The 57,671-nt window shown below is 50.6% G+C and carries 35 protein-coding genes and 2 pseudogenes (1 of these 37 cut by a window edge); 25 read left to right on the forward strand and 12 right to left on the reverse strand.

Annotated features, from left to right (window positions below):
- The 9 genes from CEK71_RS17690 to CEK71_RS17735 all read left to right on the forward strand — a co-directional run.
- Positions 1 to 3,192 carry the 3' portion of a tetratricopeptide repeat protein gene (locus tag CEK71_RS17690; RefSeq protein WP_088620620.1) on the forward strand. The gene continues 207 nt to the left of window position 1, outside the view, so 3,192 of the gene's 3,399 nt are visible here — the last part of the coding sequence; its start codon lies off the left edge, out of view; the stop codon is at positions 3,190 to 3,192.
- Between the two features lie 427 nt (positions 3,193 to 3,619).
- Positions 3,620 to 4,000 (forward strand): hypothetical protein, encoded by a 381-nt coding sequence (locus CEK71_RS17695; RefSeq protein ID WP_088620621.1) that lies wholly within the window; start codon positions 3,620 to 3,622, stop codon positions 3,998 to 4,000.
- Between the two features lie 331 nt (positions 4,001 to 4,331).
- Positions 4,332 to 5,105, forward strand: coding sequence for a hypothetical protein (locus CEK71_RS17700; RefSeq protein ID WP_088620622.1), 774 nt, complete (start codon positions 4,332 to 4,334; stop codon positions 5,103 to 5,105).
- A gap of 420 nt (positions 5,106 to 5,525) precedes the next feature.
- Entirely contained in the window at positions 5,526 to 6,278 is a 753-nt protein-coding gene (locus CEK71_RS17710) for a hypothetical protein (RefSeq protein ID WP_198328300.1), read from the forward strand.
- Positions 6,279 to 6,560: 282 nt separating this feature from the next.
- On the forward strand, positions 6,561 to 7,127 hold the full coding sequence (locus CEK71_RS17715) for a hypothetical protein (RefSeq protein WP_088620625.1): 567 nt from the start codon (positions 6,561 to 6,563) through the stop codon (positions 7,125 to 7,127).
- 22 nt (positions 7,128 to 7,149) lie between these two features.
- Positions 7,150 to 7,503 (forward strand): hypothetical protein, encoded by a 354-nt coding sequence (locus CEK71_RS17720; protein WP_088620626.1) that lies wholly within the window; start codon positions 7,150 to 7,152, stop codon positions 7,501 to 7,503.
- Entirely contained in the window at positions 7,493 to 7,924 is a 432-nt protein-coding gene (locus CEK71_RS17725) for a hypothetical protein (protein ID WP_157679380.1), read from the forward strand. Before CEK71_RS17720 ends, CEK71_RS17725 begins: the two co-directional genes overlap by 11 nt.
- Before the next feature lie 251 nt (positions 7,925 to 8,175).
- Positions 8,176 to 8,598, forward strand: a complete 423-nt coding sequence (locus CEK71_RS17730; protein ID WP_088620628.1) for an MAPEG family protein — start codon at positions 8,176 to 8,178, stop codon at positions 8,596 to 8,598.
- A 153-nt stretch (positions 8,599 to 8,751) separates the two neighbouring features.
- Positions 8,752 to 11,430: a beta strand repeat-containing protein gene (locus tag CEK71_RS17735; RefSeq protein ID WP_088620629.1), complete on the forward strand. Its 2,679-nt coding sequence runs from the start codon at positions 8,752 to 8,754 to the stop codon at positions 11,428 to 11,430.
- A gap of 138 nt (positions 11,431 to 11,568) precedes the next feature.
- Here the strand turns inward: CEK71_RS17735 and CEK71_RS17740 are convergent, their stop codons facing one another.
- Positions 11,569 to 12,192 carry a PH domain-containing protein gene (locus tag CEK71_RS17740; RefSeq protein WP_088620630.1) on the reverse strand — a complete coding sequence of 208 codons (624 nt, stop codon included), beginning with the start codon at positions 12,190 to 12,192 and terminating at the stop codon, positions 11,569 to 11,571.
- A gap of 311 nt (positions 12,193 to 12,503) precedes the next feature.
- Between CEK71_RS17740 and CEK71_RS17745 the strand changes: the two genes are divergently transcribed.
- Positions 12,504 to 13,199, forward strand: a complete 696-nt coding sequence (locus tag CEK71_RS17745; RefSeq protein WP_088620631.1) for a penicillin-insensitive murein endopeptidase — start codon at positions 12,504 to 12,506, stop codon at positions 13,197 to 13,199.
- Positions 13,200 to 13,598: 399 nt separating this feature from the next.
- Here the strand turns inward: CEK71_RS17745 and CEK71_RS17750 are convergent, their stop codons facing one another.
- The 6 genes from CEK71_RS17750 to CEK71_RS17775 all read right to left on the reverse strand — a co-directional run bounded on the left by CEK71_RS17750 (position 13,599) and on the right by CEK71_RS17775 (position 22,910).
- Positions 13,599 to 13,832, reverse strand: a complete 234-nt coding sequence (locus tag CEK71_RS17750) for a recombinase family protein (RefSeq protein ID WP_157679382.1) — start codon at positions 13,830 to 13,832, stop codon at positions 13,599 to 13,601.
- A gap of 523 nt (positions 13,833 to 14,355) precedes the next feature.
- On the reverse strand, positions 14,356 to 15,786 hold the full coding sequence (locus CEK71_RS17755; RefSeq protein ID WP_232463682.1) for an ATP-binding protein: 1,431 nt from the start codon (positions 15,784 to 15,786) through the stop codon (positions 14,356 to 14,358).
- Between the two features lie 35 nt (positions 15,787 to 15,821).
- Positions 15,822 to 16,994: a restriction endonuclease subunit S gene (locus tag CEK71_RS17760; RefSeq protein ID WP_157679384.1), complete on the reverse strand. Its 1,173-nt coding sequence runs from the start codon at positions 16,992 to 16,994 to the stop codon at positions 15,822 to 15,824.
- Complete coding sequence (locus CEK71_RS17765; protein ID WP_088620634.1) at positions 16,991 to 18,565, reverse strand: type I restriction-modification system subunit M; 1,575 nt, start codon at positions 18,563 to 18,565, stop codon at positions 16,991 to 16,993. The genes CEK71_RS17760 and CEK71_RS17765 overlap by 4 nt, the downstream gene beginning before the upstream one ends.
- 11 nt (positions 18,566 to 18,576) lie before the next feature.
- Entirely contained in the window at positions 18,577 to 21,948 is a 3,372-nt protein-coding gene (locus tag CEK71_RS17770; protein ID WP_088620635.1) for a DEAD/DEAH box helicase family protein, read from the reverse strand.
- A gap of 68 nt (positions 21,949 to 22,016) precedes the next feature.
- Positions 22,017 to 22,910: a hypothetical protein gene (locus tag CEK71_RS17775; RefSeq protein WP_088620636.1), complete on the reverse strand. Its 894-nt coding sequence runs from the start codon at positions 22,908 to 22,910 to the stop codon at positions 22,017 to 22,019.
- Between the two features lie 747 nt (positions 22,911 to 23,657).
- On the opposite strand from CEK71_RS17775, the gene CEK71_RS23270 reads away from it, so the two are divergent.
- From CEK71_RS23270 to CEK71_RS17830, 12 genes and pseudogenes are all read left to right on the forward strand, one after another.
- Entirely contained in the window at positions 23,658 to 24,053 is a 396-nt protein-coding gene (locus CEK71_RS23270) for a DUF1016 N-terminal domain-containing protein (RefSeq protein ID WP_198328301.1), read from the forward strand.
- A 199-nt stretch (positions 24,054 to 24,252) separates the two neighbouring features.
- Positions 24,253 to 24,584 (forward strand): annotated as a pseudogene (locus CEK71_RS23280) (PDDEXK nuclease domain-containing protein).
- Positions 24,585 to 24,775: 191 nt separating this feature from the next.
- Positions 24,776 to 27,406, forward strand: coding sequence for an AAA family ATPase (locus CEK71_RS17785; RefSeq protein WP_088620637.1), 2,631 nt, complete (start codon positions 24,776 to 24,778; stop codon positions 27,404 to 27,406).
- A gap of 107 nt (positions 27,407 to 27,513) precedes the next feature.
- Positions 27,514 to 27,847: pseudogene (locus tag CEK71_RS24335) on the forward strand (recombinase family protein); the annotation flags it as partial.
- The gene (locus CEK71_RS24340; RefSeq protein ID WP_332455543.1) at positions 27,821 to 28,054 is read left to right on the forward strand and encodes a recombinase family protein; all 234 of its coding nucleotides are present in this window, start codon (positions 27,821 to 27,823) and stop codon (positions 28,052 to 28,054) included. The pseudogene CEK71_RS24335 and the gene CEK71_RS24340, both read left to right, overlap by 27 nt.
- 221 nt (positions 28,055 to 28,275) lie before the next feature.
- On the forward strand, positions 28,276 to 29,157 hold the full coding sequence (locus CEK71_RS17795) for a hypothetical protein (protein WP_157679386.1): 882 nt from the start codon (positions 28,276 to 28,278) through the stop codon (positions 29,155 to 29,157).
- Positions 29,158 to 31,417: 2,260 nt separating this feature from the next.
- A complete protein-coding gene (locus CEK71_RS24185) occupies positions 31,418 to 31,504 on the forward strand; it encodes an antA/AntB antirepressor family protein (protein ID WP_408630496.1) in 87 nt (28 codons plus the stop codon).
- Positions 31,505 to 31,543: 39 nt separating this feature from the next.
- Positions 31,544 to 31,786, forward strand: a complete 243-nt coding sequence (locus CEK71_RS17810) for a hypothetical protein (protein ID WP_088620641.1) — start codon at positions 31,544 to 31,546, stop codon at positions 31,784 to 31,786.
- Between the two features lie 838 nt (positions 31,787 to 32,624).
- A complete protein-coding gene (locus CEK71_RS17815; RefSeq protein WP_198328303.1) occupies positions 32,625 to 32,858 on the forward strand; it encodes a hypothetical protein in 234 nt (77 codons plus the stop codon).
- A 430-nt stretch (positions 32,859 to 33,288) separates the two neighbouring features.
- Positions 33,289 to 34,395: a replication initiation protein gene (locus CEK71_RS17820; protein WP_088620643.1), complete on the forward strand. Its 1,107-nt coding sequence runs from the start codon at positions 33,289 to 33,291 to the stop codon at positions 34,393 to 34,395.
- A 501-nt stretch (positions 34,396 to 34,896) separates the two neighbouring features.
- Positions 34,897 to 35,562 (forward strand): AAA family ATPase, encoded by a 666-nt coding sequence (locus CEK71_RS17825; RefSeq protein ID WP_088621681.1) that lies wholly within the window; start codon positions 34,897 to 34,899, stop codon positions 35,560 to 35,562.
- A complete protein-coding gene (locus tag CEK71_RS17830; RefSeq protein ID WP_088620644.1) occupies positions 35,549 to 36,397 on the forward strand; it encodes a hypothetical protein in 849 nt (282 codons plus the stop codon). The genes CEK71_RS17825 and CEK71_RS17830 overlap by 14 nt, the downstream gene beginning before the upstream one ends.
- A gap of 104 nt (positions 36,398 to 36,501) precedes the next feature.
- Here CEK71_RS17830 and CEK71_RS17835 read toward each other — a convergent pair whose 3' ends face one another.
- From CEK71_RS17835 to CEK71_RS17855, 5 genes are all read right to left on the reverse strand, one after another.
- A complete protein-coding gene (locus CEK71_RS17835; protein WP_088620645.1) occupies positions 36,502 to 36,858 on the reverse strand; it encodes a recombinase family protein in 357 nt (118 codons plus the stop codon).
- A gap of 124 nt (positions 36,859 to 36,982) precedes the next feature.
- Positions 36,983 to 44,938, reverse strand: coding sequence for a non-ribosomal peptide synthetase (locus CEK71_RS17840; protein WP_088620646.1), 7,956 nt, complete (start codon positions 44,936 to 44,938; stop codon positions 36,983 to 36,985).
- A gap of 178 nt (positions 44,939 to 45,116) precedes the next feature.
- Positions 45,117 to 46,721, reverse strand: coding sequence for an MBL fold metallo-hydrolase (locus CEK71_RS17845; RefSeq protein ID WP_088620647.1), 1,605 nt, complete (start codon positions 46,719 to 46,721; stop codon positions 45,117 to 45,119).
- A 357-nt stretch (positions 46,722 to 47,078) separates the two neighbouring features.
- Positions 47,079 to 52,337, reverse strand: a complete 5,259-nt coding sequence (locus CEK71_RS17850; protein ID WP_088620648.1) for a non-ribosomal peptide synthetase — start codon at positions 52,335 to 52,337, stop codon at positions 47,079 to 47,081.
- Entirely contained in the window at positions 52,334 to 52,912 is a 579-nt protein-coding gene (locus tag CEK71_RS17855; protein ID WP_088620649.1) for an ankyrin repeat domain-containing protein, read from the reverse strand. Before CEK71_RS17855 ends, CEK71_RS17850 begins: the two co-directional genes overlap by 4 nt.
- Before the next feature lie 275 nt (positions 52,913 to 53,187).
- Between CEK71_RS17855 and CEK71_RS17860 the strand changes: the two genes are divergently transcribed.
- The 3 genes from CEK71_RS17860 (at position 53,188) to CEK71_RS17870 (ending at position 57,405) form a co-directional block, all read left to right on the forward strand.
- Entirely contained in the window at positions 53,188 to 55,605 is a 2,418-nt protein-coding gene (locus tag CEK71_RS17860) for a TonB-dependent siderophore receptor (RefSeq protein WP_088620650.1), read from the forward strand.
- Positions 55,606 to 55,695: 90 nt separating this feature from the next.
- Complete coding sequence (locus CEK71_RS17865; RefSeq protein ID WP_088620651.1) at positions 55,696 to 56,829, forward strand: Lcl C-terminal domain-containing protein; 1,134 nt, start codon at positions 55,696 to 55,698, stop codon at positions 56,827 to 56,829.
- 63 nt (positions 56,830 to 56,892) lie between these two features.
- On the forward strand, positions 56,893 to 57,405 hold the full coding sequence (locus CEK71_RS17870) for an Lcl C-terminal domain-containing protein (protein ID WP_088620652.1): 513 nt from the start codon (positions 56,893 to 56,895) through the stop codon (positions 57,403 to 57,405).
- Positions 57,406 to 57,671 lie beyond the last annotated feature (266 nt).

Genomic DNA, 57,671 nt, shown 5'->3' on the forward strand with positions numbered 1-57,671 from the left:
GAAGGCTATTTGGACGATTATAGCCAAGATACATTGCTGTACATCCCTAGCAGTCCCCTAGGTGAGGTTGCGTGGGAGTTGCTGCACAATGGCGGGTATTTATGCGCCAACCCGCACCACCCGTTTACCCCCTTGCGCCGGGTTGCGGCCAGCCAACGCCCCGCCCAGCCGAAAAACCGCCCTTTGCGCTTGTTGTTTATGGCGAGTTCGCCGAAAGATGTCCGGCCCTTGCTCCAGTTTGAACAGGAAGAGGCGTTAATCTTAACCGCCACCCGCGCCAGTAATTTGGAATTAGTGGTGGAAGAAAGCGGCTCTTTGGAGGGCTTAAGCGAGCGCATCAGTGATGGCGATGCTACTGATAGCTTTGATGTCGTCCATATCACCGGCCATGCCGATATTGTCAATGATAAGCCGATATTCTGGTTGGAAGACGGGTTCGGCCAAGCCCAACTTGCCGATGCCGATGCGATTGCCGGGGTTTTTAGCCGCTATGAGCGGTTTCCGCGTTTGCTGTTCCTGTCCGGTTGCAAAACCGCGCAAGCCAGCTCTAAGGCCTTGCCCAGCTTATGCGAAGCCTTGGTGTCGGCGGGTGTGCCAGCGGTGTTGGGTTGGGCTAAGCCTGTGGGTGATTTAATCGCCAGTTTTACCGCCCAAGAGCTGTATCAACGCTTGGCGGAGGGCGTGGAGTTGGGGCGGGCGGTCAGTTTGACCCGCCAAGCGCTGTACCGCGAAGAACAACGCCTCCTACAAACTGACCCCACTTATAAGCCGCAATGGCATTTATTGCGCTTTTATAGCGACGACACGCCGTTGACCGCCTTGGCCATTAAGGGTAAGCGGCGGGCGGTGCGGGAGATCCGCCAAGAATTTTTGGACAATAACGTTAAGGTCGAAGTCTGCCCGCGCGAGGCGTTTGTCGGTCGGCGGCGGCTGTTGCAACAGGCGTTGCGGGTTTTGCGTCGCCAGCAAGGTGATAAGGATTACGCCGAGGGTGTGGTTTTGACGGGTATGGGCGGTTTGGGTAAAAGTAGCTTGGCGGTGCGTATTTGCCAACGCTTGGAGCATTACCTGCCGCTGCGCTGTATTGCCCACGGCAAAATAGATGAAATTGTGTTGCGTAATTTGCTGGGCCATAACCTGCCCGAACACGCCGCCGCCATTAACGACATCCTTAACCAGCCGCAAGCGTTGGCGCTACGGTTGCGGCAGATTTTTCAGCAATTTCCTAAATTCGATGAAGCCCTGTTTGTGTTTGATGATTTTGAGCAGAATTTTCGCGCTGATGATTACCAGAACGTAGAGCCTATCGCTTACGGAATTATCACCGCCTTGCTGACCGCTATCCGGCAAACGGGTTCGCCCAGCCGTGTCCTTATCACCAGCCGCTATGCGGTGGCAGTAACCGCCCCGTTACGGCTGGCCGACATCGCCTTAAGCTCTTTCCAAGGCGCGGACTTGGACAAAAAAACCGCTGCCTTACGCTTAAGTTATTTACCGCCTAAGCCGGACACCACGACGCTGGCACAAGAGCAACAGGCGATCCAACTGGCCGCTGGCAACCCGCGCTTATTGGAACGCCTCTATCAAGTGGTGGCTTCTGACTTGGATACGGATGCGCTGTTTACGCAATTGGCGGAAAAACAAGCCGAGTTTCGGGAAGAGCTGTTGCTGGCAACTTTGCTGGGCTACCAAAACACCGCTACCCGCCGACTGATTGCTGGCTTGGCGTTGTTTGAGGTGTTTATTCCTGAAACCGTCTTGGCGGCGGTGTTGGATTTGCCGGATTTTGTGGCCTGTCTGCACGCGGCATTGGCGGTGGGCTTGGTGGAAACATCGGCGGCGGGGTATTTTGTTTCGCGTTTGTTGCTGCCGTTGTTGGTGGGGGAGTTGGATGCAGGGGAGCAGCGGGGGATTTATAGCCTGGCGGCTGAGGGTTTGTATGGGCTGTGGTGGGAGGGTGATTCTGCCATTAGTTTGGAAGAACATGCGGAACTGAGCCGGGTCGCCAAGCGGGGTGGGCAACAGCGTTTGTATTCTAAAGTCACTGGGCCTCTGGCTCAACGGTTACAGGATCTTTGCCGTTATGATGAAGCCAAGGGCTTGTATGAAGGGCTGTTGCCGATATGCCAAGCGTTAGGTGACAGAAAAGGCGAAAGCTTTGTTTATAATCAACTGGCACTGATTCAGGATTTGCGCGGTGATTATGCAACGGCGTTAGCTTATTACCAACAAGCATTGCCTATCCAGCAAGACATTGGCGACAAACAAGGCGAAGGTGCGACCCTCAACAACATTTCCCAAATCCACCATGCCCAAGGCGACTACGGCACCGCCTTGCGCTACTTGGAACTGTCCCTGCCAATTTGCCAAGCCATTGGCGACAAACAAGGCGAAGGCGTGGCCCTCAACAACATTTCCTCAATCTACCAGGCTCAAGGCGACTACGGCATCGCCTTGCGCTACTTGGAACAGTCGCAGCAAATCTGCCAAGCCATCGGCGACAAACGCCAAGAAGGCACGACCCTCAACAACATTTCCCAAATCTACAAGGCCCAAGGCGACTACGGCACCTCCTTGCGCTACTTGGAACAAGCGCGGCAAATCTGGCAAGCTATCGGCGACAAACAAGGCGAAGGCACGACCCTCAACAACCTTGCCACAACCGCACACGCCCAAGGCGACTACGGCACCGCCTTGCGCTACTTGGAACAAGTGCTGCAAATTTGCCAAGCCATCGGCGACAAAAGCCAAGAAGGCGTGAGCCTCAACAACATTTCCCAGATCTACGCTGCCCAAGGCGACTACGGCACCGCCTTGCGCTACTTGGAGCTGTCGCTGCACATCTGCCAAGCCATCGGCGACAAAAGCCAAGAAGGCGTGACCCTCAATAATCTTGCCACAACCGCATACGCCCAAGGCGACTACGGCAGCACCTTGCGCTACTTGGAACAGTCGTTGCAAATCCGCCAAGCCATCGGCGATACAGCGGGTGAATGTGCGACTTTGTTTAATATCGGGCATAGCCATTGGCAAAATGATGAGCAGGAACAAGCTTTGTCCACTTGGCTACAGGCTTACCGTATCGCCAAACGCATCGGCTTGGCGGAAAGGTTGCAAAATTTAGACCGATTAGCCAAAGACTTGGGCGGTGAGGGTTTGGCTTTTTGGGAACGCTTAAGCTTGGCGGATTAGGTTTGTGCTGTTCCGTTCCTTTCCCTTCGGCTTCGCTCAGGGTGTGGGGCGTTGGCTGAGCGGAGCCGAAGCCCGTTTTCTGAATGTAGGCTTTACGTTGTAAAAAAATCGGCCTTAACCGCGCTGCCGGGAAAACTTTTTCCGCCTGCTTTTGTGTTACATATCAAAACCCTATTCACTTGCTTATTGCTTTTGTGAAGGATTCACGTTTTAAGTGGTAATTGTTCATTTTATTGTTGGTTTTGTTGTTGTATAGTCGGTCGGGGCGGTTTTGGCGGCGTGGGGATGCTTGGCTTAGGCTGTCGGTCGAGGGGCTATGCCGGGTTTTGGGCTGTTTGCAAGCCCATTTTTAAACAACGGTTTTGGGTTTCGTCTTAAGCCTTCGGGCGGTGTAAGCTTTTGCCACAACATAAGGTAGGCTAAATTTATGGCGGTTTCGTTAGAGAAAAAACTCGAAGAGGCGACGGTAGCTAAGAAACGTTACCGTTCGCTGTTTGTGCTGGCTTCGGTGGCGTTGGTGCTTGTGTTGGGCATTGTCTATAACAATGTGGTTTTAGATTATGCGGTGCTGGATAACGTCACCATCACCCGGCAGGCCGGGACGAATAGTGTGAAGTTCCAATTTGATGTCATTAAGCCGGGGCGGATTGATTTTAATTATGGTCAGGCGGTGTTAACGGACAGGAAGCAGGTTCGGGAGGGGGATGGGTTTAATTGGAGTTGGACGGCTACGGGCGACACCGAGGTGTCGGTGAGGAGTCGCCAGTTTATTTTCCCGCATTGGGATAGTGAGACATTTAATTTTTAAGTGATGTTTGGGGGCGCGGGCATGAAATAAAATCTGTCGAACAGGCGAAAGTACGGCAACCCCCTCCCAGCCTCCCCCTTGGCAGGGGGAGGAGCGTTTTTCCCCCTGATTTTCGCCTGTACGACGGGAAAGTCATTTGCTCCCTCCCCTGCCAAGGGCGACTGCATGGATGCAGGAGGTAGAGCAACGCAAGGAGCGGTTGCCGAGAGGGCTGGGGTGGGGTTTAATACGCAGAGATGCAATGGAACGCCTACTTAATTTTATGCACGCTCCCAGATTGCTACTACCGAAGCACTGTAACCATAAGCCGATAAAGAAGAGGAGTCCGTGTATGCAAGGCCGTAAAGTGTTTGCCGTTTGTGCTGTTGGGTTGGCTTTGGCTGTGCCGTTGGTGGCGCAGGCGGAGTTGTCGGCGGAGGCGGTGTTGGATAAGGTGTATGGTCAGCGTAGCGCCAAGGGCTGTTGGCCGACAACGGATGACGGGCAGAGCTATTGTATGAAGGTGGATCATGCCGATCAGCGCGACACCGCCACGGGCAACAGGCTGTATTTGTTGGTCACGGGTGAGGCGGTGGATGCGCAGGGCGAAGCGATTAGCGCCCATGCTTTGTCGGGCTTGGTCGGGGCGTTTGTGGTGGAGGAGCATAACGGTAAGGCGGAGCTTATCGCCAGCGACCCGAAAATCCCGATGGGCGAATTTGGTTCGCCGCCTACGGACTGGAAGCTCAGCTTGTTGGGGCCGTCGGATTATTGGGGTTGGCAGAATACTACGGGCGGCGGTAATCAAGGGGTCTTTTACAGTTGGTATGTGCTGCTTGCGCCGTACGGCAACAAAATCAGCAATCTCGCAGATTTTAATGCCAGTTATGATAATACGGGCAGTTGCGGGGATAAGGCCTGCGAACGGCATACCGGGTCTGTCGATTCAACGTTGGTGATAGATAGCAGCAAGAACACGGAAAAAGTCTATCCGGTGCAGGTTACGGTAACGGGAACGGTGAAAGGCAAAAAGCTTAAGCCGAAGACGTGGACGCTGCCTTTTGACTATAAGAAGTGGATGTATAGTAAGCCGAAAGACTGGCCGTTGGGGCAGGTGGATTTTTGAGGTATTATCGGCCCCGCTCAGGGAGGCTCTTCGTCTCTACAACAGGTACACGTTCCTTAGGGGCTATTAATGGCTTATATAGGCATTGCCATGCTGTTGCTGGGGGTGTTTTTTGACATGATGTCTTTCTGTTATGGCATCGGCTCTTTGATCGGCAAGCGGTATAGGTCGGGGTTTTTATGGGTCGCTTTATTTTACTATGCCGTGGGGGTCACGGTTCTTCCAAAGGTGCCGGCGGTTTTTTCGTTTCCGTCACTTCCCTTTTCCGACAAAATGGTGTTTTTTTTGCTGTTGTGCGGGGTGCATTGGCTTTGCCAACTCCCTGGTAGATGGGCTGTGCTTAAATATCCACGCCCTAAGGCGGTTCTGTAAAAGGCTGGCTTTAGGGGTAAACGTTTCCATTTTTAGAAGGTATAGGTAATGGCGGTGAGGAAGGTATGGGCAATGGTGGGGCTGGCGTTTACGTTGGTGGTGTCGGGTTGTGCGACTTATCAAACGCCGGGTGCGGGTATCAATATAGGCAATTTATCGAAAGCGGATGCGGATATTGCGGAATTGATGAAGCGGGAACCGGCGGCATCCTTTCCGGCGCGGCTGGCGGTGGCGCGGATTCAGGCGAGTGGCTATGATTCGGGGCATCTTTCATGCTATGGCAATGGGCGGTATTGTGTGTTGACGGCCCGTGATATTGAGGCGGAGCAGGAGGTTAGCCGCTTGTCTCGGTTGCCGATGATTGCGGGCATTGCGGCGATGAGCCGGATGTTGCTGCCTGAAACGCCGGATTCCATGAAGGATTTGCGTTTGGCGGCGGCGAGTTTGAAGACGGACATGCTGTTGGTGTATTCGGTGGACACCCATTTTACGGTCGAGAGCACCGATATTGGGCCGTTGGCGTTGATTTCGCTGGGCTTCTTGCCTAATAAAGAGGCGCATGTCACGGCTACGGCGGCGTGTGTGTTGGTTGATGTCCGTACCGGTTTTGTTTATGGCACGGCGGAATCGACGGCCACTGAACAGCAACGGGCTTCTATGTGGTCTAGTGAGGCGGCGATAGACAGTTCGCGCCTGAAAGCGGAGGAGCAGGCGTTCCGGCAGATGATCGGCGATTTCGATAAGCTGTGGAAGGGGGTTGCGGAAACGTATGCGGGCAAGGCGGCTAATCCGGTGCGGTAGGGTTGTGGGTTTGGGGGGGGCAATAAGCGGGTGCGCATATATCTTTTAACACTTAACATTGGTATCTCTGAACCCCCTCCCAACCTCCCCCTTGCCAGGGGGAGGGGCATTTTTCCTTAACTGTCGTCTGTACGATGTGGAAGACGCTCCCTCCCCTGCGAAGGGGGGCTCTTCGGCTTCGCTCAGGAGGGGTGGGGTTGAATTCACGAATGTTAAAAAATATATGCACATCTACTTATCGGTTAACGGGTTTACTTAAATTAAAAAGCAAATGGGGATGGCATGAAGAGGCTAGTGGCGGGTTTGTTGGTTGTGGCGGGTGGGTTTGGCGTAATGGCCGCTGAGGCGGGTGGGGCCAGTATCGGTAAGGCTAAGCCGTGCCACCGGACGGAGGCTTATATTCCGGCAGGTTGGTGCCAGCCGACCAAGGCGGACATGACCGAGGATTGGCTGGCGTTTAAGGCCGATTATCCTATCCCTTACCATACCAGCGGGCATTTTAATGGCGACGCGGTCAAGGATGAGGCGTGGATTTTGTATGATGAGGCGCGTAAGGACTGGGGGGTGTTTGTGTTCCTTAGCCAAAAAGGTGGCGGGTTTGCCCAGTATGAGGTGTTCAAAGACCAGTTTGGCAAAATCAATCCGCAGTTTATCAGTATTCGGGCGGCGGAGAAGGGCGAGTATGAGACGGCTTGCGGGAAGGGCTATTGGGAATGCGCCAAAGGCGAGCCTAAAAAGATGACGGTTAAGGCAGGCGGGGCGTTGATTATGGGGCCTTATGAGTCGGGCGGCACGGAGTTGGTGTATTGGCATAAGACCGCATTTAAAAAAGTGTCTTTGGATGATTAGGCTTTGAGCTTGGGATTGTAAGATGGACACGCTGTTCGGGGTGGCGTTACTGCTGGCTTTGTTTGCTGTGCTGGTGGGGTTCGCCCTGTTTCCGCTGGGTGTGGCGGTGGCCATTGTGCTGATGCGGCGGCGGGCGGCTTTGCGTGAGCGGTTGCTGTGGGGCGGTGGCGCGGTGCTGGCACCGTTTGCGCTGGGGGCGTTGGCGGCGGCCTTAAGCGCTTTGGCGGCTGTGCCGCCCAGTACGGTAATGGCTATGGCGATTTTGGCTGTGTGTGCCTGCGCGTTGTTTTCGCCGTTTTTGGTGTTGGAGTTGTTTGTGCGCCGTTTTCCGGGACATCCTCTACACCCTGTTAAGGCGGCGGGTCTTGAGCGTTAACCTGGAAAACTATAGGCGGTTTATGCAAAAGCGCGGCGGTTGGCGGGTGTTTTGGTGGGGGCTGGGATGGGTGATGGTGGTTTGTGCGGGTTTGGTGGTGGGGGTTTTCTTCTACCATGAGGATCATCGGGCAGAAATTGCCAAGGCCCTTTTGTTTGGGGGCGGTAATGGCTCTAATCTTCCTGTTGTTAATGCGGCTTTAGCGGCGCGTTTTCCGGTGGGGTCGCAACTGGCGGATGTGGTGGCGTTTGCCGAAGGGCTAGGTGGCCACTGTGAGGCGGGGAATGAGGGTGAGCGGAATTGTTTCGTAGGCTTATCAAGTAGTTTCTGTGTTGCGTCAAATCTGGTTATTACTGTGGCGTTGGCGGCGGATAGGTCTGTTAGCTCGGTGAAGGCCTACTATTCCTCTTTTGGTTGTTGATAGCCGCGTTCTGACCCGTTGGATGACGATTGATATACTGTGAACGGCCAAGTTTTCGGCTTTTATAATTCACCGTAGGGTACAGCGTACCCTACCAAAAAACCGAAAACTTGACCGTTTGAAGTATAGGTGGAAACCCCAATCGGTAAGGTTCAGGCTGGATTTTCCGGCATCAGGAAGATGGCGGATGTGGGCGGTTAATCGCCTAGGGTTAGGCGTGTCAGTGTATAAATAACGTGTCGGGAGGTTAAATGCAACAAGCTTTGATGGTTTATCCGATGGTGGCGATGGTGTTGCTGACGTTTGTCATTGGAATTTGGATGCTGAGGCTACGGATTAAGGCGGTTAAGGAGGGTGTGCTGAATCCGGGGTATTTTCTGCTGAACCGGGGGGCTAAGCTACCGGACGGTTTGGCGAAGGTGACCCAGCATTACGCGAATTTGTTTGAAATGCCGGTGCTGTTTTATGTGGCTTGTTTGGCGGTTATTGTCACCCGGAACACGGATTGGCTATCGCTGGGGTTGGCTTGGCTGTTTGTGGCGGCACGGGTGGCCCATGCTTATATCCATACTGGCCATAACGGCCTAAAGCATCGGCGGCTGGCGTTTTTGGCGGGTACGGTGGTGCTGGCGTTGTTGTGGTTGAGGTTGTTGGGGCAATTGTTGGTGGCGTAGGTTGGCTTTGGTTAACGTACTTAAGGTGGGCAACTAAATTAACGATTACCCAAAATGTGGGTGTTTTTTCACAGTATTGGCTAGACATTGTTTTGGTGTCGGGTTAGAGTCTATAGTCTGGGTATTTTTTTGTAACTTTTAAGGTGATAGATAATGGCGACTTATAATGGCGATACATCTCAGGCCAGCACTGCGGGTAGTACATTGAACGGCACGGCTGGCAATGACAATCTCTATGGTACATCTGGTAATGACATCTTTAATGGCGGTACGGGTAATGACCTGTTGGTTGGCGGCTTAGGCGACGACACTTATCTGATCGCCAAAAACGCTGGCGTGGACACGATTTATGATACAGGCGGTACTGATGTGGTCAAGTTCACCAATATGCTGGCCAGTGACATCAGCCAAGTCAGCAGCGCCAATTACGGTAGCGATTTGTTGCTGAGCTACGGCAGCAGCCAATTGACTATCCAACATTATTTTGATTCTGCAAACAACCGCATCGAGCAATTCCAGTTTAGCGACGGCACGGTGTGGGGTTGGGCGGACATTGAAGCGCACCTCAAGCTAACCGGCACCAGCGGTGACGACACCCTGTACGGCACTAACGACGGCAATGACAGCCTCAACGGCTTGGCGGGTAATGACACCCTATTGGGCTATAAAGGCAATGACACCCTGAATGGTGGCACGGGCAATGACCAGTTGATTGGCGGCTTGGGCGACGATACTTATCTGATCGCCAAAAACGATGGGGTGGATGAGATTAATGATGACGGCGGCACCGATGTGGTCAAGTTTACCGACCTGCTCGCCACCGACATCAGCCAAGTCAGCCATACCGGTTTCTATGGCACAGATTTGTTGTTGGGCTATGGCAGCAGCCAACTGACTGTCCTCGGCTACTTTATATCAACAGACTACCGCGAGCAGTTCCAGTTTAGCGATGGCACGGTGTGGGGCTGGGCGGACATCAAAGCCAAAATCATCCAGACCCCCACCAACGGTGACGACAGCCTGTACGGCTATGATGACAGCAACGACACCCTCAATGGCCTGGCGGGCAATGACACCCTCTATGGCTTTGGTGGTAATGACATCCTGAATGGCGGCACGGGTAATGACCAGTTGATTGGCGGCTTGGGTAACGACACTTACCTGATCGCCAAAAACGATGGGCTGGACACTATTAGGGATGACGGCGGCACCGATGTGGTCAAGTTCACCAATATGCTGGTCAGTGACATCAGCCAAGTCAGTAGCGACGGTATTACTTTATCGCTGAGCTATGGCAGCAGCCAACTGACTGTCCAAGGCTACTTTAATTTAACAGACTACCGCATCGAGCAGTTCCAGTTCAGCGACGGCACGGTGTGGGACTGGGCGGACATCAGCCTAAAAGTGTCGCAAGGGACTGGCGGCGATGACATCTTATACGGCTATGACAACAGCAACGACACGCTCAATGGTTTTGCCGGCAATGACACCCTTTATGGCAATGGTGGCCCTGACAGCTCTGTTCTCAATAAAGGCAACGACATCCTCAATGGCGGCACCGGTAATGACGAGTTATTTGGCGGCGATGGTAATGACACCTACCTGATTGCCAAAAACGATGGGATGGATATTATTGGTGATATGGGCGGCACCGATGTGGTCAAGTTTACCGACATGCTCGCCACCGACATCAGCCAAGTCAGCCGGGGCTACGACCATGACTTGGTGCTGACCTATGGCAGCAGCCAGCTGACTATCGGCGGTTACTTTTATTCAAGGGCCAGCATCGAGCAGTTCCAGTTCAGCGATGGTACTGTGTGGGGTTTGGCGGACATCAAGGCGCACATCAGCCTAACTGGCACCAGCGGCAATGACAGCCTGTCCGGTTATGATGACAGCAATGATACCCTCAACGGCTTGGGGGGTAATGACACCCTGTGGGGCTATAGCGGCAACGACAGCCTGAACGGCGGCAGCGGCGACGACTACCTCGACGGCGGCTACGGCTTTGACGTCGCCCAATACTATACCGCCACGGCGGGTGTGACCGTCAATCTGAACCTGAACCTGACGGCACAAAATACCATCGGCGCGGGCATTGACACCCTGACTAATATCGAAGCCGTCAACGGCAGTGCTTTTAACGACACGCTGACGGGCGATGGCTATGATAACAGTTTATTCGGCGGGGTGGGCAATGACATTCTGGCGGGCGGTGACGGCAATGACAGTCTGGTGGGCGGTGTGGGCAATGATGTGCTGGACGGCGGCAATGGCTTTGATATTGCCCATTACTACACCGCCACGGCGGGTGTGACCGTCAACCTGAACCTGACGGCGGCGCAAAACACCCTCGGTGCGGGCTTTGATACGCTGACGAATATTGAAGCGGTCAACGGCAGCGCTTTTAACGACACGCTGACGGGTAATGCGGCCAATAACAGCTTGTTGGGCGGGAAGGGCAACGATGTGTTGGACGGCGGTTTGGGTAAGGATGTCCTGACGGGTGGCTTAGGCCAAGACAGTTTTGTTTTTGATACCGCCTTAGGCCTTGGTAATGTTGATATTATCAGTGATTTTACGGTCGCCGATGATACTGTCCAATTGGCGCACAGTGTTTTCTCCGCCTTAAGCCTTGGTGGCTTGGCTGCTGACCAGTTCAAAATTGTCGGTACTGGCGGTGTGGTGGATGGCAATGACCATGTCCTTTACAACAGCGCTTCCGGGGTATTGTCTTATGATAGTGACGGTAGCGGCGCGGGGGCGGCGGTGTTGGTCGCCATTTTAGGCAAAAGTTTGGCGATGACAGCGGCGGACTTTATGGTGGTGTAGCGATTGCCATAAGCGGTAACATAAATATGGCTGTTGGTGCGTAATGTGCCGACAGCGGTTTTGCCATCGTGAGGCGGTCTGTCTTTGGAACGCGGGCATTTTGCGGGCAAGATGCCCGCGCTCCAAGACCTGTGCCCTTTAGCTTTTGATATACCGCGCGAAGATGGAGCCGAAGTCGTAGTCTTGGATCTCGTGGCGGCGGCTGTTGAGGTGGGCTTCGACTTGTTGGCTGGTTTGGCAGATGATGTCGGGCAGGCTCAGCACGACTTGTTCGGGCAGGGCGTGCAGGGCGAACATGCGGTTGATCGCATCATGGGTCTGCTGTAGGGTCGTCAGGTGTTTTTGGATGTCTTGGTATTTTTCGGCGGCCCTGCACAGGGCTTTGTATAAATCCCGCACTTGCGGCATTTGCTTTTTGGCGATGTCTATCGACAGGGCTTTTTCGCCGATGTTAAATTTAATTTCCACATCGAGGTCTACCGTCCCGGCGGTTTCGATGCGCACATGGCTGATGGGGTAATGGCTATAGGGGTAGCGGTTGAGGGTGCGTTTTTTGCTGACGGCGCTTTCGCCGTCCAGATGGATGAAGGCTAGGTTGGTGAAGCAGTATTCGTCGGTTTTGGATTTGATGACGACGAAGATTTGTTCGTTGTCTTCAGGGAAAATGTAGTCGTCGACATCGGCCTTGTCAAAATCTTTGACGGCAAGTATGGTGCCGATGTCACTGAGGCCGAGCACGTCGGCGGCGAAGCTTTTAAACATAAGGTTCCTTAAGGGTGCTGTCGGTAGGGTGGGGGGTAAAATACAGTAGTGGTAATGATAAGCGGGGTGTGGGTCGATAGGCAAGGGGGGTGAATAAATACGCTAGGCCGATAAGTAACGTATATGAAATTAAGTAGGCGTTCCATTACGCCTCAGCGTGTTAAACCCCACCCCAGCCCTCCCCTTCGCAGGGAAGGGAGCGAACGGCTTTCCCGTCGTACAGGCGAAAATCAGGGGAAAAAACTCCTCCCCCCTGATAAGGGGGAGGTTGGGAGGGGGTTAGGTTAAATGATTAATGGGTGTGGTTGCTTATGCGCGGATTTTTTTTGCTGGTCTTGTTATTGTCCTGCACTGGGCCGGCTGTTGCCGCTGAGGAAAGCCGTTGCTATGGTACGCCTGCCCACGGGGCATTGGCGAACGGTTGGCAGTTGCCCAGTGCCGGGGAGAATTTCTCGGTTTACAGTTGGGCGGGGGTGTTGGTTGGGCGTAATTATGTCCATAGCCAAGTGTACCGCACGGTAGTGGCGGCTTATCAGGCCTTGGCAGTGGAGATGCCGACTAAGGTGTTTGTGTATGGCGAGTCGGGTTGGCAAAGCGGCGGGCGGTTCCGGCCCCATAAGAGCCATCAGAACGGGTTGTCGGTGGATTTTTTTGTCCCGGTCGTTAATGCGGCGGGCGAGTCGGTGGCGTTGCCGCGCAGTGTGGGTAATAAGTTCGGTTATGGTATTGAGTTTGTCGGCACGGGGCAGTATGACGGTTTGACGATTGATTATGCGGCGATGGCGGCGCATTTGCTGGCTTTAAAGGCCGCTGCCGCCGGGCAGGGCATTCAGGTGGCGCGGGTTATTTTTGATAACGCGTTGCAAAAAGAATTGTTTAAGACTCCGTTGGGGGCGCGTCTGCAACGGGAGTTGGTGTTTTCTACCAAGAAACCGTGGGTGCGCCATGATGAGCATTATCATCTAGATTTTGCGGTGCCTTGTGGGGTTTTGGGGGCTGGCGGTTAAGTTAAGCGGGTCAAAGCTTGGGTGAGATAATTTAACGCTCAAGGTTTAAGGCGCTTAAGATGAGTGGTATAACTCGATCATCAAGTTTTTCATAAAGTCACCTCGAAATAGTGGGAAAGATTTACGAAGAGCTAAGGCTTGTCAAGGTGGACAGCTCCCTCCCCTGATGGGGAGGGTTGGGGTCACTGCCATTAAGTTAAGGAAATTCTGTTCAGAAACAATGTTTTTTCTTCCTTTTATGGAAGTTCAGCAACCCCCTTGCCGATGTCTTTTGTCTGGGCGGGTTACGGTGCTTTCGTTCCAAGCAAGGAAGCGTTTTGGCGATTACGTTATCGATTCAAATGCCATTCCGGAGCCTATAGACCCGACATTGCCGATATAATCAACTGGGTTTGGCCGCTATGTCCTATTTTTACATGTATGTCGGCTGTACCCGAACCTGTCAATGCTGTGGACATGCAAGGTGTCGCCTTCGCGGAGGTGGTTGAGGCAGGCCTGTAGTTGCGGGCGGCTGGTGTCTTTTGCCGACACCTTGTCTTCAAAAATCTTGTCCAGTTTGATGTCCGCCAATTGCCTGTCCGTATTTTGTTGTGCGGATGAGACGCGGATATAGCCCACCTGTTGGCCTGTCATGATAGCCCCCTGATTGTAAATTAAGTTTTAAGGGTTATCATAACACATGTAAAATAAACCGATAATAGGATATTGTTTACACGGTGGGATGCAGGTTTGCGGGGGGCTTGGGATGTGTAAAGGAAACTCCACTTTATGAGACAAGCCAATCGCGTGTTGATTGAGGCCTGATTACTGGGTCATTTTTACGGATGGCTTACCCATCATATCAATGGAGTGAAGCATGACAATGGAGATAGTAACTTAAACGTATTATGTATCGAATGCCATGCAAATCAATCGTCTCACGAACATATTAGACATTTTTTTAAAGGAAATTTTATTGCTTCGACGAATAAGAAAGGCGTAAAAACTTTTGTGTAAACGACCATCCTTTTATCAGGATAGGCAAACAACCTTACATCCACTTTAATTCAAGCAAATATCAAGCAAATAGATTGTTATTTACCTTTATATATCATTAACTTATTTTTTTAGTACATTACAGATCATCGTCTCAGTCAAGCAACGGTCAAGCAAATTGCTAAGCCCAGAATGGGATATACCGCATCGCTTTGGTTCCAGCCTCTGAATCATAGGGACGGATTAAATTGTTATCCAATGCCAGTTTAATAATTCGGCTAACCATAGCACTATTTTTTACATCAACACCTAAACGTTCCCTGAGAGACGTGTTATTCATTGGTTCTCGGTTGACATATTTCAGGCAGCAGTGCAGATAACAGGCGCGGATACGGTCTTCCTTATCCATGTCCTTGAAATCTTTATGGCCGAACAGTATCGCACGGGTATGTTCTTGGGTAACTTCGAAAGCAGGCGCAGGCAATTGATATGTTTCAGTTTCGAAAACTACCTTGTCGATGCCACTGCCGCGTTCTTCGCAGACCCCGATACGGCGTAGAAACGAAGCCAATGCTTCATTTCGGCTCCGGGGCGGACTATCAAGAAAGCGTTGCGTATCCACAAGCGGTATGCCCGGATTAGTGATTTCCATACGGTCAGAAAAAATTTCGATCATAGGCCCAGTACCCGTAAGAGAAAAATCCTGGTGAATAATCGCATTAACCACTAACTCACGGACTGCCAGTTCAGGAAACATCGGCATTGATTTGCGTAGTGCTTGGCCTATCACTTCGTTTTCAGGTAACAAGTTGTTTATGAAACCGATTAATCCCTCAAAACCGGAGGCATAGCCTTTAGTGCCACCAATCTCACGGATAGTTTCAATGCGGTTATTGCCCTTGTACAACACCACGCGTACGGCTTTACGCGCCAAGTGAGAAAACTCTTTTAACTGCTTGGCAAACAGAACCGCGCCTAAGTTCGCAATATGCCACAAGCCGCTGTCGCTTTTAACAATCAAACGGTCGGCCTCTAATGCGTTTAAAATGCCTATCCGATTATCAGGTAAGGGCAAGTCCATCAGTTCAAAATACGCCGGATAATCCAATAGCTTCAACACCAAGTCACTGCTTTGATTTTCTGCGGCCAGTTGCAGTTCGAACGGTATCTTATCAAACGTGCGCCATAATTCACGTTCTTTCGCGGGGTGGTCTTTTAGCTTTTTAGTATAAGAGCCGATACGCACATATTCCGTGCCATCAAATTGTACGGGAGTATGGTTGGCGGCAGTAATTTCCAAAATGGCACAGGCTTTGCCACCGAAATCAAATTCAAAAAATTGAAAATGAATTTTCGGCACAAGCTTTTGTAATAACCAGCTTTCTAATTCTTGCTGTTTATGTCGGGTTGTCGAAGGCTTGAAGTCAGTGCCTAACAGCGCGTGATCTTCGTCAGCCACCCCCCAAACCACATAAGCAAACTGCTTGCCTAATAATGCCGCCGAATTGGCCAAAGCCGAAATATATTCCCCGATCATCTGCGGATCAGCATTATTATGCTTGAATTCTACCCATTCAGTTTCTTTGGGCAGGTTGCAAAGTTCATGCAGCAATCTGGCGAGTTGTTCGGGTGGATAGTAGATTGACACTAGAGTTTTCCGGCGAAGGCTTTTTGGTTGAGAGAGTTAAAACCTAATTCTGTATCAAAATCGGATATTTTCATATTGTTAACCATCCTCCTTATTCGGCAAACAATATCATAATATTTTTTTACAATAGATTCATCGGGTAAAATAATCTCAAAGTTTTTAAGTTCAATTGGGGATATATGGGGTACTGTTGTTTCTGTAGGACGGCAATGTGTTTCGAATGATTTAGATTTAATGCACGAATAAATGAAATTACCATATATAGCTTTTATAGGACGAATCCTAGCTACGCGTTGTACTAAATATGTTTCGCGTTCCATCGATTCTACAATACAAACTTTAAGTCCACTTGAAATCCAAGGGCGATCCATAGCGAGAATAACATCCCCTTCTTTGATTAAATACTCATCCAATTCAAGCGACTTATCCTTTGGCCAAAATACAATGTCACTCCAATCAAAATAACCAGTTAATGTATTTGCTCCACGACACAAACGAACAGAATCATTGCCATCCTGTATGAATTCCACACTTTTGAAAGGATATCCTGTTATTATTTTAGAAATAGTGGAAATACTCCCTTTTTTCCATTTTTTTGGATTACTCACCGGATCACCAAACATATCCAAAAACACCGCCCGAAGAAACTGGTCAGCAAGTTCAATAGCTTGCTGGCGTTTGCGGCGCACACTGTCGGCTTTGTCGAGTATGGCAGCAATGCGTTTTTGTTCAGCTAGGGGTGGGAGGGGGATTTCTAGTGCTTCAAATTTACTTTTATTGATAATGGCAACTGTTGTAGCAGGTGCTAATGATTCTAAAACTGGCTTAAGCCGACTACAGGCATAGTAACCGTATTTTGGAAAAACTTTATCCTCATCAAAAACAATTGAATTAATCTGCTGATTTGTGGCGACTGGTCTTTGGGCTATTCCAATTTTTCCCAATGAACCTATACAACAAACCATAATGGCGTTTATAGGAACAACTGTTACTTGTGTTGCACCTAATTCCGTTATCGTTTGTGCAGCACTATTAACATAAGCACCCCTGTTTAATTCTGTAGGTGTAACAAATGGAATGTGGCCACCAAAATATTCTGGTACTAATTTAGATGGGGTTTTTCCAGTATATACTTTTCCTACAGATTTAATTGAAACTATAGGCCAACTCACAACATCCCCTCCAATTCTCTCAGTTCCCGTTGAATATCATCCTCCAACGCCATCAGTCGCTTTAAAATAACTTTCGGCTCCTCATATTGCTCCTCCTGATAGATGCTTTCTTTATAACGGTTGATCGACAAATCGTATTTATTGGCGGCAATATCGGCTTTACTGACCCAAAAACATGCTTGGGCTTTATTATTGGCGGCGGTGTCGGCGGTGGTTTTGTCGCGCTTTTGGTAAGCCGCCAGCACTTTAGGCAGGTCACCCGCAAAGCTTAAGGGGTTGCCGTATTCGTCCTGATACAGCGGGTCGCGTTTGTCATCCAGCGAAAAGCCATCGTCTTGCACATCGTAAAACCAGACCTGATCGGTGGCGCCGCCTTTGGCGAAAACTAATATCGCTGTCGCCACACCAGCGTAGGGTTTAAACACGCCGCTGGGCAGGTTAATGACGGCTTCAAGCTGATTTTGTTCTATCAATAAGTGGCGTAGGGTTTGGTGGGCGTTAGACGAGCCGAACAGCACACCTTGCGGTACGACAGTCGCGCTGCGTCCGCCGAGTTTAAGCATCCGTAAAATCTGCGCGACAAACAGCAGTTCGGTCTTTTTAGTTTTGACCAAGCGCAAAATAGGAGGGTTAATGGTTTCCTGATCCAGGCTACCTTTAAACGGCGGATTGGCGAGGATGACGTTGAAAGCGTTCTGCTCGAAGTTCGGAAACTTTTCGACAAAACCTTGCGCCAGTGTGTCCTGATAATGGATGTCGGGATTTGCCACGCCGTGCATGTACAGGTTCATCGAGGCGATGCGTAACATGGTGCTGTCAAAATCAAAACCGTGCAACATCTGGGTTTTAATCTGTTGCCATTGCGCTTCGGTTAACAAATCGCCGGTGTAGGTGGTTTGAACCTGGGTTTTGCCTTTGTCATCGGTCATTTCCTCACGCAATATGCCGTGTTCGCTGCTATGGGTTTCTTGCAGGTATTCCATGACAGCGACTAAAAACCCCGCCGTGCCACAGGCCGGATCGGCGACGGTTTCATCGGGTTGCGGGTCGAGCAGGCGCACCATCAGTTTGATGATATGGCGCGGGGTGCGGAATTGTCCGTTTATGCCCGCATTGGTAAGTTTGCTGAGCAGGTATTCGTATAAGTCGCCTTTAGTGTCGCCAGCGTCTAAGGGCAAGGCATCAATCATTTCGATGGCTTTCATCAATAGGCTTGGCTTGTCGATAGCCAGCCGCGCGTCTTTCATGTAATCGCCAAAACGGCTGTCGCTGGTGTGTTCACGGAAATGTTTGAACACTTCATCACGCACCAGGTTAAGCAGGCGGTCGGCATCTTCGATATGGCAGAATTGGCTCCAGCGCAGGTGCTGTTCGTCGGCTTTAAAGCGGCGGGTATAGTGGTATTCGGTACGCGCGGCGCGTTTTTCGTCGCGGCTTTCGTTAACATCCAGCAATTTCGCAAACATCAGGAAGGTGATTTGTTCAATGACGGTCAAGGGGTTGGCTATGCCGCCTTGCCAGAATTCTAGCCAGAGCCGATCGATTTTGTTTCTTAGTTCGCCTGTAATCATTAGTGGTTTTCTTATGGGGTGGGTGTTGCAGGTTGTTTGCCAAAACTTTCAACAATGGCGAGCAGGTCGTCAATTTGTTGGGCGTTGGTAAACACGGTATCAGGTTCGCCTATCGCGGCAAAGGGCATTTCGTACAGATGGTTAATTTCTATCGCGCCGCTTTGGGCAATCTGGCGTTTTAGCAAGCTTAAAAATTGCACTTGCCTCGCGCTTAAAGAGGGGTAATGTTGGATGAAGTCCGCAAAATGCTGGTTGACGGCTTCGGAGTCCATACCGACAATGGTGCGGAGAATCTGTTCCATCGGTACTGCGGTGCTGTAAAAATCTTTTAGGGTATTGAGGTCGATGTCGGGGTGTTGGGTGTGGATCAAGGCGTTGAGCTGAGCCAGTTCCACTGCCGTGACGGCTTTACCATTACGGATTTTTTGCAAGACGGGGCTTTGCCCAAACAAGGGTTTAAGTGCCTGTTCGACTTTGATGCGGTAACTGGCCATGTCAACCGCCGTTAAATAGGTAGGCTGCTGTTCGCGGATTTCATCACTGTCTTGCACGTCGATGACACGGGGTGTCGGTTTCGGCACAGCACCTTTGTCACGGTGTTGCAAGATGCTACGCAGGTCAATCCGCACCTGTTCCAAGTCATCCAACGAGGCCGTTTGCCACCATGCCTGTTCCCGGCATTGCTTGATGGTTGCGGCTTTGGCTTTGACTTGGTTCAGGTTCATTTGCAATTGCCAGAGCTGGTTGATGGCTTCCCCGGCCAAATCCGTAAAGCCCGCCGATTGTTTGATTTTTGCTTGTTGGATTTGGCTAAGCAGTAAATCCCATTGGTAAGCGTCAGCGTGTCCGCGCACGTCCAGCCATTGCATCAGCGGGGCGATGTCGTTTTGCAAAACGGTGACGGTGTTGGCGTTGAATTGGCGGAGGGTTTGCAGGTCGCCCATTTGATGTTTATTCTGCCACTGGTCACGCACGGCCATTGTCTTGTCATCAAGGCTGTTGATGGTCTGGTGCAGCCAATTGGCAAGATGCCCGAAGAAATCGGGTTCCGCGTAATGCAGGCTGGTTTTCGCCAATTCCAAACGGGTCTCAAACAGGCGTTGCATCAGCGGTTTGCTTTGGCTGATAGTGACTTCGCGTGTTTTCATGCCGTGGTATTCGACCACGCCCCAGTGGTCGAATATCTGGAAATGGGTTTTGTGTTTACCGATACCGAACAGGTTTTTGCACAACCGGGTTCCGCGTCCGACCATTTGCCAAAATTTTACGGGCGATTTTACCGGACGGGCAAACACTAGATTAACGATTTCCGGCACATCAATGCCGGTGTCGAGCATATCCACGGATACCGCTATGGTGAGCAGGCTGTTACTGCCTTGGCCTTTGAAATCGTCGATCAGCGATTCGGCGCGGGGGTCGTAGTTGTCGATGACTTGGCAAAACTTGCCGCCGTACTGCGGGTATAGCTCATTGAAGAGCGTTTCGAGCAGTTTGGCATGGTTGTGGTTACGCGCAAAGATGATGGTTTTGCCCAAGGTTTGCCCGTCGGCCTGACGTATGCCGTTTTCCATCAGGTTTTGCAAGATTTTGCGGTTGGTGTCTTTGTTGTAGATGGCTTTGTCGATGTCTGTGCCGTCAAAATCGAGGCTGTTGGGGTCTATGCCCTGGTCTTCCAGTTCGGCAATTTCTTCGGCGGTTAAGGCTTTGCCTTTGATGCCGTCGCGTAGGAATTTTGTGGTGTGTTTGACGACTTGATAAGGTACGAGATACCCTTCTTCTACGGCGGTTTCCAAGGCGTAATTGCTGGTGGGGTTTTTAAAATCACAGCCGAACAGTTGGCAGGTGGAGCGGCTGATCATTTCCACGGGCGTGGCGGTCAGGCCGACTTGCAAGGCATCGAAATAGTTAAAAATGTCGCCGTAAATGTTATAGATGCTGCGGTGGGATTCATCGGCAATAATCAAATCAAAAAAGCCAGTATCGAAGTGTTGGAATATTTTCACCATTCCCGGATAGGTGGCAACAAAAATGCGGTGATGGGTATCTTCAACGCTCTTGCTGGTTAGGGTGGTGATCGTCGTACTTAAAAATTCGGCATAGGCATTTTTGGCTTGCTTGCGCAATTCGCGGCGGTCACAAATAAACAGGACTCGTTTGACCCAACCGGCTTTCATACAAGCATCCGACAAGGCTATCGACAAACGGGTTTTGCCCGTACCTGTGGCTTGTACCGCCAAGGCTTTGCGTTGCTTGTTTTCAAAGCGTTCACAAATGCGCTTGAGGGCTTCATGCTGGTACAAACGTTCGCCCAGAATCTCGGCTTTAGGGGTGACGCTGTTAAGCGGTTTGCGTTCGGCGCGTTGGCGGACTAGGTATTGCAGGCTAGATTTGGCATAAAAGCCGTACAAGTGGCGCGGCGGGTAATTTTGTGCGGGATGGTCATCCCATAGCCAAATGTCATGGCCGTTGGTGTAAAAAATCACCGGACGTTGGCCGTGCATTTTTTCCAAACCATCGGCGTAGTGTTTGGCTTGATGGCGGCCTTTTTCGGCATCAGCGGCGGCTTTTTTGGCCTCAATCACGGCCAGCGGCTTGCCGTTATCGTCCCATAACACATAATCGGCATAACCTTCGCCTGAATGGGTCGGCTGGTAGAAGATTTTTTCTTCGAGCGTGACGGAATCGGCATTGGCGATAAGCCAGCCGACTTGGGCAAGTTGCAAATCAATTAAGTGTTTGCGGGTGGCGGCTTCATTAAAGTGCAGTTCATTGGCGGCTTGTTGGCCTTTATTGGCCGCTTGTTGTTTAAGCGTAGCCAGTTCTTCGGCGGTGCGTTCTAACTGGGCGGATTTGTCCCGTTCGGCTTCAAGTTCCGCCAACATCGCCTGCATACGCGCCTCTTGCTTGGCGTATTGTTCCAGCAGGGCTTTACGTTCTTTTTTATAATCCGCTTTGGCGGATGACGAAGGGGTGGGGGCTTGGTAATCGCTGAGGCAGCGTAAATCGCCTTGGGCGTAGGCGACATAAAGCCAGCGGCCTATATCAAAGGCTTCCTTTAACAGTGATAAGGCGTTTTGTCCGGCGACTTTTTCGCCATGTGCAGCTTGGTTGCCGTAAATGCGGAGGGTATGGAGCTTATCAACCACAACTTGGGGGGTGATTGCCTTAAACGCATCGTTACTGAGCAATTCCATGAATTTCGCCATCGGCGGCTTAGGCAAGCTAAGTTGCATATAGACAATGGCGACCGAACGTTCCGCAAAATTACGCAGTTTGGTCAGCGCACTTTGCGGGTCAACTTGGGCGTACTGTTCGGCAAAGCCCGCCAAGCTTGCCAATTCAGGCCAAGCCTCGCGGAGGAATTCAAAGTTCTGTGATTGCATAGGCCGTAATGGTGGATAGGCTATCAAAGCAAAGGGGCTGGGGCATGGGAGTTAACGATCTTGAATAATTACAGCTCTTGCCTTCTCCAGCGGTCAAAGTGGCTACCTGGATATTTTTTATAGGATGGCTTTAAATCGATGCCTAGGTCATTAGCGGCTTTTTCAATGGCGGCTCTTTGTGTCAACCCGGCATTGTGGTATTTCAAACACAGCACCTTAAACGCTGTCGAGGCGGTGCCAATTGCTTGATTTTCGGCGGGGCTATTAATGCTGTCATCAAGATCCATAAGCTCCAGATTTTTGTCTTTATGGTGTTCGCTGTTCAATGATGATAAATGCTTGCCTAACGACCATAACCCGCCATCAATTTCTTTCAGTTTATTTATCTGGACATTTAACCCACTCAAATTAGCCTCTTCTAAAATTTCCAGCCACCAACTCTGATATAAGCTATAGTTTTCCAGCGTTGAAAGCCTATAACTAGGGTTGTCTTTAAAAAACGCAAAAGCAAATAAAACCCATTTGTCGATTATTGGGTATATATTTGGTCGCAGGCAATGCAATATAAAAGCAGGAATAACAATACTATCCCATAAATTAAAACGATCCCTTAATACAGCTATCAACCCAGAATCAAAGTAATCTATTTTTCGAACGGCGATAGCCCAATCAAAAAAATCTTTAGATTTTAGTATTTCTGCATGGCGATTGTTAAACGTATTAGGTTTAATTTGGCTAACATTATAGCGCAGACCAGACGATGTAATGATTTTTGATCCATTCTTGTCCAGTCGAATTTTTCCGTCTTTCCAGCCCAAGCTTTCTGCTAAATATTCCCCCAGTTCATCTGTAGTTTGGGCGTCCCTAATTTTAGTCAAGAGGTGGAAATAAACAGCATTAGGGTAGGTTGTATCATTAAATTTTAATGAGAAATTTCTAACACATTCAATGAACAAACTCATATTGCGTACCCCTATTTTTAAAATGATTCACTATTATACATCATTCACTAATTTTTTAAAAGTGAATGAATCATTTAAAATCATGTTCAACATTCAAATTGGTGAAAATTTTGATACATAGTCTTTATATCGGTTACTTGATGAACCTTTTTATCCTGGCTGTCAATTTAAGCTGCACCCTAACCTGATGTCAGGATGATGCCGTTAAACATGTGTCACTTTTCAAAGTCGGTGTCAGAGGGGCATTTGGGGGATGAAGCTAAAACTCAAAAAGTAATGTCGAAAAAGTGAAAATACGTACTTTCGCACTATGTTTTTGCGACACAAAAAACGTTGAATTTACTGGGATTGCCTGATTGTTGCATAACTTTCAATTTTCGCTACAACCCACTCATGCAACTGGTTTTTCCCATTTTGCGACGTGCTGACATCGATTTTGAAAAGTGACACTAATCACCTAACCTTTTTTCAGGATAGCTTGCAGATTGCTTCAGCATCCTTGTTGGGCAATCAGCAAGCACGCGACCGTTTATCTCTGTTTTTTGGGGAGAAAGGGGCTGTATGGAGCGGGGGCGAAGTTTTCGGAAAAGGGAGTTACCGGATGGCGAGACTGCCATTTAGCTGGCTCGGTGTACGTCGCGCATAGCACCCGTCCCGCCATTTGGCGGGGTTGCCCAAAAACAAGGCAGATCGGATCATAGATGGTTAGGTTTCAAAGAATGCCGTATATAATCAGGCCAAGGACACATGAATAAAACCCCAGACACCTTGCCCATTGTTTCCTTTGATGAGATCATCAAATTCATTGAGGCCGCCCGTCAAAAATCATTTCAAGCGGTCAATACCGTTTTGATTGATCTTTACTGGCAAATTGGGGAAACCATCAGCCGCAAAATAAAAAGCTCTGAATGGGGGGATAAGGTCATCAATCAACTGGCAGATTATATAGCCAAAACACAGCCTAGCCTTCGCGGCTTTACACGCTCAAATTTGTTTCGGATGCGGCAATTTTACGAAACTTATCAAGGTGATGAAAAAGTCGCACCACTGGTGCGACAATTGCCGTGGACGCACAACCTTATCATTCTTGGTCAAAGCAAACGCCCCCGAAGAACGGGAATTTTATTTGCGTCTGACTATTAAGGAAAACTGGAGCAAGCGGGAACTGGAACGCCAACTTAAAACAGCGCTTGTTTGAGCGCACTGTCCTCAGCCCGCCAAAAGCGTCACCACTGGTGACACAAACTTACCCTGATGGCATCAATATTTTCAAAGATGCTTATATGGTGGAGTTTTGGGGTTGTCACAAGGCCGCTCGGAAGCCGATCTGCATCAAGGCCTGTTGGGTCAGCTAAAGGATTTCCTGATTGAATTGGGGCGTGACTTTTGTTTTGTCGGTTCTGAATATCCGTTGCAAGTTGGGGACGGGATTTTGCGCTTGACCTGCTGTTTTTCCATCGTGGCCTCAATTGCCTTGTCGCCATTGAGTTGAAAGTAGGGCGGTTTGAACCTGAATATCTTGGAAAACTGAGCTTTTATCTTGAAGCCTTGGATCGGGATGTTCGCAAGCCCCATGAACAACCCGCGCTTGACGTGTTGCTCTGTGCCAGCAAGGATGACGAAGTGGTGGAATATTCCCTAAGCCGCACCCTTTCCCCTGCCTTAATTGCGTAATACCAAACCCAATTGCCGGATAAAAAACTGCTGCGGGAAAAACTCCATGAGCTTTACCTACAGAACTCTATAAAAGACAAAGGAAATGCTTGAGTTTTTTGACCTCAGGTATATTATGCAAAGATATTTCTTGTTAAAAAATTTTTTATTCCTGCTGTTTATTCATAAAAACAAGTAAATTACATAAAAATATGACTAGCTCAGAACCAAAAACTGTTCTTCAATATATTTTTGAGTGGTCATTAAATCGACCTCTTTGGCAACGCGATGCGCTTCGTAGGATTGTTTCAAATGGACGGCTTGATCCCAATATAGACATCAATGAGCTGACTGAACTATGTAAGCAGGGAATATCCGGAATCACAACTGGCATTCAAGCAATTCCTTTAGAAATAAGCCACCTTCCGGCCAATCCTGCTGAGATGGCTACGATCTCACTTCTGTCTATCAAGAATGTTAATGGTGTTAATAATTTGGCTTCCGGTCAATCCTTAGCCTTTGAGCATAACGGACTTACTGTTATCTATGGTGACAATGGAGCAGGAAAATCTGGATATGCGCGGATTTTCAAACGCGCCTGCCGCGCTCGACATGCTGGCGTTATACAGCCTAATATATATGCCCAAGGAGGAAGCATACCGGCATCACCATCGGCAACCTTCACTTACAGCATAGGAGGGGTTGAACAATCACCAGAAATATGGGAAAACACAGATAAGCCACACCCTGTTTTTTCGGCAATCAGCGTATTCGATAGCAACTGCGCCGCTGTCCATATAAACGATAAAAATGAAGTTGCTTTTCGTCCTTTTGGACTTGATATACCTGATGAATTAGTGACTGCTTGTCAAAGCATAAAAGAATCTCTTGTTGCTGAGAAAACCAAACTTGAGAAAGCCAAAAATCCCATTTTTGCTACACCTGCTTGGAAAGCCGATACCGCTGTAGGGAAAGAACTAGCGGCGTTAAACCACAAAACTAACATTCAACGCATTACAGATTTAGGAACTCTATCAGAAGACGAAAGCATCCGCTTAATCCGACTTAGAGAAGACCTATCTAAAAATCCCAAAACAGCTGCCTCAGAGCAGAAAATTAAGGCAGATAACATCAAAAGATTAATTCATTTCCTTGGCTCTATATCTAACCAAACAACTGATGAAGCTTTACAAAAAATTTTTGATATTGGACAAGATGCTAATGTTAAACGCGAGGCAGCACGAATAGCTGCCGAAAAAGCGTTTTCCAGTGAATCACTCAAAGGTGTAGGTGATAAAATTTGGCGCATTCTATGGGATTCTGCGCGGCACTACTCAACACATGCCTATCCTAACCAGCCATTTCCTCCATCAGAAAAAAATGCTCTTTGCGTTCTTTGTCAGCAAACGCTAACAGGTGAAGCGCGTGAAAGAATGGCTCGATTCGAGGATTTCATAAAAAATGATGTTGAGAAACACGCACAAGAAGCAGAAACGTCCTTTAATAATGCCTACAAAGAATTCTCTGAGCAAAATTTTGCTTATCGCTCTTTTAAACCAACTCGCCTCGACATCGCACTTCAAAGACCTGATCTCGCCAAGCAGATATTCCGGTTTATCGCATCGGCCAAACTTAGACGTTATTTGTTAGCAAAGTCCTTATTGAATAACGTAACATTACTTCCATTTCCAAGTTTACCGTATAACCCCAAGGAATCGCTAGAACAGCTTGAAAAAACTATCCGTGAATATTCACTGGAACTTGAAAAATCGGCTTCTGGAGAAGAAAGAAAAAAATTAGAAAAAGATTTTTCAGAATTGTCTGATAGAGAGATTCTACACGGCATGTTGCCAACAGTAATTGATGAAATTAACCGCTTTAAAAGCATCAATTTTCTTGTTGAGTGCCAAACTGAGACAACAACGACTGCCATAACTCGCCTTGGAAATGAGATTGCCGATTCCGTTATTAGCCCAAGACTTCGTGATAAATTTCAAGAGGAAATAGTTAAGCTCGCTGCTGATAAAGTGCGGGTCGAAATGGTTCGGTCTGGCGGTAAGCTTGGTTCTCCACAATATCAAATACGATTGTTTGCAAAACCAGATGCAAAGGTTGGCGTTATCTTAAGTGAAGGTGAACAAACTTGTGTTGCTTTAGCGGCATTTCTAACTGAGCTTGCAACTGCTATGCACCGTTCGGCTATAGTATTTGATGACCCTGTTTCATCATTGGATCATCGCTGGAGAAAAAAAGTTGCTGAGCGTCTTGTTGAAGAAGCACAGAATCGTCAAGTTATTGTGCTAACGCACGATCTTGTGTTTGTAAATGACTTGAATGATCTATCGTTCGGAAAAAACTGTCCTGTTAAATCCATTACAATAAGCCGAGGTGCGCAAGGCACAGGAATCGTCAGTGAAGGACTGCCTTGGCAAGGTAAGAGTATCGAAGATAGGATAGACAAGCTGGAAAAATCTTGCAGAGAAGCACAATTATCATATGTAAACAATCAGGATGATAAATACCGTCAGCAAGCGGCTAATATCTATAACAATCTAAGAGCCTCATGGGAACGTGCGCTAGAAGATATTGCATTCTCTCGTGTCGTACAGAGGCATAGGGACTACATAAATACCAAAGACCTAAAAAAAGTTGCCGTTTTGTCCGAAGAAGATTGCAATTCATTCCATGCTGGATTCAAAAAATGCTGTGACATAGTTGATGCTCATGATCCATCGAGCGCGAGAAATGGTGAAGTTCCTACGCCTCAGGAAATCATTCAGGATATTCAGGCACTCAAAGACTGGAGTATTTCATTAAAAGACCGTCAGAAAACCGTCAGATAATAATATTATCCATGATCAATTTTATTATTTTGTCTAACAAAGGAAGGCTTTTTAGACAAAATAAAAAATTAACAAAATCAATTGCTTGTGTGTCTAATAATTAGGCCATGAAATATGGCTATGCACGGGTTTCGACCAACGACCAAAAAGCGGATTTGCAGATTGCCGCCCTGAAAAGTGCGGGCTGTGAACATATCTTTACCGACACGGCCAGCGGTGCGGCCAGAATTGACACGCTGCCTTGAATCGCTACGGGCAGGGGATACGCTTGTTGTCTGGAAGCTGGACAGGCTGGGGCGGTCGCTGTCACACTTGGTGGAGGTGTTGGCCAGTCTGCAAGGGAAAGGGATCGCCTTCCTGTCGCTGACCGAAGCCATAGACACCGAAAGCGCGGCGGAGCGGCTACTCGGCCACATGCTGGCGGCTCTGGCGGAATTCGAGCGGACTTTGATTGTGGAACGCACCCAAGCAGGATTGAAGGCCGCCAAAAAACGCGGCGTGAAACTAGGGCGGCGGCCTTCGCTGTCTGAGGGTCAGCGCAAACATGCCCGTGAATTACTGGACAGGGGCGAAAGCCCGGCAACGGTCGCCAAATTGCTCAATGTCTGCCGTGCTACGCTTTATAATAGTTTGAAAATTAGGGCATAAAGCATAGCCGTTCATTTTGTCTAATGTTGAGGGTGTTTGGGGCGGCTCTAGGCCTTGAAAACAAGGAGCGGTCTTTCCAACATGAGACAAAATGCGCCATTTTGTCTCATATTCAAACGAATTTCTTGTTGATTAATTTCACACAACATTTTAAATATGTTATATATCATCAATATACGTCCGCTTTTTGTTAAGCTTATCGCTTTATATATACATTCAAAATGAAAACAATAACATTTTTAGTTTTTTTCTCAATACTTACTTCATTTATTTCTGGATGTGTAAGTAATTATGAAAGTTTAATTCACGGAATGGATATAGAATATGTATTCGTCCCGCCAAATTCTATATATTATCCATACACATTGTTATCCTATACTGATAAAAGCGGTTTTAATCAAGCTTGCCCAGCTGAATTAGTACTTGGAAAAACCCATGATGAAATTAAGAAGCTTGATAATGATGACAATAATATTGCTTCCTTCAAGAATACCAAATCAGAAAGTAAATCTTATAGTCTTGATTTAGACTCGAAAATAAAAGCTAAACTTGGAGCAAAATACACTGACTTAGATCATTTCAATATTAGTTTAAGAAAAGGGAAAAAAATTGAATTTTATGAAAACTTAGACTCTGTAATAGAAAATATAATTAAAAATTGCGGAGCAAATATACGAATTGCTATAAAAAACAACCCTGAATTTAAGTATTTTTTGCCAACTTCTGTGTTTAGATATGATATTGATTTTGACTTGCAAACAAAAAATAATACGAAAATAACTGGTGAATTACCATATGAAGTTTTTCAGGTTATTTCAGCAAAGCTTGGCATAAACTCTGGAAATGATAATAATCAATCGTTAACCGGAGAGCATATGTTTATTGGCTTTAACGGCATTCCAATGGAAGCAACAATAGAGGAATTAATTTTAAGCAATCGAGCTTATATAGCAGCTCTTGCAAATATACTTCCTCATACCTGTCACAATTGCGCTGACTTTACGCCATTTTTCTCAGATGAAAAACCACAGCCTAAACTTTATGATATGACAAGAATATTAAATAAACTTTTAAATCCTTCGAACCCAGATTTTGACAAATAATCTCAACCATTAGTCTGTTTTAATCTATGTTTAACGCAGCTAATGTTAACTAACATTCGACAAAACGACACGGCCTGTCTAATAAAGTAAAAAAGCTTCCAGCCGTTTACTCTTGATAAAACCCGTTATCAAGAGTAAACGGCGGGGTGTCCGGCCTTGCCGGTGCGCACCCTCACGGCCACGGATCCCCCGCGCCGAGGCCGGCGCCCCACACCGCGCGGGCCAGCCGGCCATGATCGCCAAAACTCAATTCGGCGGAAAGCCGGTAAAGGGAGCGGGGCGGGGTCCTGTCGGAAACGGTAACTTCATGCTTCCCCGGCACCACTTCCGACCGCGTTTGACCGAACCTCGGCAATGCGGCTTAGGATGGCCGTTATGTCCTATTTTTACATGTATGTCGGCTGTATCCCATATTCAATGGGGACTACACGCCCTTTGTCATCATGACCCGGTTGATCTTATCTTTTTATAGCCATTGCCCATTTTGGCAATGGACGCATAGGGATTGCGCCATAAATCAACATTATCCGAACTGGTAGCGCCTTAATTGCGCCCTAGTTGCGCCCTAATAGCGCCCTAGTTCCGCCCTAGTTCCGCCCTAGTTCCGCCCTAGTTCCGCCCTAGTTCCGCCCTAGTTCCGCCCTAGTTCCGCCCTAATTGCGCCCTAGTTCCGCCCTAATTGCGCCCTAATTGCGCCCTAATTGCGCCCTAATTGCGCCCTAGTTCCGCCCTAATTGCGCCCTAGTTCCGCCCTAATTGCGCCCTAGTTGCGCCCTAATTGCGCCCTAATTGCGCCCTAATTGCGCCCTAATTGCGCCCTAATTGCGCCCTAATTGCGCCCTAATTGCGCCCTAATTGCGCCCTAATTGCGCCCTAATTGCGCCCTAATTGCGCCCTAATTGCACCCTAGTTCCGCCCTAGTGCGCCTCAGTTGCGCACGGCTTATTCTTACGGGGGTTGGCGGGAATGATAAGCGCGAAAAGTGGCGTTTTTTTGGTGGGGTTCGGTGGGTGCAAGGCGGCGGAATCCGCCGTTTAATCATCCGGTTGACAGCGGTGCGTGGCTTGGCGGACAATCTTATCCGCATATCGTGATTCCAGGCAGGGGTCATCAGGCGGCGCCAGTTCAGCGCCTTAAACGACGAATAAACAGTCGGGGCTTAAGTCAGTGTTTTGACGGCAGGAAGCCGCACCGGACAACTTTAGAAACACAGCGGCTTTGCCGTGATATTGAAACACAGCGGCCTTTGGCCGCGGCATAGAAACGAAGCGGCTTTCGCCGCGATTTGAAAACACGGCGTCTCTGTACGCGATACAAACAGAAACAATGACTTGTCGGCACGGTAAGCGACGTGGCCGCTAGGCATTAATTCCTCCGGGCTTTGGGCCGCATCTGTGATGTTGCGCCTGGGTTCGCGCTTGCCTGCCGTCCCGTGAGGGGCTGCGGGTCACTTCACCTCCGTTTTGCGCCCGCCTGCCGGGCTTGGGCAAGACGGCATTTCCCCGATGCCGGTTGGGCACGGCCGCTGGCGGCCTGTCTTTTCTAGCCTCTTCGCCCCGCGCCGGGGCAAAACCACCGCTTTTGGCGGTCGGGTTTGGCGATGGCGCGGGGTCTTTGAAACCGTTTATGTCGGACATAAACGGTTTCCGTCGTAGCCCCGAAACCCCTTGTCCTTCGCGGACGGCAGCATTTTTTGTTGGGGGGTTTTTGGGGGTTTTCCTGTCACGGGCCGTAAAAAAGGTACTGCCGCCGTCGTGTTGTGACGGTGGCCGTGATTGGCCATCCCTTTTTTCCGTGAGGGTTGCATTATTGTTCCCGCTTTGCGCGGCGGGTAAGAAGACGCGCGTTTGCTCTTCGTTGTACACACCCTTTCCGGCTGGGTAAGCCGTGAATTTTCTTTTAACCGTAGCGGTTTTTTGGTCTTGTGTGCGGCGGGGGGCTGTTTGCCCGACCAGGCGGGGAGAATCCTGGATTTTGGAGGGTTTTGAGGTTCTGAGATTTTGGAATTTTAGGGTTCTGGGATTTTGGATGATTTTTAATGGCTTGGGTTAGCCAAAAGGTACGTCTGTCATCCATCACTAAAACGGGGGATGGATGAAGGGCAAAAAGGGGTGATGGTTTGGGATAGGGGGAAAGGTATGACGAAAACTGATGCCGATGGTGTCAGTGTGGGTGTCGGGGCGGCACGTTAACGCCGTCCGTGGCGGACGGCCTGATTTCCGTGTTCGCTGCGGATATTGGCGGGACATTGCGCCCTGTGGTGGATGCGCGGGCGTTGCACCTATTTTTGGGTGTGAAATGGTATTTTTCGAACTGGATCAAACAACGGATACCGAATACGAGCTAGTTGAAAGTGAGGATTATGTGTCCATTGCCAAAATGGGCAATGGCTGTGATAACAAAGGGTTGTGTCGTCCTTATTGAATATCACCCTAAGCTGGATGTCTCCAAGGATCTGGCGATGGTGGAGAAGAAAGCCAAGGCAGTGGCGCGGCGGTATTTCATTGATTGCGAAATCCGCCTGTTAGCGCAATTACTGGCTCAGGCCGACCAAGCGCGGTCGCTGGGTGCATTTGACCAACCGCAAGGATTCGTTCGTAAATTGATAGTTGAGCAGTATTATGTATGAACAAAAAACCAATTCAATCCGTCCGAAAGGGATGTACGAGTTATAGCAGGTGTACGAAATACATTCAGCCTACTTTCACACCACAAAGAGGCATGTCCGTAACCGTTCGGTTTCGGACTACATAGTGCGGTTAAAACGGCGTTATTGTAGGCGGGATGTGGGTTGCAGGCCACTACTATCAATCTACACACTAATCCTTACGGTCGGTCGGCCAGAACTTGTTTTTCTTTGGCCTAATGACCCCGATTTCTCTTAAGTTTATAAGAGAGCAAAGTCCAAGTCACACCGAACTCTACCAAAAAAACGCCACTTTTCGCGCTTATCATTTCCGCCAATCCCAGTAGAATAAGCCGTGCGGGATTAAGGCGCAGTTACTGTGCCGTTGGAGTAGCGGCGGCCGCTGCGATGATGATTAAGGGGACGTTGATGGCGGACAAAGAAGCAGTTGCGGACTCATTACGAGCATTGTCCGCCGGAGTGGAAGGCAGGAGCTAATCGGTAATGCTGTGCGACCTCCTCGCTGAAGTCGAAGCCACCTTGGCGGCTGGGGTGGGGAGTAAAACCTTGCTGGTGGCACTCCACCGACATTACGGTTTCACCATGAGACGGTTAGAAAAAGCCCTTAGACGGGCGAGGTAGCGGCCGCAAGTGCCAATACATTACTCCTTACAAACCCAAGACCGCTCGGCAACGCCAAGCCCGTCGCTCACCGCGTTGCTGACATCTGCCTAGACAGGCTCCGCCGCAATCAAAAAATGGCTGGCAGCAGAAAAAAACCGCATCGAACAAGAAACCGCCGACGAGGAATTTATTGACAATTGTCCTTATGAAGCAACACATGAAACTAGCCGTGATTAACTACTCCGACGGTGTGGGCAAAACCACCGTCGCCATTTACCTGTTTGAGTTCTGCATTGGTAACGCTAGGATCATCACCATTGAAATTATCAATGATGCTGCGGCAAATTTGGATGTTATTGTGGAACAGATGAAAGGGAAGAGATTTAAGGAATCTGCTGGGAGCGTTAAGGTGTACGTTTATTTAAATAAGCTTAAAAAAGCTACTAACTGATTACAGTTTAATGATTTTTAAAGATGCTAGTAGTAGTTGTTTTTATTGTTTTTATTGTTTTTATTGTTTTAGGGGCTTTTTTCTACAAATATATCATGCGGTTACGACGCTAAATATAACAAAAACAGTGTGAACTATAACAAAAACAGTGTGAACTATAACAAAAACAGTGTGAACTATAACAAAAACAGTGTGAACTATAACAAAAACAGTGTGAACTATAACAAAAACAGTGTAATCTGCTATAGAAATAGCGTTAATGCTAGATATTTAAAAAAATAATCAGTTTTTCAGGTGATTTTTTCTCGATTTACCTCTAATTTTTTATATAAAAATAATTTTTTACTTATATAAAACAATTAATTATATTTAAACTATAACAAAAACAGTGTCATTTTTATTATGGCATTAAAGATTTTTTGGACATTCTATGGTTAATGCAAAAAAGAAACATTCACTATCTTCATTGATAGTGACTCAAGCTAATGAATTAGTTGAAGCTCGTTATAATTTGACGTTAGGAGAGCAACGGTTAATTTTGACTATGATTGCGAGGATTCAACCAGAAGATGAGGATTTTAAACCTTATTGCATTAGCCTCATTGAGTTGGCTGAGTTTTTAGGCATTAATAAAAATCATATTTATGCAGATTGTAAAAAGATTACTAAACATTTACTGGAGAAAGTTGTAGAGATACAGGAGCTTGGGAGGTTATTACAGACTCATTGGGTATCATCTGCCGATTATATTAACGGTACAGGAATGGTTAATTTGACGTTTGATCCTTTATTAAAACCATATTTGTTAAAGCTTAAAGGAAACTTTACTTCAAGTAAACTGGAAATGCTTTTGAGTTTTAAAAGTCAGTATACCATGAGGATGTACAGCTTGTTAAAACAATATGAAAGTTTAAATAAACGTGAAATTGATCTGCAAAAACTTCGTGAAATGCTTGGTATTGGAAAAGATCAATATCAACTTTACGGCAATTTTAGGGAACGAATTTTGGAACCTGTCCAAAAGGAGCTTAAATTGAAATCAGATATTTATTTTGAATTTGATGAAATCAAACACGGGCGCAAAATTGCAGTGATTCGTTTTCATATTTATTCAAAAAAATGGGATTCGCGGACTTCTAATGAAATCATGGTAAATCAACCTATAAATTTACCCATTAAATTGGCCGATATTGGCTCCTTATCGGGTAAATTATTGGAATTAGTGCCTGAGCCGCATAAAACAAAAAAAACAGTGCTATCAGCCTTAGAATCTTTTGAAAGGAAGCATGGATTTGATTATGTTCGTCGAAATGTTTTGTATAGCAATGCTAAAGCTGATAAATCATATGCAGGATTTTTAAATAATGCCCTGAAAGAAGATTGGGCGCATGATTGGGAATTGGAGCAACAAAATAATGTATCATCAAAAAAAAATGTTTTGGCAGTATGGCAACGCCAAGGATTTTCTAGCCAGAAAGAATATGATGAATATATGTATAAAAAACAAATGCAGAATTATGGAGTTGTCGCAAATTAGTAGATAAAGTATTAGACAAAATTGAAAGTTTTCTCAAAAGTCAGTAACGTATTGAACAGCATCGCTCGCTTTTGTATAGACAATTAGGGATTCTGTTCAGGGAAAATGCCATGTTACTAAAGCCGCATAACCTGTTATTTACATGATGATGTCAGCCATTTCTCATTCCTGATGGAAAACAGCTAACAACATGTTTTTTTGCTTTTAAAGACATTTTCTAGGTTACAATCCTATCAGTTGAGTCGGAATGTTGAGAAATGCACTGCTTCCATCGGTGATAGATTATTGTCTTCGTAGTTTTCCCGTTACAGGAAGCAGTTATCCCAATAAGAAACCGATGTACATCGGCAGGGTGCGGACTGATGTGGGACGATTGATTGCCTTTATCATGATAGGGTCTTCCGTTCGCAATTGTATATGAATTTTTAAAATACATATTGTAACATTCCTGTAAATGCATAATTTTCAGGTGGTTCTATATTGCCTATTTAAATGAGAAAAATGAGTAAAATACTTCTTATCGCGTCCCAAAAAGGTGGCGTAGGTAAATCAACTACGGCCATAAATATTTCTTCTGTATTAGCCAATCAAGGCCATGATGTTTTGCTGGTTGATTCCGATCGACAGGCATCTGTTTCGGAATGGTGGGCTGAGCGTAAATTACATCATCCTGATAAGCCTAAAATTGCCTGCATTCAAAAATACGGTGAACTTGATGATACTTTGATTGATTTAAGAAATCGTTATGAATACGTCATTGTCGATGTAACTGGACGAGATTCTGAAGAAATGCGTTCGGCTATGGTAGTCGCCGATATTCTTTTAACTCCAGTTAAAGCAAGTCAGGTTGATATTAATACGTTACCTAATATGTGTAAAATAATTAAGCAATCAAGGGTTTTTAATAAAAGATTACTATCTTATGTTTTTTTGTCAATTGCACCAAGCAATCCAAAAATCAATGAAATAGAGCAAGCGAAACGTACAATTTTAGACTTCTCAGAATTGCAGCTACTTAAAACGGTTGTATTTGACCGTAAAATATATAGGGATTGTATGGCTGATGGATTGGCTGTTACCGAATTGAATGGACGCGCAGATAGTGAAATTTCGGCAAAAAAAGAAATGTTAGCTTTGGTGGAGGAAGTATTACATGGTCAAATTTAAAACTTCCGATGAAATTGAGGCGCGGAGGGTCTTTATTGCTGGGGCAGATAAAGACGGTATTATTCAGCAGCAGACGGATATTTGGTCATTTTTAGACTTAAAAAAACTGACCAATGACGAATTAATTGATCGTTTAGAACAAATTGATAATCAGGCTACTTTGATAAAATGGCGTATTTTATGGGCATTACGGCAGCGATTTCCGTCAGATAGATTATTCGGCCAGTATATTGCCGACCTAAAGGCTACCCGCGCAATTTGCGCGGGTAGCCATCAAGAAATTAACCGTGCGCTTCATGCGGGTCGTTTTTGTGAAAAATATGGAATAACAAACTTGAGTTCGGCAGGGGTGCTTCAGTCGGCAGTATATGCGTTATCACGCCCTTCAAATGAAACAATAGCCGATGAAGTTTATAATAGAGTAAAAAATAAAAATGTTCCTGTTAAAGATGTTGAACGGTATATCGAACAGGCTAAAGCGGTATTGACTATTGAACAACCAAAAAATCCTGAGCAAATGCCATATGAAAGTGGCATGGAAATAAATTATGCCTCCTCTGTAAATGAGGGTGGTGGAAATTTAAAACTCGAAATATCTGAAGCTTTAGCTATTCTAAGTGAGAATATTATTCATGGTGTTGCAAATGTGCCTGATTCAAATCATCAGCGTCGCATGGCTATTTTGGCAACGTTACCCACATTAAATGAAGATGAACTCTCGAATGAAGAAATTCTTGATGAACTCAAAACCTTATGTCTTCAATTTATGAAGCCATCTTTAACGATAATTCCTATTATAAAATTGCTAATAAAACGATTGGCCAGTGATTTGTAGCAATACCTTCTTCAATCCTCATTTGATTAGAGTCGATCCTGGCGATTTCAGTAGCTTGGAATAAATCACTTAAAACATCCCTCTCATTTGGCGAAAATGTGGATTTAAGCAATCAGCTTGTAAAGCGTCGGCCTGCTGATCCCAAACTCTTTTGCCAGTCGGCTTTTTTCTTCCCCTGCGGCCACCCTGGCTTTCAACTCCTCGACCTGTCCGGGCTTTAGCTTAGGCCGTGCGCCGAACTTAACGCCTTTTTTGAGCGCCTGTTCAATGCCTTCTTTTTGCCGTTCCTTGATCAATGCCCGTTCGAATTGCGCAAAAGCCCCCAGCATCTGTAACATCAGCTCTTGCATCGGGTTGGCCGCACCGGAAAACGTCATGTTCTCTTTGTGGAAATGGATGCAGACCCCTTGTCCTGCCAAGCCGGTGACTATCTGTTGGAGGTCGAACAAGTTCCTCGCCAACCTGGGGTACAGCCGACATACGTGTAAAAATAGGACATAGCAGCTATCCTAAGCCGCATTGCAGAGGCCATGCAAAATTCAATTGCAACCGGCTATCTTTCCATCCCGTCGACGATATTAATTTTTACGCCAGCACTAGCCGCCGTTCCGTATCCGGCAAGATGCTGAGTTGGCTGACCGGACAAGCCGGTCTATTCGCCAGCGCGGCGGTTAGATGCTCTAGGGCAGTCTCCAAATACCCGGCGATGCGCCCCGGATCGATGCCGTCAGTGCATTGGGCGGTGAGCAGGAAGCCGTCGCCCAAGTCGTCTATGCAGACCGTGATGGGGTAGTTGGTGCGCTCTTCGCTACGCAATACCTCTAAGCCTTCCCACGCCCAAGGCTGGGGGTTTTGCTGGCTAAGCAGATTGGCATGGCGGTAATTGAGTAAGGTGGTGAATAAAGGCAAACCTGCGGCCACGCCGCTACAGCGTTGCGCTAGCGACAAGGCGGCGTGTTCATGGTTGAGCAACTCGCTGAGGCGTTGTTGGCTGTCGCTGACCAAGCTGGCGGCGCTGTGGCCGTCCAAACGGATACACAGTGGTAAAGTGTTGATAAATACGCCCAGTGCCTGGGCTGTTCCGGCTTGGCCTTGCAAACGGCCAGACAAGACTGTGCCAAACACCACCGTGTCCCGGCCTGTGCATTGCGCCAAGACTTGCGCCCATGCGGCATGGCACACTGCGGCGGCAGTAACGCCGTGCTCCCGTGCGCTGCGGCGGATGCGCAAAGCCAACGGGCTGCTGAGCGTTTGCACCGCTTCACGGATATGGCAACCATCGCCCTGAGTATCCAATATGCCGAACGGCGCGGTCGGTGAGTCTATAGCCGCCAATTGGCGGCTAAAATAAGCCTGATGGACGCTGGCGGGTACGCTGGCGACGTGGGCAATATACTGCCGATAGGGTAGCGGCGGCGGCAACGCCGCGCTGTGGCCTTGTAAAATCTGCTGTATTTCGGCCAAAACCAGTTGCAAGGTGTAATTGTCGTCAACCAGATGATGGTTCAGCAAGGCCAATAACCAACGCGGGGCGGACGGGTCAAACAGCATATAGGCGGCAAACAGCGGGGCGCGGTGCAAATCCATACCTTGGCGGCTAGGTTCGGTTTGCGCCAGCAAGCTTTGCAGCGCGTCTTCGGTCGCCGCCGCCGTTAAATTGATGATAGGCAGCGGTGCCTGTCTTTGCACCACTTGCACGGGTTGCGGCAAGTCTGCCCAATGCACCGCCGTGCGCAAAATGTCATGGCGGTTAATCACGGTTTGCAAGGCGCTGAGGAAATTGTCCACCGCGCCGCGTGTCGTAAAGGTGATGATGGAACGCTGCAAATAGGCGGCGCCGGGTGTGCCCGCCCCCAGCAGGTGGTGGAACAGGATACCTTCCTGTAACGGCCCTAGCGGGTAGATGTCTTGGATGTTTGCCGCTCCGCCCGGCACTTGGCCGACCAACCCATCTAACTGGGTTTGGCTGAGGCTGACCAAGGGCAGTAAATCGGGGGTGAGCGCGGTGCAATCGGCACTAATCAGATTAGGCGGTACAGCAATATCGGCTTGCGGCAGTTGCTGGATATCCAGTTGTGCCGCCAAATCCGCGAGTACCGGGGCGGTGAAGACAGCACGGACACTGGCCGACAAGCCGTGTTGGCGCAGACGCTCAATCAGCGCGACCACCAGCAGGGAATGCCCGCCCAATTCAAAAAAGTGGTCATAACGGCCCACTTGTTGCAAATGCAGCAACTCTTGCCAAAGCTGGGCAATGACGGTTTCGCTAGGACTTTGCGGGGCTTGGTAAGCGCGGGCGGCGACACTGCCGCCATCTGGGACGGGCAAGGCCTTACGGGCCAGCTTGCCGTTGGCGGTGAGCGGGAACTGTTCCAGCATGACAAAAGCACTGGGCAGCATGTAGTCGGCCAAGTGTCTGGCCAGTTGCTGGCGTAACGCCGCCGGGTCGGGGGTGTGGCCGGGTTGGGCGATAAGATAGGCGACCAGACGCTTATCGCCCGGCACATCTTCTCTGGCAATGACAACCGCTTCGCGGATATCGGGACACTGGCACAAGCAGGCTTCGATTTCGCCCAATTCGATACGGAAGCCGCGGATTTTGACTTGGCAATCGTTGCGCCCCCAATATTCTATCGTCCCGTCAGCCAGCCAACGCCCCAAGTCGCCGGTTTTGTACAAGCGGCCCGCGCTCTGGCAGAACGGGTTTTGGATAAAGCGTTCGGTGCTCAGTTCGGGGCGGTTCAGATAACCCCGCGCCACACCCGCGCCGCCAATATGGATTTCGCCCACCGCCCCCAACGGTACGGGTTGCCCGTGCGGGTTTAACAGATAAAAAGCCAAGTCGGGCAAGGGCTTGCCGATATTACTGGCGGTACCTGCCAAAATGTCGGCTTCGCTCAGTAATCGGTAAGTGGCATGGACGGTGGTTTCCGTGATGCCGTACATATTGACCAGGGCGGTGCGGGCCAGGGGGTTACTGGCTAACCACGGGGCAAGGCTACGGAAGTCTAAGGCTTCGCCGCCAAAAATGATGGTACGCAATTGATGCGGCAGCGGGTTTCGCGCTTGCGCGGCAATCAGTTGCCGGAACGCGCTGGGGGTCTGGTTAAGGATGCTGACCTGCTCCCGGCACAGCAGCCGATAGAAGCTGTCCGGGTTACGCGCGGTGTCTTGCGGCACAATCACCAAGCGGCCACCTGACAACAACGCCCCCCACAATTCCCACACCGAAAAATCAAACGCGACCGAGTGGAACAGCGTCCACACATCGGCGGCGGTACAGTGAAAATAGTCGTGGGTGGCGGCAAACAGGCGGGTGGCGTTGGCATGGCTGACCATCACGCCTTTAGGCTGTCCGGTGGAGCCGGAGGTATAAATGACGTAGGCCAAGTGTTCAGGGCTGACTTCGGCAGCGAGAAGTTCTTCCGCATCGGCACGGTAGGGCGCGTCCATGACGATTAGCGGCAGCGGTCTGGGCAGCATTGCCGCTAAACGCGGCTGCAAGGCGGTTTGGGTCAGCAGGGCGACGGGCTGGCTGTCGTCGAGCAAATAGGCCAGACGCTCGTCGGGGTAAGCGGGGTCTAGTGGCAGATACGCACCGCCCGCCTTCAGGATAGCCAGCAAACCGACCACCATGTCCAAGCTGCGTTCGGCGCACAAGCCGACGCGGTCGTCGGGGCAGATACCTAAAGCCCGCAAACGCTGGGCCAGTTGCCCGGCCAAGCGGTTAAGCCCGCCATAGCTTAAGGTTTGCCCTTCATAGACCAAGGCGATTGCGTCGGGGGTGGCTAACGCTTGCCGTTCGAACTGTTGGTGCAGGCACAAAGCTTGTGGGTAAGCGGCTAACGGCGTGTTAAAGTCGGCTAGCACTTGCTCGCGTTCGGCATCAGGTAATATATTTAGCAGATTAGCCGGATAGTCGGGTAGGAATCCGAGCGCGGTAGTCAGGCTCTCCAATGCTGTTTCCAAATAAGCCACAACCCGCTCCGCCGCAATACCGTCGGCACACTGTACCGTGAGCCGGAAACCGTCGCCAAGGTCGTCAATACACAAGGTAATGGGGTAATTGGTATGTTCTTCGGTGCTTAACAGTGCGATGCCCGGCCAAGCAAATAAGTTGCCCGTGTCGGCGGCGACCAGGTTGCTGTGCCGATAATTCAGCAAGCTGGTAAATAACGGCAAGCCCGCCGCGACCGCGCTACAGCGTTGCGCCAAGGCTAAAGCCGCGTGTTCGTGCGCCAATAAGCCGCCTAAGCGCTGGTAACAATCAGCCAGCAGTTGCTGGGCACTATGGCCTGTTAGGCTTAGCCGTATCGGCAAGGTGTTAATAAACACACCCAGTGCTTGGCTGGCACCGGTTTGTGCCTGCAAACGCCCGGACAAGACGGTGCCGAACACCACCTCGTCACGCCCGGTACACTGCCCCAGCACTTGCGCCCACGCGGCATGGAACAGCACGGCGGCAGTTACGCCCTGTTGGCGGGCAGTACCGTATAGGCGCTGCGCCAAGTCCGCCGACAGCGGCAGTTTGGCTTCGTGTAAGTGTTGGCCATTACCCTGAATATCCAGCACCCCAAACGGGGCGCAAGGCTCATCTATATCACCCAATTGGCTACGGAAATACGCTTCATGCCCGCTGTCAGGCACGCTCAGGAGATGGGCGATAAACTGCCGATAAGGCACAGGCGGCAACAGTTGCCCGCCTTGGCCTAAGAAAATCTGGTTGATTTCCGTTAAAATCAGTTGCAGGGTATAGTTATCGTCAATCAAATGATGGTTGACCAAGGCCAGCAACCAGTTATCCGCCGCCGAGTCAAACAGCGTGTACGCGGCAAACAGCGGGGCATGGTGCAAATCCATCACCAAACGGCCTGGGTCGGTTTGTGCCGACAAGGCCGCTAACGCCTCGGTATCCGCCGCCCCGGCCAAGGTGATAACGGGCAGTACGGCTTGGCGTTGCACCACTTGCACGGGTTGCGGCAAGTCTTGCCAATGCACGGCGGTACGCAGGATGTCATGACGGTTAATGACGGTTTGCAGGGCGTTAAGAAAACTGTCCAAACGTTCCCGCGTGGCAAAACGCAACATCGCCCGTTTCAGATAAGCATCACTGCCCGTCGCCAACAAATGATGGAATAAAATGCCTTCTTGCAGCGGCGCTAACGGATAAACATCTTGGATATTAGCCGCACCACCCGGCACTTGCGTACAAAGCGCGTCCAGTTCCGCTTGCGTCAGCGTCACCAGCGCCAACATTGCCGGGGTAAGCATCTGCGCATCCGACGGGATCTGTGCCGTGTCCGCTACCAAAGACGGGCTGGTGGCCGCCTGCAAGGTCGCCGCCATATCGGCCAGCACGGGCAGGCTGAACACATTCATCACATCGGCGCAAAAACCTTGTTGCTGGAGGCGCTCAATCAGGCCGATTGCCAACAGCGAATGCCCGCCCAACTCAAAAAAGTGGTCATAACGGCCTACCTGCCCTACACCCAGCAAATCTTGCCATAGCTGTGCCAATACGGTTTCCGCCTCCCCTTGCGGCGCGGCGTAAGCCCCTGCCGTCAGGGCTTCCCTATCCGGGGTGGGCAAGGCCAGACGGTCGAGTTTGCCGTTTGGGGTTAGGGGAAATTCGTTCAAGCCGACAAAGGCGCTGGGTATCATGTAGTCGGGCAATACCGCCGCCAAGCTTTGGCGCAAGCCGCTGACCGTCCAGCCGCTATCGGCCAGCAGGTAGGCGACCAGACGCTGGTCGCCGGGCTGGTCTTCGCGCACCACCACGGCGGCGGCACGGATGCCAGGCAGTACGGCCAGTTGGCTTTCAATTTCGCCCAATTCAATCCTAAAGCCCCGAATTTTCACTTGGCCGTCGCCGCGCCCTAAGAAGTCGATGTTGCCGTCGCTTCGGTATTTTGCCCAATCCCCGGTTTTATATAAGCGGCTGCCGGGAAGTCCGAAGGGGTTGGGGATGAATTTTTCTGCCGTCAGGTCCGGGCGGTTGCCATAGCCTTGCGCCAGCCCTGCCCCGCCGATACAGATTTCACCCGTCACGCCGATAGGGACGGGCCGATAATGGCGGTCGAGGAGATACAGTTGCACCCGGTCAATGGCGCGGCCTATCGGCAAGATGCCAGCAGGTTCTAGGGTTTGGCTCTGATAGGCACTGCTCCACACGGTCGCTTCGGTGGGGCCGTATTCGTTGACAAACCTGACCTGCGGCAAGCGCTCGTGGTGGCGGTTGGCGACCGCGCCGGGGCAGGCTTCGCCAGCGACAATGACGGTGCGCAAGCTTTGTAATTGCCCTGCCGCCGCCGTGTCGGCCAGGGCGGCATACAAAGACGGCAAGGCCAACAAATGGCTGACCTGATGGCGGCTAATCAGCTTGGCTAAGGCCACCGGGTTGGCGGTGTCCGCCGTTTCCGGCACACATAAACAGCCGCCGTGGCTTAATGTCCAAAAAATCCCCGCCACCGAACTGTCAAACGCAAATGAAGACAACAACAGGAAACAGCTGGGCGCGTCTCCATAATAACCGCCCCGTGCCAGCGTCGAATGTAGCAGGTTACGGTGGCTGACTGCCACGCCCTTCGGTTGGCCGGACGAGCCGGAGGTATAAATGATATACGCGGTGTTGTCTAAATTGGCAGTTAACGTCAGCACCGCACCCGTGTGGCCGTTAGCCGCCGGGCCGATAGTGACTAACGGGCAATCAAGGCCTTGAAAGTTGCCGATAAAGGCGGTTTGGCAAAGCAGTAAACTGACCGCCGCATCCTTGACCATAAAATTCAGGCGTTCTTGCGGATAGGCCGGGTCTAGCGGTAAATAAGCCGCCCCGGCTTTTAGCACCGCCAGTACCGCCACTACCAAATCCACCGAACGCTCAGCGCACACACCGACCCGACTTTCCGGCCTGACCCCCAAGCGTTGCAGGGTTTGCGCCAAGTGTTCAGCGCGGCCATTCAGTTCACGATACGTTATGGTTTCTTCGGCAAAAACCAAGGCCGTATTATTCGGGGTGGCCTGCGCTTGGGCGGTAAATTGTTGGGGTAGCGGCAATAACGTGGCTTCTAACGGTTGCTCTGGGTTCCATGCCAAAACGAGTTGTTGCCATTCCGCGTCAGTTAACAGCGGCGCGTGTTTTAAGGCTTGCTGCGGATGCACCACCAGTGCCGTCAGCAGGGTTTCTAAATGGCCTGCCAAACGCGCCAATGTCGCCGCCGCGAACAAATCCGTACTGTATTCGATAGTGCCTTGCAATTGGCCGTCCTGTTCTTCAAACAGGAAGGTCAAGTCAAACTGTGCGGTTTTGCTGGCTAGCGGCAGCGGCGTGACGCTAAGGCCGGGCAAACGAAAATCCATCTTCGGGGCGTTCTGCACCGTCAGCAGCACTTGGAATAAGGGGGCGTGGCTGGTGTTGCGTACCGGATTGACGGCTTCCAACAATTGCCCGAAGGCTATATCCTGATGGGCTTGGTCAGCTAAGGCTTGACTGCGGACAGCCGCCAATAGCCCGGCAAACGTTGCGTCATCATCCAATTGCCCGCGTAGCACTAAGGTATTGACGAAAAAACCGATTAACTCGGCGGTTTGGGTCTGATTGCGTCCGGCGGAGGTATAGCCGATGGCGATGTCTCGGCTATGGGTATAGCGGGACAATAAAACCTGCAAGGCCGCCGCCATGACCATAAATAAGGTGGCGTTATGCTGTTTAGCCAGACGGTGAATATCGGCTGTTACTGTGTCAGGCAAGGTGAAATGGTATAAATCGCCCCGATAACTGAACACGGGTGGTCTTGGGTAATCGGTCGGCAATGCCAACAGCGGGGCTAAACCTTGCAGTTTTTGTTGCCAGTAGGCGCTATGCGCTTGGGCGGTGTCGCCTTGCTGGCGTTGCCAGAAGGCAAAATCACCGTAATGCAGCGCCAGTTCCGGCAATAAAGACGGTAAACCGCTGGCAAAGCGTTGGTATAAGCTGGCGACTTCGCGCATGAGAATGGCGACCGACCAGCGGTCTGCGACGATATGGTGCAACACCACCACCAGCACTTGCTGATGGGGATGCAGCGTGATGAGCAGGGCGCGTAACGGCGCGGCCTTGTCTAAGGCAAAAGGGATGCGGGTAAACACCTCGGCACACTGTTGGCAAACCGCTGGCGCTTGGGCGGAAGGAAGGTGGCTCAGATCCACGGTCGACCAAGCTAACCCGCCGCCAGCGTCGGGCTGCTGGGTCAATATCCCTGAGCGTTTGCCAAAGCGGCTATGCAGGATTTTATGACGGCGTTGCACCTCCGCCAAACTTTGCCGTAACGCCGCGACGTTTAGCGCACCGTTAAATGCTAAAGCCCCGGCGACATTATAAACCGGGTTGTCCGGGTCCAGTTGCGACATCAGCCACAACGCTTCCTGGCCGTAGGACAGCGGGGTGTTGCCAGGCGTTGGCCGCGCTTTAATGGGAGTGTCGGTAATCGTTGGGCGGTGGAGTTTTGCGATCAGCCGCGCACGTTTTTGTTGGCTGGCATCGGGGGTTACTGTGGCATCTTGCATAGTCGTCGTCTCGTTGTCTTAACCGGATTGTTTTATTATTTTGCCCTTGCCTGTTACGTTAGGCTTCGGCTTTGCTCAACCCATTCCCTTCGGCTACGCTCAGGGAACGGACTTCGCTCAGTCAACGGGATTTACCTACTCTCTTAGCGAAGCCCGTTCCCTGAGCGTAGCCGAAGGGTCAGCCCTCTAGGAACAGCTCGGCTTTTCCATACAGACGTTGGGCTTCGGTAAAGCCTTTGCTTTGGCAAGCGGCCAGCAGTTTATTGATTTCTTGGATGTAAACATCATCGGCTTCGGGTTCCAGAGCCATGAAGTATTGCAACCACGGCTCCCGGCCTATGGCGTAGATATAGACTTGGCGGCTATCGACGGCCTGTAATAAAGCCATTGCCACGTCGGCGTTGCTGCCGTTGGAGCGGCGGGATTGGCAGTGTTTGTAGTCGGGCAGTTTCGGCAATATCGGCCCGTAAACCCAAGATAAGGGCGCACCCACCCATTCCATGCCCAGAAACACCACATCAATCGCCCCCCGCTGGGCGCGGATGTTTTCGTACATGCGTTTGTCCAAACAATTGGAGTCGGCGGCAAACAGGATTTGCTTGTCGCCCGCCTGCACCAGATAAGCGGATTTGGCAAACGGCAAATCGTTATGCTCGCCCAAGAACGGGATGGCGACAATTTCGCCTTGGGGCAAGGCAATGGTATCTAAAGGCTCAACTTCCAGAATCTGGGTAAAGCCCAATTCTTTCGCCATGAGCTTTAAGGAAATGTCACCATAGAAAATACCGGAGGCTTTCGGCACTACCAAGCAACCGACTTTATGGCGGATTCTGAGCAGGGTCTCAAAAACAAAATGGTCGTGGTGGCCGTGGGTAATCAGTACATAATCAATTTTGGGCGGCAAATCTTGGAAGGTGTAACGGCTGATCCCACCCTCGCTGGGCTGCACGCTAAGGAAAGGGTCCAGCAAAATGGCGATGCCGTTAAATTCGACCAAGACACTGGCATGGCCGAAATAGCGGATGCGCGTACCCGGCCCTTGCCAGTTTGCTGCGGGTCGGGGTGGCTGGTCGGTCAATAAGGGCAATAATTTGGCATCATCGGCGGCGCTCAGGCCTAACAGTTCGCGGATAAACGCCAACGGTTGCGGTTGGCTGTCCAGTTGAAACAGCGCGTCCAATTCGGCTTGGGCAAACGGCAGTGTCCAGCCGATGCTGTCCGCATCCGGCAAACGCGGGGTGCTCATATAATACGCCCGCATCCGGTCATGGGTTTGGCGGAACAAGCGCAGGGATTGCAGGTGTTTTTTGTAATGGCGGCTACGGTAAAATAAGCTTTCGATACAACGGACTATCGGGCGGCTATGGTAGTCGTATAGCAATTCGGTATAGCCGCGCAAGCTGTCGGGCAAGGTCGGGTAATAGTTGTCGAGGCTTTGTCCGAGCGCGTCTTTATCGAGCAGGTTCTGAAAATCAATCAGCTCTTGCGCCAGACGCAAATCATCGCTATGCCCACTCTCCAAGTTCTCCAGTAACACTTGAATAGCGGGGACGCGGTCAATCGGCAGATTGACGAACGCGCCGCCCAGCAATTTTGGGTTAGTGCTGGATTTATGATGTAAGGCCGGATTTTGCAAATACGATGCTAAGGTCTTTTTCTGATAATTCAGCAGGTGCAGGCTGTAGGCCACGGGTGAAAACGTGTGCGGCCACGCAACCCAACTGTCGACCAAGGCTTCTGCAACAGTGGCATCGGCCAAACGGTATAAGGTTTGTTTGTTCATGAAAGGTTCTTACTCGATGTTCAAGTTTTTTATAAAGCCTGCCCTGAATAGGGTGGAAAATTTGTTTTTATTTAATGTAAATACCCCTGCCAATGTTAAAAACATGATCATTGAATCTTAGGGATGTGTATAAAATTAAGTTGGCGTTCCATTGCATTTCTGCGTGTTAAACCCCACCCCAGCCCTCCCCTTGCCAGGGGAGGGAGCAAACGGCTTCCCCGTTGTACAGGCGAATATCAAGGAAAAAAGCCCCTCCCCATGGCAAGGGGTAGCCCTTCGGCTTCGCTCAGGGAACGGCCCTTCGGCTCTACAACGGATTTCATTTCATGCACGTTCCTTAGGGATTTGATTTGGGAATCAGTCAATTTGGTATTCGGCGACTTTATCGACAAATTCGGCGATGGTCGGGGCTTCAAACAGCGTCTGTACGGGTACGTCAACCGCGAAGGTATCACGGATTTTGCTGACGATTTGTACGGCGGATAAGGAATGCCCGCCCAATTCGAAAAAATCGTCATAAATGCCCAGTTGCTCAATGCCCAAAATTTGTTGCCATATCTCGGCGACCGCCTGCTCGGCTTCGTCTCTGGGGGCGGTATAGGCACGGCGTTGCCAGCCTGGGCTATCTAAAGCCAGCAAGGCCTTCCGGTCCAGTTTGCCGTTGGCGGTCAACGGCAAAGCCTCCAGCGATACAAAAGCCGACGGCACCATGTAATCGGGTAAGGTTTGCTTAAGGAAGGCCTTGAGGGTTTGGTGTTCGGGCTGGGCGGCTGGGGCGACCAAATAGGCCTGCAAATAGCTGTGCTCGGCATCGGTTCTGGCCAGCACCACAGCGGCTTTTATGTCCGGGTGCTGCAATAAGCGGGCTTCGATTTCGCCCAGTTCGATCCTAAAGCCCCGGATTTTGACTTGGTTGTCGCTGCGGCCTTGGTATTCTAGGTTGCCGTCTGGGCAGTAACGCGCCAAATCGCCGGTACGGTACAGGCGTTGGCCGGGTTGGCTGCTGTAGGGGTGGGGGATGAAACGCTCGGCGGTCAATTCGGGGCGGTTCAGATAGCCCCGCGCCAACCCGGCTCCGCCAATATACAACTCGCCCGTAACCCCGACAGGCACGGGATTAAGCTGGGCATCGAAGATAAAGGTTTGTAAGTCGGCCAAGGGCCAACCGATGCGGCTGGCGGTTTCGGTTGCCGCTGTAGACGGGAGCAGATACTGGCTGACATGCACGGTAGTTTCGGTAATGCCGTACATATTTACCAGTTGCGGGCCGTGTCCGGCTTGGCTTGCCAACCAGGGTTGCAAGCGCCAAGGCTCTAGGGCTTCGCCGCCAAAAATGACCCAACGCAGGGATAAAGCCGTAGCGCCGCCTTGTTCTGCATGATAAGCGGCCAGTTGGTAAAAGCTTGACGGGGTCTGGTTTAACACGGTTACGCCCTGTGCCGATAACAACTGATGCAAGGCGGCGGGCGAGCGGCTGAGCCAATACGGCACAATCACCAGTTTGCCGCCATACAGCAACGCCCCCCATAATTCCCAAACCGAAAAATCAAAGGCAAAAGAATGGAAGAGGCACCAGACATCAGCGGCGGAAAAATCAAACACCGCTTCGGTGGCGGCAAACAGCCGCCGGACATTGTGATGGGTGACGGCCACGCCTTTGGGGGTGCCGGTCGAGCCGGAGGTATAAATGATGTAGGCCAGATTGTCGGCGTTGCCAACCTTAGCCGGATTGGCGGTGCTGTGGCTGACCACTTCGGCGGCTTGGCTATCTAAGCAGAACACCCGGCAGTCCGGCGGCAACACCGCTGTTACCGCTTGTTCGGCCAACACCAACAGGGGGCGGGCATCAGCCACCATATAAGCCAAGCGTTCTGCGGGGTAATCCGGGTCTAGGGGCAGATACGCGCCGCCCGCTTTTAAAATGCCCAACAGGCCGACCAGTAGCTCTAATGAGCGGGGCAGGCAAATTCCCACTACTGTCTCGGCCACCACCCCTTGCCCGCGCAAGTAATGGGCTAACTGGTTGGCCTTGGCATTAAGTTCGGCGTAGCTTAAGGTTTGGTCTTCAAAGGCCACGGCGGGCGCGTCCGGGTGTGCCATAACCTGTTGTTCAAACAAGGCCGGCAGGCAAGTATCTGCCGGACAAGCAAAATTGATGCGGTTCCACGCCAATATTTGCAGGGACTCGGCTACGCTCAGTAAGGGTAAGGCGCGTAGCGGTTGCAAGGGGTTTGCTAACACGCCCTGCAACAGGTGTTGGAAATGCCCGGCCATGCCCACTATCGCCGCTGGGCTAAAAACATCTTTAGGGTATTGGAAGGATGCGGCCAAGCCCTTATCGGTCATTGCCATCATCAGATTCAAGTCAAATTGGGCAGCCGTGTCGGGTAAGCCGACGGTTTTGGCCGTTAGCCCCGGCCAAGCTAGGCTGCAATCGGGCATACCTAAGGCGAGTGCCGCCGCGTCGCTGCTGTCGGCAGCATCCGCCTGCAAAACAAAGCAGACTTGATACAACGGCGCCGCCCCTGACCCGCGCCGCCGTTGCAAAGTTTCTGCTAACAGGCTGTGCGGATAATCTTGGTGTTGTAAGGCATCTAGGACAGTGGCTTTCACTTCGTGCAGGAATTCGGCAAAGGTCTTAGCGCCGTTCGGATAGCTGCGCAGGGCAACCGGATTGGCGAAATAACCCACGACTTGGGCAAACTCGCGCTTAGGCCGCCCGAACAGCGGCGAGCCGACGATAATATCGTTTTGGCCGCTGTAACGGTACAGCAAGGCCTTAAATACCGCCAACAGCACCATATATAAGGTCACACCCTGTTGTGCGGCTAACTGTTGGAGCCGCCAAGTGGTATCGAAACCTATCACCAAGGTTTCTATGCCACCGTTATATGCTGCCGGGTTTTGGCGGTTGGCCGCACCCGGCAAGCGCAGGGTCGGCAACTCGCCCGCCAATTGCTGTTGCCAGTAACTGAGGGCTTGTTGGGCGGCTGCACTGGGTAAATACGCGTGTTGCCAGTCGCTAAAGTCGCGGTAAGTCGCGGTCAAAATAGGCAAAGACAGCGTTTGCCCCATGCTATGGGCCGCATAAAGGGCGGGCAATTCGCCGAGCAAAATCTGTAAGGAGCGGAAATCAACGGCGATATGGTGGGCGCAAAACAACAGGATATGGCCATCATTGGCATTTGCCGTGCTGAATAAGACCGCGCGTAGCTTGACATCCTGGTGCAAATTAAAAGGGCGGTAAATTTCGGCACTCAGTTGCTGGTTGCGGTGCTGGGCATCGCGGCACAGGTGTTGGCTCAGCACCTGATAAGGTGGGTCTAACACTATCGGCACGGGCAAACCGTTTTCGGTTTGGTAGCCCGTGTGCAATTGCGGATGCCGGGCCACTAAACGTTGTAAAGCGTGGCGTAGGCTGTCTATAGCAATACCGCCGCTGATCTGCATGGCGATGGGTAAGTTATAGACGGCACTGCTGGCAGCCAGTTGGCAGGCTGTCCAGATAGCCAACTGGCCTGCGGATACCCGGTTGGCGGTTGCTGTTGGGTTTACCGTGGCTAGCGGTGGTTGGCGGCTCAGTTCCAGGGCGTGTTCGGCCAGTTCCCACGCCGATTTGTCGGCCAATATGAAGGTGATAGGAAAATCGATGTCCAGCAGTTCGTCCAGCGCCTGTTTCAGGGCCAGGGCTTTTAAGGAGTCTATGCCTAAGGATAATACTGGGGTTGATAAATTGACTTGTGCCGCCGCCAAGCCCGCCAAGGTTTGCAGTTGGCCGCGTAAATACTGCCCCAGCAGCTTGCGGGCTACCGTTAAGTGTTCAGTGTGTATGGCTTGGCGTAGCCCAGCCAACTCTGCTGCCGATGGGGCAGTGGTTTGGCCGCTCAGCCCGTCCGTCGCCACCACCATCAGTTGCTGGCTGATAAAGGCTTGTTTGCAATCGTTGCGGCGCGTTTTGCCGCTGGTAGTTTTTAACACGCCGCCGGGCTTAACAAACATCAGGGTATCGGCTTGAATGGCGCATTCGGTCACCAAATGGCTGCGGATAGCGGCAAATTCGGCGCTGAAATCGCTTTGTTTTAAATACGCCCGCTTCAATTCGGCCAGCACCACCAGCTTTTCGCCGTCGCCTGCCGCGACGGCAAACGCCGTCAAGGCGTTGGGGTTGACGCACGGCACAGCCGCCGCCACCGCCATTTCAATATCTTGGGGATAATAATTGCGCCCCCGAATGATAATCAGCTCTTTACTGCGGCCTGAGACAAACAGCTCGCCATGGTCAAGAAAACCCAAATCCCCGGTGCGTAACCAAACCCGTTGCGCCGCGTCGACGCTAACGCTTTCGGCGCTGGCCTCGGCATTGTGCCAATAACCTTGGGTAACGCTAGCACCGCTGACTTGGATTTCGCCGATACACCCTTCCCCGCATACGGCTTGGGTATCCCTATCGGCAATCCTAAGCTGATGGCCTGTCCCCACAAAACCACAGCCAACCAAAAGGCGGCTGTTTGCATCACCTGCTGGCACGGGGCTGGCGATATGCGCCGCCAGCTTGGCTTTATCGAAGGCTTTTAGCGTCGGCAAGGCGGTTTTGCTGCCGCCTGTGACCAGTAACGTCGCTTCCGCCAAACCGTAACAAGGGTAAAAAGCTTGCCGTCGGAAGCCGCACCCGGCAAAGGCGGCGGCAAACCGCTCCAGCGTCGCCGCTTGCACCGGTTCGGCGCCATTAAACGCCACTTGCCAAGCGCTTAAATCCAGGCGGCTTTTTTCTTCGGCAGTTATTTTTTCGGCACACAGCGCGTAAGCGAAATTGGGGCCGCCGCTGGTATGGGCGCGGTAATCGGACACCGCCTGCAACCAACGCGCGGGTTTTTCCAAAAACGCCATCGGCGACATTAGCACCGCTGGTGCACCGATAAATAAAGGCTGCATGACATTGCCGATCAAGCCCATATCATGATACAGCGGCAACCAGCCGACCACCGTGCTGGCCGCGTCATGACCAAAACCCTGTTGGATTAGGGCTTGGTTCGCCATTAGATTGGCGTGGGTCACCACCACCCCTTTAGGGTTGCCCGTAGAGCCTGAGGTGTATTGTAAAAAAGCCACCCCCTGCGGGTCGGTAGCGGGTAAGCCTCCCGTTAGCCCGGCCTCGCCTAAGGCCTCCGTCGCCACTATCGGTACGGTGACGGCATCGCCAAACAGTGCCTGTAAAGACGGGATAAGTGCTTGCTGGGTAAGGATAAGTTCCGCCTGACAATCGGCAATAATGCCGTGCAGGCGCGGCAAGTGCCGCTGGTTTTTCGGCGGATAAGCCGGCACGGCGATAACCCCTGCGTACAGGCAACCGAAAAAGGCGGCGATGTAATCCAAGCCTTGCGGATACAGCAAGACAGCACGGCCACCCGGTACGCCTAAGGCCAGTAACTTGGCGGCAATGCGGCGGGCTTGGCTGTCTAATTCGCCATAGCTGAGCGTTACGGCGGCTTGGTCGGCATCGGCCAAAAACGTATACGCGGCTTGCGGGCTTTGCCGTTCCGCCCTGATCTGTAAGATTTCCGCCAAGGTGCGGGCGGCACTCACGTCTACCCTTACCGTCTCTGGCCGGGCGTTCATAAGGTCGCCTGAAATGCAGCCGCGTTGCTCGCGGCTATTGCCCATTCCAGTTCGTCCGGCACGCTAAATTTCAGGCGCTGGGCGCAAAAGTCCAGCCAAGCGGGGGATGCCTCAGCAAGCAACACGTCTTTATCCGCAAGCATTGTCCGCGTCACGCAACCGTCGGCTTGTAAAAACACCACCTCGCCGTCGGCTAAAGCCGTTAGTCCTGTAGGCAGACCGGAAAATGGGCGCAGCTCGGCGACAAGATAAGCCCGGCAATACAGTTCGGCGGTCTGGCTTATGGCAAGCCCCACCGCTTGTTCGGCTTGGCGCAATAACCGCGCACTGTCAGCGTGGGCGGCGGCTAAGGCAATTTGGTAGGCGGTGCGGGCATCCCTGCCGACCTTGCCGACATCCGCCCCAGCGGCCAACAGCATGGCGATGATGGCCGTATCGCCCTGACCTGCCGCCCAATTCAATGCCGTCCAGCCATAAGCATCTTGTCCGTCAACAGCAACCCCGTTCGCCAGCAGGGCTTCAATAGCTAGGGTATCCCTTTGTTTTACCGCGTCAATCAGTTTTAATTCGGGCATAAAATCGTCCTAAAGCATATAAAGCAATATGGTTTATGACGAGCGATGCTCAGGGAAGCCTCACCCAAACAACTAAAAACCTTACCTAAGCAGTGCTTTTCTGGGAGCCTTTCGCTTAGGGTTAGGGGATTGGAACGCGGGCAAGATGCCCGCGCTCCAAAAATCTTTAGCCTTTGCCAACAAATTTATTTCCGGCAAAAGGTGAGGGTTTACGTTGACTAGCGCGTCCTACCAGTGTCTGGCTATAAGCCATCGTCAATTCTGCACTGGTCTCAATGAACATAACTTTTTTTCAGCCTCAAAAACCGCTACGCCTTATCGGGACATCCAAACTGCTTGCCGTTACCTTGGCGAATTTGGTGTTGTTGCCGTTATCGGCCAGTGCGGTGGAGCCGATTGAAACCAAGGCGGGCATGGAAACCAGGCCAGCGGACGATAAAAACACCGCCAAACCGAAAGCCAAAACGGATAAAAAAGCCGCTGCGGCCAGCCCGCAACCTAGCAGCCTTGGCGAAACCACGACCTTAAAGACCATGACCGTCACAGGTGCGGCGGAATACGATCCTGAAGACCCGTTCAACACTGATTATGTGTTGCCCACCGCCACGGCAGGCACTAAAACCGACACGCCGATTATGGAAACGCCGCTGAACGTACAAAGCGTGTCCAAGCAGGTGCTGACGGACCAGCAGGTGATTAGCCTTGATCAAGCCCTAAGGAATGTCAGCGGCGTGACCATGAAAGCGCATGGCGTGAACTCGGTTAACAACGGCATTAATTTTGGCATCAACTACCCGACTCCGGTTATCCGGGGTTTTGCCTCGCAGACGTTTTTTCGGAACGGTTTCCGTTTGCAGGACAATTCGGCGGCACGGCAGTTTTCTAATGTGGAAAGCGTCGAAGTGCTCAAAGGCCCGGCGGCGATTTTGTACGGCCAGGTAGAACCGGGCGGGATGATTAACATCGTCACGAAAAAACCCCAAGCCATACCGTATTACTCGTTAACCCAACAGTTCGGCTCTTACGATTTGTTCCGCACCAGCATTGATGCCACGGGGCCGGTCGGTAAGCATGACGATTTGCTGTACCGGATCAACTATTCTTACCAGAACAGCAATTCTTTCCGCGACCTTGTCTATACTGACGATGTGTTTGTCGCCCCCTCGCTAAAATGGATCATCAGCCCGAAAACTTGGGTCAGCGTCGATATGGAATATGACCGTAACAACAACGGTTATGATTCCGGTTTTATCCCAATGTATAAAGGCAAAATCCTTAAAACCCCTTTCCACTATAACTGGGGCGAGCTGTCGCCTGTCAGACAGGAAACCTATTTCGGCAACATCACTTGGGCGCACCAGTTTAATGAGGCTTGGTCTGTCAAACACCAATTTTCCGTCAATAGGGCTACCGGGGATAGTGACCTTTTTTTTCCTTATTATCCTAATAATAAAGGATTGGTCGAAAACATCCATGCCATTTATAACAACCGCAATAACACGTTTTCGACCAACCTGGATTTGACCGGACATTTCGATACTGGTGGGCTAAAGCATACCCTGTTGTTAGGCGGCGATTATTACCATTTAGATGCAGCCATCACCAGTGCTTCCACACCAAAGTTTAAACCGGGCAAGGATTTTTTTCATCCCATCCACGAACCGTTTGTAGCCCCGCAAGTAAAGCTAGCTACAATACAGTTCAATTATCAACAGACCGATCAATACGGCTTATATGCTCAAGATCAAATTAAATTGCCCTATAACATCCATTTGATGGGCGGGTTGCGTTACCAAGCTTTAAGCCAAGTCCCCTCTGTTCACAAGTTCTACGATCCCGCCACAACTATACCGTCTTCGGAAGATGCCGTAACCCCTAGGGTAGGGGTGTTATGGCAAGCGCGGCCTTGGTTAAGCTTGTACGCCAATTATGTGGAAAGTTTTGGCCCGAATGTCGTCAGTTCGCCGGGTGTGTTGTACGGATCTAACAAACCTATTCCGGCCACTGGGGCAAGCCAATATGAATTTGGCGGTAAAACCGAGTTTTTTGACGGGCGCTTACGGACGACCTTAGCCTATTTTGACCTGACCAAAAATAATATCGCCGTTAATCTGCCCCAAAGTCTCGGTCTCGGGGGGGGGTGTGGCAACTACACTTGTTATCTGTTGATCAGCGAAGCGCAAAGCCAAGGCATAGAGCTGGACATCCAAGGCGAGATACTGCCGGGCTGGCAAGTCATCACTACGTTTGCTAATACTCATGTAAAAGTTACCAAAGGCGACGAAACGGGCTTATTTGGCAATCCCGGCCAACAACTGTTCGGTGTGCCCATTGATACCGCATCGTTCTGGAGTACCTATAACTTTCAACAGAAATGGCTAAGGGGCTTTATGGTTGGGGGAGGCTTGACTTTCCAAGGCAAGCAATATGCTTTTATTGATCAAAATGCCCCTCTGACCGTCAGCAGCCCCTTTAAAGTGGCGGGCTTTCAAACGGTAAGCCTGGTGACTGCTTATAGCCGCGATGTCGGTGCAGCGAAAGTGTCGGTGCAATTGAACGTCGAAAACCTGTTAGATGAACGGTATTTCACTGGCTTAACGGTTGAAAACGCGAACAAGTACGGGGAAGGCGGAGCTTATGGCGTGTACGGTACGCCCCGGACGTTTATGGGGCAGATCCGTATCCAATATTAAGCGGATAAGTCTCAGGTAAAAATCACACAACCCATTGCAATCACAAAAACACCTGCCGAATGCGGGTTATTTAATTAACTGGAGTCCGCTATGACCCAAACACCAACCCAAACAGATGGGGGCTTTATGCCAGCCACCAAAATCTCGCCCTCTTTGCTGACCTTGCTGCTGCCGCTGTTATTGGTCGCCCAGCCAGTACACGCCATCATGGAAAGCAAGCTGGAAACGGTCACTTGCGATGCGGTTAAAGGCTGGGCGTGGAACAGCGCCAGCCCCAGCACCCGCGTCAAAGTCGATATTTATGATGTGACCGCAACAAAGACCACACTGCTGGCGACCGTGACCGCGCAAACCTTGCGTAACGACCTGTTAGCCGCCGGCAAAGGCGACGGCAAATATGGCTTTACTTATGTGCTGCCGCCTAGCGTCCGTAATGCCTTAACACACAAAATCTCTGCCCGTTACAAAGGCACGGTATTCGAGCTGACCGGCTCGCCGATCACCACCACCCTGCCCTGTTACGGCAAACTCAATGATACCGGGTGGCAAAAATGCAGCACTAACACGGGTAATGGTCTGGCTTGCCCGCTGACCGATTATCCCCGTCAAGACGCTGACTACGGGCGCGATAAGGCCGCCAGCAGCGGGCAGTTACTGAAAGTCGGCGCGGGCAGCGCGGGTTTTGATTATACCAAAATCGCCAATGACGGCACGGCCTTAGCGCCGACCGTCGCCTTAGGTAGCGGTGCTAAAGCGTGGGCTTGTACCCAAGATAATTTAACCGGGTTGCTATGGGAAGTAAAAACCACCGACGGCGGCTTACGCGATGCGGATAACACGCACAGTTGGTATAACCCTAATGCGGCGACCAATGGCGGCTTTGTCGGCATTCAGGATAACGGCAGTTGCACGGGCGGCATTGCCTGCGACACCCTCAGCTATGTCCAAGCCGTCAATGCCAGCAAATTATGCGGCAAATCCGACTGGCGTTTGCCGAGAGTGGAAGAGCTGATTTCGTTGAGCGATTACACCCGCGCCCCAGCCATTAATCCGGTGTATTTCCCTAATACCCCCCCCTATTGGTATGTCTCTTCTACCATCGGGCCGGTCGATTCAGGCAAAGCCCGAAAAGGTTTATGGGGGATTTATCCCACTAGCGGCTTTGTCGCTGATGACTTAGCCGATCTGGACGGTAAAAAAATCAGGTTAGTGCGTGGCAATTGAGGTTTTTTAGACCCAGGCCACTAAGACACCGAAGCGAATATCACTCTTTTAGGAGTTTAGTTGATGAACAAAACCATATTGACAACCTTGCTGTTACTGGCTTGCCAAGCGGGCGGGGTACAGGCTCAGACCTGTAACACCAGCAATTACCTGACCACCCCGACCAGCCGTTTTGTGCTGAATACGGACGGCACGGCTTTGGACAAAAAAACGGGCCTGCTATGGAAACGCTGTTTGGAAGGCTATACCTGGAACGGCAGCACCTGCACAGGTGCCAGAAGTGCAGCAAACTGGCAAAACGCTTTAAAACAAGCCGCCGCCAGCACCTTTATAGGTAAAACCGACTGGCGGTTACCGAACGCTAAAGAACTGGAGAGCATCGCCGAACGTGGCTGCGTCGACCCACAAGTTAACCTGAGCGTTTTTCCCAATATGCCGACTACTTTTATTTGGTCAAGCACACCCGACGTTAACAATACTTCTTTGGCATGGGCAGGCGGCAGCGGCTACCAAAACCATTCTAGCTACTCTAAAAACTTCGGTTATGGCGTGTTGTTGGTGAGAAATACCCCCTGATAGGGAACGGCTCAGTCAGCATTTACCATTTTTAGGCTCCCGCTCCCTGAGCGAAGCCGAAGGGAGCGGAGACTAAAGGCCTTTGCACCCCACGGAAAGGCCGCGCCGAACGGAGTGCAATGGTCTTCAGCCATTGCACGCTATAACCATATACCAATCATTCACTTAACGCCGGACTCTATAGGCAGCAAATAACGCACAACCCACACCGCTGGCCTGTACCAGCGGCACAGCACTTCGGCAAACCTGCCGGACACAGAACGTCA

The organism is Methylovulum psychrotolerans (genome assembly GCF_002209385.1).
GTDB classification, from domain to species: Bacteria; Pseudomonadota; Gammaproteobacteria; order Methylococcales; family Methylomonadaceae; genus Methylovulum; species Methylovulum psychrotolerans.

Bases quoted from the DNA above. Each gene is read 5' to 3' on its own strand.
- CEK71_RS17710 (WP_198328300.1), top strand. From the start codon at position 5,526: ATGGCGGTGAGGAAGGTATGGGCAATGGTGGGGCTGGCGTTTACGTTG.
- CEK71_RS17825 (WP_088621681.1), top strand. From the start codon at position 34,897: ATGAGTAAAATACTTCTTATCGCGTCCCAAAAAGGTGGCGTAGGTAAA.
- CEK71_RS17730 (WP_088620628.1), top strand. From the start codon at position 8,176: ATGCAACAAGCTTTGATGGTTTATCCGATGGTGGCGATGGTGTTGCTG.
- CEK71_RS17715 (WP_088620625.1), top strand. From the start codon at position 6,561: ATGAAGAGGCTAGTGGCGGGTTTGTTGGTTGTGGCGGGTGGGTTTGGC.
- CEK71_RS17745 (WP_088620631.1), top strand. From the start codon at position 12,504: ATGCGCGGATTTTTTTTGCTGGTCTTGTTATTGTCCTGCACTGGGCCG.
- CEK71_RS17720 (WP_088620626.1), top strand. From the start codon at position 7,150: ATGGACACGCTGTTCGGGGTGGCGTTACTGCTGGCTTTGTTTGCTGTG.
- CEK71_RS17860 (WP_088620650.1), top strand. From the start codon at position 53,188: ATGAACATAACTTTTTTTCAGCCTCAAAAACCGCTACGCCTTATCGGG.
- CEK71_RS17840 (WP_088620646.1), bottom strand. From the start codon at position 44,938: ATGCAAGATGCCACAGTAACCCCCGATGCCAGCCAACAAAAACGTGCG.
- CEK71_RS17810 (WP_088620641.1), top strand. From the start codon at position 31,544: ATGGCTGTGATAACAAAGGGTTGTGTCGTCCTTATTGAATATCACCCT.
- CEK71_RS17820 (WP_088620643.1), top strand. From the start codon at position 33,289: ATGGTTAATGCAAAAAAGAAACATTCACTATCTTCATTGATAGTGACT.
- CEK71_RS17700 (WP_088620622.1), top strand. From the start codon at position 4,332: ATGCAAGGCCGTAAAGTGTTTGCCGTTTGTGCTGTTGGGTTGGCTTTG.
- CEK71_RS17785 (WP_088620637.1), top strand. From the start codon at position 24,776: ATGACTAGCTCAGAACCAAAAACTGTTCTTCAATATATTTTTGAGTGG.
- CEK71_RS17750 (WP_157679382.1), bottom strand. From the start codon at position 13,832: ATGACAGGCCAACAGGTGGGCTATATCCGCGTCTCATCCGCACAACAA.
- CEK71_RS17855 (WP_088620649.1), bottom strand. From the start codon at position 52,912: ATGCCCGAATTAAAACTGATTGACGCGGTAAAACAAAGGGATACCCTA.
- CEK71_RS17740 (WP_088620630.1), bottom strand. From the start codon at position 12,192: ATGTTTAAAAGCTTCGCCGCCGACGTGCTCGGCCTCAGTGACATCGGC.
- CEK71_RS17815 (WP_198328303.1), top strand. From the start codon at position 32,625: ATGAAACTAGCCGTGATTAACTACTCCGACGGTGTGGGCAAAACCACC.
- CEK71_RS24340 (WP_332455543.1), top strand. From the start codon at position 27,821: ATGCTGGCGGCTCTGGCGGAATTCGAGCGGACTTTGATTGTGGAACGC.
- CEK71_RS17830 (WP_088620644.1), top strand. From the start codon at position 35,549: ATGGTCAAATTTAAAACTTCCGATGAAATTGAGGCGCGGAGGGTCTTT.
- CEK71_RS17870 (WP_088620652.1), top strand. From the start codon at position 56,893: ATGAACAAAACCATATTGACAACCTTGCTGTTACTGGCTTGCCAAGCG.
- CEK71_RS17865 (WP_088620651.1), top strand. From the start codon at position 55,696: ATGACCCAAACACCAACCCAAACAGATGGGGGCTTTATGCCAGCCACC.
- CEK71_RS17775 (WP_088620636.1), bottom strand. From the start codon at position 22,910: ATGAGTTTGTTCATTGAATGTGTTAGAAATTTCTCATTAAAATTTAAT.
- CEK71_RS17735 (WP_088620629.1), top strand. From the start codon at position 8,752: ATGGCGACTTATAATGGCGATACATCTCAGGCCAGCACTGCGGGTAGT.
- CEK71_RS17765 (WP_088620634.1), bottom strand. From the start codon at position 18,565: ATGATTACAGGCGAACTAAGAAACAAAATCGATCGGCTCTGGCTAGAA.
- CEK71_RS17795 (WP_157679386.1), top strand. From the start codon at position 28,276: ATGAAAACAATAACATTTTTAGTTTTTTTCTCAATACTTACTTCATTT.
- CEK71_RS23270 (WP_198328301.1), top strand. From the start codon at position 23,658: ATGAATAAAACCCCAGACACCTTGCCCATTGTTTCCTTTGATGAGATC.
- CEK71_RS17770 (WP_088620635.1), bottom strand. From the start codon at position 21,948: ATGCAATCACAGAACTTTGAATTCCTCCGCGAGGCTTGGCCTGAATTG.
- CEK71_RS17695 (WP_088620621.1), top strand. From the start codon at position 3,620: ATGGCGGTTTCGTTAGAGAAAAAACTCGAAGAGGCGACGGTAGCTAAG.
- CEK71_RS17850 (WP_088620648.1), bottom strand. From the start codon at position 52,337: ATGAACGCCCGGCCAGAGACGGTAAGGGTAGACGTGAGTGCCGCCCGC.
- CEK71_RS17845 (WP_088620647.1), bottom strand. From the start codon at position 46,721: ATGAACAAACAAACCTTATACCGTTTGGCCGATGCCACTGTTGCAGAA.